Raw genomic sequence first — 55,647 nt, 5'->3', positions numbered from 1 at the left:
GCCCGCCACCATTCGGCGAGAACTGCGCCCGATGCTGCCCACTGCCCGCGCCGGAACGCCTGCCCCAACCACCCCGTAAGGGCGGCATGGGCTTTTTCAACTCCCCTCCCCCCGAACCCCAGCCCGTGAACCGTGCGGGCAAGGACCTGACCTGTGCCCACTGTGGCCACGCGGCCTTCCACGCGGGCGAGGCGCAGCTCAACACCCAGGGGCTGACCTTCCTGGGGCTGGACTGGCTAAACGGCAACGCGGACTACTTCGCCTGCGCCCGCTGCGGGCACGTCCACTGGTTTCTCCAGGTCATGCCCTGAAGATCGGCCTGCCTGAGGTTGACGAATGCTGCATACCGCGCTATCCTTGTTTCATTCAACCGCCCGAAGTGGCGGTTTTTTCATGCCTGCCCAATTTGAAGCGGCTGGGGCACCGGAAAGACCAGCCGAAAGTCCGGCACCCCCAGGGTCAGCAGCGGGCGAACGCGCCGCGGCGTGGGCGACAGCCCCCGCAGGTGCCCCACCGACAGCCGCGCGGGGGTGACGCGCCCACTGGCCTCCAGGGGGGTCAGGAGCCAATCGCCCGCCCCGTCCAGTCCCGGCTGTGCCAGCGTCCGCAGGGGTGAGGGCAGCAGGGCCGTGCTGAGGGGCACGCGCCAGGTGCCAACCTGGTACCCCAGGCGGGCGACCTCCGCACCGTCCTCCCCCGTCACCCGGACGTCGCCCACTCGCTCGCTCCCTGTCCAGTCGAAGCGGGCGAGGTGCTTGGGAATGCCCCAGTTGCGCCGCCCCCACACGACGCTCTCCCTGGTACTCACCACGATGGCCCGGACCTGGGGCCGCCACCCGGCGGGGGTGCGGGTGAGTTCGGCCCACAGCAGTTCGTCGTAGGGACCGACCGGAGAGGCGACGTAGCGCACCAGCATCAGCGCGCCGGGGGCCGAGAGGGCGATCAGGCCGCGTCCGGTGAGGGTCCAGGGAGGCGGGGGCATGGGGCCAGGGTACGCGCTAGCCTGCCTGCCGATGCTCAAGCACGTTTCCTTCGTGACGCGGGACCTCGCGGCGACCCTCGCCTTTTACGTGCGGCTGGGCGGCGTGGTGGAAAAAGACCTGACGACCGCCGAGGGTTACCGCCGGGGCGTGGTGCGCCTGGGGGAAGGCCGCCTCCAGTTCTTCGAGGTTCCGGGCGAGGCCCCCGCCCCGCACCTGCACTGGGCTGAACACATTGCCCTGCACGTCTCCGGCCTCCGTGCCCTCCTGCCCGAGTGGCGGGCCGCCGGGGTGACGGTCAGCCGCGACCTCCAACCCAGCCCCGGCGGGCGGGACATGGCCTTTGTGCTGGACCCGGACGGGCGGCAGGTGGAGTTACTGGAAAGTGGCCTGTAAAGCAACGCGGAGGCGGAGACGTTGTGCGCGTCTCCCCCTCCGCGTTGGCCCCAGGCCCTACGGCCCTTCGGTATAGACCCGGCTCGGATAGTAGTACTTGTCCAGCAGCAGCTTGCCCAGCGCGACGATGGGCACGGCGAGCAGCGCCCCCACGAAGCCCAGCAACGAGGCCCCGATCAGAATGGCGACGAGTACGGTGACCGGGTGCAGGTCGGTGGTGCGGCCCAGCACGTAGGGGCTCAGGACGTTGCTCTCGATCTGGTTGGCCAGCACGAAGATCACGACCACGAGCAGCATCTTGACCCAGCCGAACGGCAGCGCGAGCAGCAGCGCGGGCGTGGCCCCGATCACCGGGCCGAGGTACGGCACGATGTTGAAGGCCCCCGCCAGGAAACCGATGGCGGCGGCGCTGGGAATCCCGATGATGGTGAGGCCCAGCCACACGAAGACGCCGATAAATGTGGCGATCACCAGTTGCCCGCGCACGTAGCCGCCCACCGCCGTGCTTACCAGGCTGCTCAGCTCCAGCACGCGCGGCTGCCAGGGGCGCGGAAAGGCCCGCAGGAGCGAGGCGTTGACCCGGCTGTAGTCCAGCATCAGGTAGATGCTCAGCAGCAGGATGATCACGATCTGCCCCACCACCCCGCCGATGGAGACGAGCTGCCGGAAGACCGTGCCCGTCGAGTTCAGGGCGTTTTGCAGGATGGGAATCAGGTTGTTGCCGAGGTTCTCGACGTAGGTTTGCACGGCCTCGGTGATGCGCTCGCGGGCGTCGGCGAGGTTGCCGATGCCCCGGTCCCCCAGCCACCCGAACAGGCGGTCGATCACGATGCCGAGCTGCCCGATCTGGTCCGGCAGCCGCGCGAGCAGGTCGATCAGCTGCGCCGAGACGGTCACCAGCAGCGCTCCGGCCAGCGCGAACAGCGCCACGAACAGCAGCAGCACGAAAAAGACCCCCAGCCCCCGCGACACCCGCCCCCGCTCCAGCCAGGTCAGCAGCGGATTGGCGAGGTAGGCGATCAAAAACGCGATCAGCACGTTCCAGATGATGGTGCTGACCTCGCCCGCCATCCGGTACAGGAGGTAAGCGGCCAGCCCGAACACGAGCAGGCGAATCCAGGGACTGCGCCAGGCGTACGCGAACGCGGTGGGCGGCTTGGGCGGCGAGATCACACCGCGCATCATACGGACTCCCGCCCGGCGGGGAGGGCGGCCTGCCAGAGTCCGCTTCAGCCACGTTCCGTCAGTGGATCAATCGGCCGTTCTCACGGTGTGGAGGGCCGGTGCCGACCCCCCTGCCGCAGTGGCGAGGAACAGGACTCCCGCGTCCGTCGGTCCAATGAAGGAGCCGGGCCTGCTTGCCGACCTCGCGCCGGGGGGACAGCCCCGGACTCCGGCCCGGCAGCGACTCTCCCGCGTTTGCTACAGTGGCCCCATGACCCCGTGTTGCCCCCTTCCCGCGGCCTGAGCAGCACGCTTCCCGCCGCGCCCCTTCCCTGTGTGGAGTCGGCGCGGCTTTTTCTTTTCCCTTTCCCAGGAGCCCCGATGACCCACCCCACTGCCCCTCTTTCGGCCCGCACGCCCGACCCCGATATTCACCTCTATGACACCCTGCGCGGCGAGAAGGTCCGTTTCGTGCCGACCACGCCCGGCCGGGTGGGGATGTACCTGTGCGGCCCCACCGTGTACTCGGACGCTCACCTCGGGCACGCGAAAAAGGAGGTCGCCTTTGACGTGGTGCGGCGGGCGCTCACGCACTTCGGGTATGGGGTGCGCTACGTGACCAACGTGACCGACGTGGGCCACCTCCAGAACGACGCCGATGAGGGCGAGGACAAGCTCCAGGCCCGCGCCCGGCTCGAGCAGCTCGAACCGATGGAGGTGGCCGACAAGTACTTCTGGTCCTTCCAGCGCGACATGGACGCCCTGAACGTCCTCAAGCCGTCGATCAACCCCCGCGCGACCGGGCACATCCCCGAGCAGATCGCGCTGATCGAGGAACTGATTGAGCGCGGCCATGCTTACGAGTCGAATGGCAGCGTCTACTTCGACGTGCGCTCGTGGCCCGAGTACGGCAAGCTTTCGGGCCGCAAGCTCGACGAGCAGGCCGAGGGCACGCGGGAAGCCGTGCGCGAGGAAAAGCGCGATCCCCGCGACTTCGCCCTGTGGAAGCGGGCCGAGCCGGGCCACCTGATGCGCTGGGACTCGCCCTGGGGGGTGGGCTTTCCAGGGTGGCATATAGAATGCAGCGCGATGAGCCTGAAGTACCTGGGCGAGGGCTTCGACATCCACGGCGGGGGGCTGGACCTGCAATTCCCGCACCACGAGGCGGAGATCGCGCAGGCGGAGGCCGCCGGGCACGCCTTTGCCCGCTACTGGATGCACAACAACATGTTGACCATCGGCGGCGAGAAGATGTCCAAGAGCAAGGGCAACTTCACGACCATCCGCGAGTTGCTCGAACACCACGACCCGATGGTGGTGCGCTTCCTGCTGGTGGGCAGCCACTACCGGTCGGTGACCGAGTTTTCGGAAGAAGCCTTCCAGAGCGCCCGGAACGGCTACCGCCGACTGACCGAAGCGCTGCACGAGGTCGAGCGCCGTCTGCCGAACGCCCCGGAACGCGACGACCCGGCCCTGCGGGGAAAGGTTGCCGCGCACGTGGAGGAGTTTGAGCAGGCCATGCGCGACGACTTCAACACGCCCCGCGCGGTGGCGGCCCTCTTCGGCCTGACGACCGACGTGAACGCGGCCCTGAACGGCGGCGAGGTCGGCCGCCCGGCCCTGGAAGCTGCCCGCGACGCCTACCGCCAGCTTGGGGGCGACGTGCTGGGACTGTTTGCCCAGAGCGCCCCGGAGCGGCAAGACGACGCGGAGGTCGTGGACGCCCTAATGGAACTGGTCCTCAAGGCCCGCCAGAACTACCGCCTGCAAAAGCAGTACGCCGAGGCCGACCAGTTGCGCGACACGCTGACCCGCGTGGGCGTGACCGTGGAGGACACCAAGGAGGGGCCGCGCTGGCGCAGGTAAGGGGAAAGGGGTGGCGGCGGGAGAGAGCAGGCCACAGCCGTTGCTCAAGACTCGCCGTTCCCCGCCCATGGCCCGCGCCGCTACACTTTCTCCATGTTTCCCCTCGTGCGGCAGGTGCTCGACAACTTCAATTTTGACGTGGACCCCGACCTCTCCCAGGAGGAGAACGTCGAGGAGGTCATCAAGAGCGCGGCGCTGCTCTCGGGGGCCATTGCAGTCGAGCCCATTCCCTTCGCGGACATCCTGCTGATCACGCCTCTCCAGGCCAAGATGGTGCTGCACATCGGCAAGATCTACGGCTTCGAGATCACCCCGGAGCGCTCGCGCGAGATCGCGCAGGAGCTGGGGGCCACCGTTGCCTACGGGGTCGTGGCGCGGCAGGTCATGCGCGGGGTCGCCAAAATCGCGCTGCCCGTGATCGGCGGCCTGATCACCGCCCCCGCCGTCTATGGCTGGACCTTCGCGCTGGGGCGGGTCGCGCAGCAGTACTTCGAGCGCAAGCGGGCCGGGCTGCCCGCCACCCGGCAGGAACAGGTCAAGGTCGTGCAGGAGGCCAAGGCGCAAAGCCGCCGCGTGCTCCCCAGCCCGCAGGACTTCTCCGACCTCGCCTCCGAGCTGCGCCGCCGCGCCGAGGAAAAGGGCAAAGGTGGGGGCCGGGGGGACCTGAACTGACCCCCTTGACCCTTCCTCCCCGCCTGCGCCACACTTTCCTCAGCGTTGATCCGCAGGAGTAGCGGGACACGTGCCTCTGAGCGAGTCCGGGACGGTGAGAGCCGGACAGGTGGCGGCCGGTGAAGGGCGGCGGGGAGTTACAGCACGACAAAAGTGCCCATCTTGGCCGCAGACAGCGGTGATGGGAACTGGGGTGGAACCGCGTAGAGCATTTCTGCGTCCCCAGACGAGCCGGAAGGGAGGCCGTCTGGGACGTTCTTTTTCGGCTCAGGAAAGGAGACAGGACATGCCCGCAACCTCAATGGAAGAACTCGTCAGCCTGTGCAAGCGCCGGGGCTTTATTTTCCAGGGCAGTGAGATTTACGGCGGCCTGCAAGGGTTCTACGACTACGGCCCCCTGGGCGTGGAGCTGAAGAACAACATCAAGGCCGCGTGGTGGCGCACCAACGTCTACGAGCGCGACGACATGGAGGGGCTGGACGCTTCGATCATCATGCACCGCATGGTGCTGCGGCACTCGGGCCACGAGGCCACCTTCAGCGACCCAATGGTGGACAACAAGAAGAACGGCAAACGCTACCGCCTCGACCATCTGGTGAAAGACCAGAAGGCGGACGTGCAGGCGAAGGTGGCCGAGCTGATGGGGGCGGACCCGGAGAATTTTGCCGCGCTGGTGGCCGCCCTGAACGCGAACTCCGCGCAGGCGTCGCAGGCGCTCAAAGACGCCGGGGTGCGCGACCCCTTCTCCGGCGAGGTGGGCGACTGGACCGAACCGCGCCCCTTCAACATGATGTTCAAGACGACCATCGGCCCGGTCGCGGATGACGACTCGTACGGCTACCTGCGCCCGGAGACCGCGCAGGGCATCTTCACCAACTTCAAGAACGTGGTGGACTCGACCTCCCGCCGCCTGCCTTTCGGCATCGCACAGATCGGCAAGGCGTTTCGCAACGAGATCACGCCGCGCAACTTCATCTTCCGGGTGCGCGAACTGGAGCAGATGGAAATCGAGTTCTTCTGCACGCCCGGCACCGACGAGGAGTGGCACGAGCACTGGCTCGAGCAGCGCCTGAAGTGGTGGGAGGCACAGGGCGTGCCCCGCAGCAAGATCGAGATTCTGGACGTGCCGAAAGAGGACCTCGCGCACTACTCCAAGCGCACCTATGACCTGATGTATGACTACCCCACGCTGGGGCACGAGGAGATCGAGGGCATCGCCAACCGCACCGACTTCGACCTCGGCAGTCACACCAAGGCGCAGGGCGAACTCGGCATCCAGGCCCGCGTGGACGAGAACCTGGATTCGGTCGCCAAGCTGACCATTCCGCACCCCGAGACGAACAAGCCCGTCGTGCCCTTCGTGATTGAGCCGTCCGCCGGGGTGGACCGGGCGATGCTGGCAGTCTTGAGCGAGGCCTTTACTAAGGAGACGCTGGAGAACGGCTCGGAGCGGATCGTGCTCAAGCTGAGGCCCCACCTCGCGCCCATCAAGGTGGCCGTGATCCCGCTGGCCCGCAACCGCGAGGAGATCACCAGCGTCGCCAGGGCGATCAAGGCCGAGTTGCAAGGGCTGGGGCTGGGCCGGGTGCTCTACGAGGACTCCGGCAACATCGGCAAGGCCTACCGCCGCCACGACGAGGTGGGCACGCCCTTTTGCGTGACGGTGGACTTCGACACCGTGGGCAAGGGTGAGGACCCGAACCTCACCGACACCGTGACCGTGCGCGACCGCGACACGTTGGGGCAGGAGCGGGTCAAGATCAGCGAGTTGAGCGGGTGGATTCGGGAGCGGCTGAGGTAAGCGGCCAGCCGCCAGCGACCAGCTTCCCGCCGTGACGGCCCAAGCCCCCGCCCCCGCGCGGGGGTCTGTCCTGCTGGCGAGTTCACGCCGCCTTGAGGGTTGGCCGCAGGGGGCCTGCCCACGGCGGGAGCTTTCTACAATCGGAGCCGAACCGTCGCCATTCGCCTCAACTTCGGAGGAAGTCATGACCGTCACCGAGGGACCACCGCTCCGCACCAACACCAACCCCCGCTCCTGGCTGTGGGGCGGCGTCTTCCTGGGCCTCGGCCTGGGCGGGTTTTTTGACGGCATCGTGCTGCACCAGATTCTCCAGTGGCACCACCTCCTCAGCGAGGTCTACCTGCCCACCACCCTGGAGAACCTGAAGATCAACACCGTGGCCGACGGCTTTTTCCACGCGGCCACCTGGGTCTTTACCCTGATCGGCATTTTCCTGCTGTGGCAGGGGACGCGGGGCCAGCACGTCACCTGGAGCACCCGGGCGCTGGTCGGGGCGCTGCTGCTCGGGTGGGGACTGTTCAACGTGGTGGAGGGGCTGGTCGACCACCAGATCCTCCAGATTCACCATGTGCGGCCCGGCCCGAATCAGGCGCTGTACGACGTGGGCTTTCTGGTGTGGGGGGCGGCCATGCTGCTGATCGGGTGGGCGCTGATGCGGCAGCCACGTGCCGGGAGCGTCCGGGCCTGAATGGGCTCCTGACACGGCCCTTGTGGTGGGCGGGGCTGGGGGTAGGGTTGTCGCTGCTGCTCGCGCTGGCCTTCGCGGTGGTGCCCCTGCTGCTGCCCCCACCGGCTGCGGACAGTGCGGAGGTGCGCTTTTTGCGAATGATGCTGCCCCACCACGCGCAGGCCGTAACGATGGTGGAGGCGGCCGGGCCGAGGCTGCGTGACCCGGAGGTGCAGACCCTCGCCCGGACCATCCGGCAGGTGCAGGAGCGCGAGATCGGTCAGATGGAGGCGCTGCTGCGGGCCTGGGGCCACCCAGCGGAAGGGTTCCCCATGCCGCCCGCCCACGCCGCCGCGATGGGCATGGCGACGCCCGCCGACTTGAACCGGCTGGGCACCCTGCCCCCTGCGGAGGCTGAGCGCCTGTTCCTCCAACTGATGCGGCGGCACCACGAGGGCGCATTGGCGATGGCGGGACCGCTCCTGGGCTGGTGGGTGCGGCCCCAGGTGCGCGAACTCGCCCGGCATGTGGAACTGATGCAGAAGACGGAAGTGCGGGCGATGGACCGGATGCTGCGGGCGCGAGGGGTGGAGCCGTTGCCGCTGTTTCCGTCCCTGGAGCACCAAGAAAAGAGGCACGGACATGAGTAAGGGCGAAGGCCGTCACTCTGCCTTCGCCCTCCGCTCTCCCCAGCACCTACTCCCGCTCCTCCCCCTCCCCGTATTTGCTTTCCAGGTAGCGCCGCTGGGCCTCCAGGGTGCGGGTGTGCTGGCCCCGGCGTTCGTGGACGACCTCGCCCATGCGGCGGCCGATCAGGTCCAGTTGGTTCAAGAGCAGGCGCTCGGCGTCGGGGGTGCGGGGGGCGGCCTGGTAGGTGTGCAGCAACTCGGGCAGGTCCTCGCGTGCGGCCTGCCGCGCATCGAAGGCGTCGCGGCCCAGCGCCTCGTCCCCGGAGGTCAGGCGCAGGGCGTCGCGGGTGGAGATGATGGCCGCGTGAAAGGCCGGGCGGGCGGCCGGGGGCAAGGCACGCTCGCCGGAGCGCAGCAACCGCAGCAGCCGCGCCTCGTCGTCCTCGGGGCCAGCCTGCGCGAGGGGCACCTCGGGGGCGGGAGTCAGCAGGCGGCGGCCCTGAATGGCGGTGCGGGCCACGCCCAGAAAGGCCAGGATCAACGTAATTCCAATCAGCCACCCTGCCGGGTCCCAGCCCAGCGCGAGCAGGATGCCGAACACCAGCAGCAACACCAGCACGGCCACAAAGCCCAGCACGCCCTGCACGGCCAGCCAGCCCAGGCCCTTGGCACGGCGCCCCAGGTCGGGCGGAAGCGCCGGGCGCGGCAGGGCAGGCCGAGTGGAAGGCAGCCAGGGATCGTCGCCGGGACGGGGAGGACGGGGAGGCACAGGCGCCGACATATGGTCAGGGTACGGGGTGAGGGGCGTTCCGGTTCCCCCGCAGTTCCTTCACCCGGTCAGAGAGCGCCTGCCACGGCTCCAGCCGGAAGTGGGTGTGACCCAGCGGACTGGTGGAGGGCAGCACCCAGACCTCCGCCCCCTCCAGCGGCAGAAGTTGCGGGCCATAGGGCAGTTTCCCGGTGGGAAGGCCCAGCGTCTCGGAGGCGCCCCGCTTGCTTGTGAAGGCGACGAGGGCCGGGCGGTAGCGCCGGATCTTCTCGCGCAGCTCGTCGGGCGCCCACGCCTCGCCGGGCAGCGCCGAATCCACCCCGCTGTGCCGCTTTGCCACGTCGGTCAGGCCGATGCCGTACTGAGGCAGGGTGGGGTACTCGCGCGGCGCAAGTTGCCGGGGCGTCAGCCCGACCTGGGCCAGCACCCGCCAGAACTTGTTCTCCGGATTGGCGTAATAGGCCTTCGCACGGGCGCTGATGCGGCTGGGAGCGGTGCCGACGAGTACCAGCGTCAGGCCCTCCTCCAGCACGTCGGGGACGAGGTAGCCCTCCCCCGCTGGCACCTCAGTCGTCGTCATACCGCTCCTCCGCGAAGGGGTCGCCGCGCATGTGGTACCCGTTGCGCTCCCAGAAGCCGGGGCGGTCAGCGTCCATGAACTCCAGCCCGGTCAACCACTTTGCACTCTTCCAGAAGTACAGGTGCGGGACGACCAGCCGCAGCGGGCCGCCGTGTTCGGGGGTCAGCGGCTCGCCGCCGAAGGTGTGGGCCAGCAGGTTTTCGGGCCGGGTGAAATCCTCCAAGGAGAGGTTGGTCGTGTAGCCGCCGACGCTGTGCTGCATGACGTGGGTCGCGCCGGGCCTGAGCTGAAGGTGTTCCATCAGGTCCACCACCCGCACGCCGGTCCAGGTGGTGTCCAGCTTGCTCCAGTGGGTCACACAGTGGATGTCGTAGGTGAGGGTCGTCTGCGGCAGCGCCATCAGGTCGGCCCAGGTCAGGGTCTTTTCCTCCGCCAGCCCGAAGACGCGCACGACGACCTCCTCCGGGCGGTAGTGCTGCGCGGGGCCGTAGGTCAGCACCGGAAAGCGGGTGGTGAGCGTCTGGCCGGGGGGAATGCGGCCGTCCATGTCGTCCGCGGGTTTCTTGAAGAATTTGCCGAGCATGGAGGCATTCCACCCCCGCGCGGCAATGGGGGCTATGGGCGCGGGCACCTTTGGGGGCCTTTCCTCAAGACTTTCATCAGGCTGCCCAGACAGCAGACATTCGCCTGACCGGAAGGGTGTACGCTGGACACCAAAGGGGCCAGCAGAGGCAGGAACAGATGCACCACCCCCGGAGAGAGCCATGACCGACCACGACCAGAGAACCCGCGCCCGGCACGAGGTGGAACGCGCCCGCCGGGTGGCCCACCTGCACGACCTGCTCGCCATCCTGCGGCGCGAGCGGGGCGACCTGCTGCCCTTTGAGTGGGTGCGGCACCTCGCGCCCCAGGGGGAGCATGCGCTGGGCGTGCAGGCGATTCCGGTCGAGAAGATCGCCGGGTCGGTGGACCGCTACCGCGAGTTCGACCGCCATTACCTCCCGCGCGAGCGCCACCTTGACGAGCGCTGGATCGGCGTGCGCTCGGCGCAGCTTCAGGGCAAGGAGCTGCCGCCCATTCAGGTGTACAAGGTGGGCGAGCTGTACTTCGTCAAGGACGGCAACCACCGCGTCTCGGTGGCGCGGCGGCTGGGGCAGAAGTACATCGACGCGCACGTGATCGAGTTGCAAGTGACGGTGCCTCCCGACGAGGACGACACCCTGCGTGACCTGATCATCAAGGGCGAATACGCCCGCTTCCTGCGCGAGACGCGCCTAGACGAGGTGGTGCCGGGGCACCGCGAGATCCGCTTCACCACGCCGGGACGCTATGACCGATTGCTGGACCACATCCGCACCCGGCAGTATTTTCTGGACCGCAAGCCGGGGCGGGGGGGGCTGCCCCCGGTATCGTGGGAGGAGGCCGTGGAGAGCTGGTACCGCCGCCTCTATAGCCGGGTCGTGGAGAACCTGGAGAAGCACGACGTGATGGCCCGCTTTCCGGGGCGTACCGAGGCCGACCTGTACCTCTGGATCATGGACCACCGCTACTTCCTGACGCAGCAGGGCGGCCACGACGTGGGCAGTGAGGAAGCCACCCGCGACTTCGGGGAACATCACGCGCCGCCCCTGTACCGCCGATTGGGGCAGCGGCTCAAGCTGCGCTGGCAGGGGAAGTTGGGGACGGCGTAGGGGGGACTCCCTCCCGCGCCCTACGTCCCGCCTACCCGTTCAGCACGTACCCCACCAGCGTCCCCACGCCCCATCCGGTCGCCTCGCCGTCCTTCTGGGCGTTTCCGGCGATATCCAGATGCGCCCAGGGCCGGGGGACAAACTCCTGCAGGAAGAGGGCCGCCTTGATGCTGCCCCCCTGCGGCACGAGGTCGGAGTTGCGCAGGTCGGCCAGCGTCTCCTTCTGGAAGGCCTTGAGGTACGGCGCGTGGAGGGGAAGTTCCCAGACATACTCGCCCGCCGCCTCCGCGCTCGCCTTGAGCCGGGCCGCGAGGTCGGCGTCGCTGGCAAAGAGGCCCGCGATGTCGCTGCCGAGGGCGATCATCTTGGCTCCGGTCAGGGTCGCCACGTCCACGATCTCGGTCGCGCCCTCGTCGCAGGCGACGGCCAGCGCGTCGGCCAGGATCAGGCGGCCCTCGGCGTCGGTGTTCACGACCTCCACCGTCTTGCCGTTCGCGGCGCGGTAGATGTCACCGGGGCGCATGGCGTGGGGGCCGACCATGTTCTCGGCGGCGGGGACGTAGGCGCGGACTTCCAGCCCTTCGGGGAGACGGTCGCGCAGCCCGGCCAGCGCCCGCATCGCGCCGAGGACGGTGGCCGCACCGCCCATGTCGTTTTTCATGGGGGCCATGCCCGCCGCAGGCTTGATGGAGTAGCCGCCCGTGTCAAAAGTGACGCCCTTGCCGACGAGGGCGACCACCCGCGTGACCTCGCCCCGCGCGGGGAGGGTCACCCGGATCAGACGCGGGCCGGTCGCGCTTCCGGCCGCGACGGCGGCGAGCAGGCCCATGCCCCGCGCCTCGATCTCGGTGCTGTCCCAGATGTCCACGTCGGCGCCGTGGCCCTCCAGGCGGCGGGCTTCGCGGGCGAGGGTGGCGGGGTTGAGGACGTTGGCGGGCGCATTCACGAGGTCGCGGGCGAACTGCACCCCGGCGGTCAGGGCTTCGAGCCGGGCACTGTCCGCGAGGCCCTGCACGGTCAGGGACGTGGGGGCAGGGCGGGCCTGTTCGCGGTAGCGGGCATCCTTGCGCCCGGCGGCGAGCGCGGCGAGGGCCAGGGCGTCCCCGTACTCGCTGGCCTCCACCGCCAGGGCACGGGCGCCGAGATCATTCGCCAGCTTCACAAACGCTGCACCCACCTCGCGGGCCTGCCCGGCGTCTTCGGGGGTCAGGGCCACGGCCACGTCCCCCGACTCGCTGCGCGAGAGCAGGGCAACCTTGCCCGGTTTCAGGTCGCGGGTCACCCGCTCTGGGAGCCCCGCCGCTCCCGGCGTCAAGAACGTCAGCGTCAGGTCGGCGGCCTGCGCCCCCTCCAGCGGTCCCGTCACGAGTTGCATGGCCTCCAGTAGACCACGCGGCCCCCGGCAGCCGGGGCGAAGTAGGCCACTTCATCTACCTCCAGGCGATAGTTGACCAAAGTGAACTATTGTCGTAGTTTAATCGGATGACCGCTCCTCCCCCCCTGCCTCCCGAGGCGGCCCCGACTCCCGACCAGGTCAGTTTGTTTATCGGGCGGATGTGGCACTTCAACCGCAAGCTCAAGCAGGACATCAACCCGCTGCTGGCCGAGAAGCACGACCTCGACACCCGGCGCTTCTTCGTGCTGCGCGGCATCCAGACTGGGGCCACCTATCCCAAGGTGCTGGCCGAGCGGCTGGAACTGCCGCCTACGCTGCTCAGCCGTTACCTCGATGGGCTGGCGCGGCAGGGACTGATCGCCCGGCAACTGGACCCCGACGACTCGCGGCGCACCCGCCTGAGCCTGACCCCGGTCGGCGAGGCCGCACTGGCCGCCACCGTGCAAAGCGTGCACGCACTGGTGAGCACCCGGCTCTCGCGCCTTGACCCCGACACCCTGGCGACCGTTCTCGGCGCCCTTGATCTGCTGACCCAGGAGGACCCCACTTGAGCGCTCCCGTCTCCCCCACACCCGCCGCGCCACACCCCACGGACCCACACGCCGCCGAACACTCGCTCGCCGAACAACACTTCACCGAGCAGGAAAAGCGCATCACATTGATCGGCCTGCTGGTGGTCTTCCTTCTCGCCGCGCTCAGCCAGACCATCGTGGGCACGGCGATGCCGCGCATCATTGAGGACCTTCAGGGCTTCAACCTCTACTCGTGGGTCACCACCGCCTACCTGCTCGCCTCCACGGTGATGGTGCCCATCTACGGCAAGCTGTCGGACCTGTACGGGCGCAAGCCCATTCTGGTGTTCGGGATCGTGGTCTTTCTGCTGGGGTCGGCGCTCAGCGGCCTGGCCGGGGAGCCCTTCCTGGGCAACTTCCTGGGCGGGGGCATGAACCAGCTCATCGCCTTCCGGGCGGTGGCGGGCTTCGGCGGCGCGGCGCTGTTCACGACCGCCTTTACCATCCTGGCCGACATGTTCGCCCCCGCCGAGCGGGCGAGGTTCGGCGGGCTGTTCGGCGCGATCTTCGGCCTTGCCAGCGTGATCGGCCCCGCCGTGGGCGGATTTCTGACCGATCAGGCATCGTGGCGCTGGGTGTTTTACGTCAACCTGCCGCTGGGGCTCTTCGCGCTCTTCTTGATTCTGGCGAAGATGCCCAAGCTCACGCACCGCATGGCGGGCAAGATTGACTACCTCGGCGCGGCGCTGATTCTGCTGACCACCATTCCGCTGCTGCTCGCGCTGACCTGGGGCGGCGTGACCTATCCCTGGGACAGCGCCCGCATCCTGGGCCTCTTTGCCCTGAGCGCCGCCTCGCTGCTGGGCTTTCTCTGGGCCGAGTCGCGCACCAAGGACGCGATCATTCCGCTGAACCTCTTCCGGGTGCCGATGTTCAGCCTGGGCAATCTGGCGTCCTTCATCATGGGGATGGCCTTCCTGGGCGTGATTCTGTTCCTGCCGCTCTTTATGCAGATGGTGCTGGGCGTGTCGGCGACCAACAGCGGCTTTTCCATGCTGCCGCTGATGGGCGGGCTGATCCTGTCGAGCATCGTGGCGGGGCAGGTCGTGGCCCGCACCGGCAAGTACAAGCCGTGGATGCTGGGCGGCGCGGTGCTGCTGCTGCTCGGCATCTACCTCCTGACCTTCCTGACCCCGCAGACCACGCTGGTCGACCTCGGCTGGCGCATGTTTATCGTGGGGCTGGGGCTGGGGCCGTCGCAGAGCCTCTTTACGCTGGCGATTCAGAATGCGGTGCCGCTGAACCAGCTCGGCATCGCCACCTCCAGCAGCCAGTTTTTCCGGCAGATCGGCTCGACCATCGGCGCGGCGGTGTTCGGCACCCTGCTGCTGAACAACCTGCACACCGAACTGCCCAAGCATCTGCCCCAGGTTCCGGGGATGCAGATGAACGCGGACAATTTTGACCTCGGGGCGCTGCGGGCCAGCGGCAGCGGCAACGGCCCGGAGAAGGAGATTCAGGCGGCCTTTGACGCCCAGTACCGCCAGATTGAGGCGGCGCTGAACGGGGACGCGGCGGCGGCCAGGGCCGTGGCCTCCAACGAGGCCCTGCCTGCCGAGCTGCGCGACCTGGTCACGGACGGCGGCCTGGAGGCGCGGGTTCACGCGGGCCTGGAAGCGCAGGCGAACGCGGTGCAGTCGGCCCTGGCAAACGGGGAGGCCGGACGGCAGGCGCTGCTGGCGAGTGAGGAGACGCCCGCCGCGCTCAAGGCCCAACTCCGTGCCCTGCCGGAGCAGGCCCTCGCCACCCCGCAGGCGGCGCAGGCGACCGCCGCACAGGTCGGGGCCGCGATTCTGGCGCAGGAGCCCGAACTTGTGCAGGAGACGACCCGCACCACGCTGGCCGAACTGAAAACCCGCCTGGGGGAGCAGGCCCGCACCCTCGCCGCCCAGCTCACGACCGGGCTGAAGGACGGCTTCACGGCGGCGATGACGCAGATGTTTGCCACCAGCCTGTGGTTCGTGCTGGCGGGGTTGCTGGTGACCCTCTTCGTGCCCGTGCTGCCGCTGCGCTCGAAGGCCGAGCCGGTGACGGTAGCGGGCACTCCGGAGGGACAGCCGGGGGACTGAGCACTCACCTGCACCCTGATTCCAGCCCTCTCCCCGGTGGAGGGGGCTGGTTCTTGTTTGCCTCCCCCAGTGGCCCCACCCATCAGGCTCCTTTCACGCCCCGCCGTATACTCCCCCTTACTGTGACTGGTTCCATTCAAATCACCGAGGGCGCCCTCGCGTCCCTCATCGGGCTGACCGCGCACGAGGTGCCGGGCGTGGTGGGCATGGCCCCGGCGAACCTCAAGGAAGGCATCTCCCGCGTGCTGGGCCGCGCCAACGCCCGCGAGGGCGTCGTGGTGACCCGCGAGGGCGGGGACTATTCCGCCGACCTCTACATCGTGATGGCCTACGGGGTCAGCATTCCCACCGTCGCCCAGAACATCAAGGAGCGGGTGGAGCATCTGGTGCGGACCCAGGCGGGGATCGAGCTGAAGGGGACGCGGATTCACGCGGTGGGGGTGCAACGTGCCTGAACACACTACTTCCCTGACGCCCGCCGACCTCGCCCGGATGATGCGGGTGGCGACCGACTGGCTGGGCGTGTACCGCGAGCAGGTCAACGCCCTGAACGTGTACCCGGTCCCCGACGGCGACACCGGCACGAACATGCACCTCACCCTGCAATCGGTGCGGCGCGAACTCGATACCTGCGACGAATCCAGCATGGCCTCGGTCGCCCGCGCGATCAGCTACGGGGCGCTGCTGGGGGCGCGGGGCAACTCTGGCGTGATCCTCTCGCAACTGCTCAAGGGCTTCGCGGAGACGGTGCGCGGGGTGGGCGCGGTGGACGCCGCCACCCTCGCCGCCGCCTTCCGCGCCGCGCAGAAGGCCGGATACGGGGCCGTGATGAAGCCCGTCGAGGGCACCATCCTGACTGTGGCGCGGGGCGTGGCAGACGGGGCGTGCGGTCCCCGCGAGCGCGAGACGGTGGACGCGGTGCTGGAGCAGGCCCTGTTTGAAGGGCAGAGATTGCTGGACCAGACGCCCGAAATGCTCCCGGCCCTCAAACAGGCGGGCGTGATCGACTCCGGCGGGCAGGGCTACCTCTACGTGGTCCAGGGAATGCTGGCGGCCCTGCGCGGCGAGGCGCTGCCCGAGGCCCCCGAGATCACGGGCTACGCGGGCGAGCAGTTTGAAACTGAGGAATTTGGCTACTGCACCGAGTTCCTGATGTCGGAGGCGACCAAGCCCATCGAGGAAATCCGCGACCTCGTGACGCCGTTCGGGGACAGCCTGCTCGTCGTGGGGGCCGAAGGCTACGTCAAGGGCCACATCCACACCAACGAGCCCGACGCGCTGCTGGCGACGGTGGGCCGCTACGGGCGGATGCTCAAGACCAAGGTCGAGGACATGTCCGAGCAGCACACCGAGATTCTGGGCATGGCGGGCGCGGCGGCCCGCGCCGAGGACGAGGTGCCGCCTTCCGGCCTCGTCGCGGTGGCGAGCGGGTACGGCCTCGTCAAGCTGTTCCGCTCGCTGGGTGCCCGCATCGTCTCGGGCGGGCAGACGGCCAATCCCAGCGTGCAGGACATCGTGGACGCGGTGCGGTCGGTGAGCGCCGAGAAAGTGCTGATCCTCCCCAACAACAAGAACGTCCTGATGGCCGCCGAGAAAGCGATGGAACTGATGGAGGGCCGCGCCGTGGTCGTGCCCACCCGCACGCTGGGGCAGGGCATCGGGGCGGCGCTCGCCTTCCAGCCCGACAGCGACGCGGGGAGTCTGCGTGAGGCGATGGTGGAGGCGGCAGGCCGGGTCACCACCTTTGAAGTCACCCGCGCGAGCCGTTCGACGAACATCACCACGGGGGAAGGCAAGACGCTGGAGATCACGGAAGGCGACGTGATCGGGTTGAAGGACGACGAACTCGTGCAATCGGGCGGCACCCCCGAAGACAGCGTGCTGCACATGCTCAACCGCAGCTACGAGGGCCAGGAGGTCATCACGGTGTTCGGTGGGCCGCAGAGGACGCCGGACAGCTTGGAGGCCCTGGCCGAGCGCGTCCGCCACGCCTTCCCGCTGGCGGAGGTGGAGGTGCACCCCGGCGGGCCGGACCTGTACGACTATCTGGTGACGCTGGAGTAGGCAGGCAAGAGAACGTCGGAGGGTCGGGGCACTTCCCGGCCCTTCGCCTTGTTTCATCCACTTGAGAAGTTGCGGGCGCACGCTGGGGCCTGAAGCCATGCAAGAACGCGACACCGGGCCTCGGGGCTGGCCTCACCATCGGGATCGGGGTGGGCACGGCGCTGGGGGCCGCGACGGGGCACCTCGCGCTGGGGATACCGCTGGGCGTGATGTTCGGGCTGACGCTGGGGGCGGTCATTGAGCGGGGTCGGCAGAAGGGGTGAGGGCCAGGTCATTCCGTTGGCATGCTGGCCCATCCCTCAGCGGTGCAGCCCCGCCGCTTCCTCCTCGGTCAGGGGTGCGATGCCCACCGGCAGCAGGAAGGGATGGCCCTCTCCGGCATTGGCCTGCTCGTACGCCTCTCCTTTCCGCATCAGGGCGATCAGGTCGCGCTGCAGCTCGCGGGCCTGCTCATCGGTGAGGCGAAAGACGGGAAAGCCTTGCAGCATCCGCGCGGCGGGTCCCTGCCACTCCTGGAGGGCGCTGACGCGGCGGTCGGCCGGGCTGCCCTGGGTCATGTGGTATCCCGGAGGCTCCGGGGTCGCGTACAGCCGCCAGCCCCAGCGCCGCCCGGACTCGCGCAGGGCACGGCTGAATTCGCGGTCGGCGGCGTGGTGAAAGAGGTGGTAGGTCCGCAGGGCAGACGGGCTGGACAGTTCCTCCAGATCGGCGGCGGGCGTGTTGAGGTGGTCCACGAAATAGGCGTTGGCGCTGGGCTGATAGTGCTTGACGGGGCGGCCCGCCCGCCGCTCCAGCCGGGCAACCCGCAGCAGCCCGGCCCGCGTGAGCGCCCCCACGTCCCGGTGAACGACCCGCAGGTCCAGCCCCGTCTGGCGGGCCGCCGCCGAGACAGTCGTCTCCCCGCTCAGGAACGCGGCCAGCACCCGCCGGGGCCGCTCGCGCAGCAGCAGGGCGATGGCGGCGGGATCAGTGACCTCGGAAAAGTCGCCGCCAGAGCTACTCGCACTCGGGCCTTTCATGGAGAGCAGTATGGCGCGGACACTCGGGGCATGACCGAACTGACCCTGCCGCAGTTGGCTGAACGCACCGACCACACGGCGCCGCTGGTGCTGCTGGGCCGCCTGTGGAATGGGGTGGACGAGCACGCGACCGAGGACGGCGCGGTGGTGATTGAAGGGGAGCGCGTCACCTTCGCGGGCGAGCGGGCGGCGCTCTCGGCCCCGGCGAACGCCCTCCACGTCCGTACCGGGGGCACGCTGATGCCGGGCCTGATCGACCTGCATGTTCACGCGCGGCCCGGTTACCTGGCCTGGTTCGTGGCGGCGGGCGTGACGACCGTGCGGGACGCCTGCAATTCGTTGGAGACGGTGAAGCACATGCAGGCGCTGGCCCTGAAGCCCCGGCTGCTGCCCGCTGGACCGCTGCTGGACGGCCCCGACGCCTTTTTCCGCCACTTCGGACCGGAAGCCGTCCACCGGCCGGGCGACGGCATGGAACGCCGCGCCGGGGCATGGGTGGTGGACACGCCCCAGGAGGCGCGGGACGCGGTGGCCCGACTGCACGGGGAAGGCATCACCCAGCTCAAGCTGTACGAGCAGCTCGCGCCGGAAGTCTATGAGGCGGCGGTCCGGTGTGCCGAGGAGCTGGGCCTGCCCGTCATGACCGACCTCGGCATGCTGAGCACACGCGGGCTGACGGGGGCGCGGGTGGACGCCCGGCAAGCGCTGGCGCTGGGGGTGCGGACCATCGAGCACGTCTCCGGCTACGCGCTGGCCTACCGGCGGATGGGCGGCGACCCCCTCGCGGAGACGCTGGACGGCACCCTGCTGGACGACCTCGCGGGCCTCACGGTGGAGGCAGGTACGGCCCTGGTCCCCACCCTGATGATCTTCGCCACGCTCGCCAGCGATGAGGTCTTCGACACCTCCGGCGTGCCGCTGGCCAATCTGGACGACGCGGTGCAGGCCAGCCTCCAGTCGCAGTGGCAGCGGGTTCACGCGGGCACGGCCCCCGTTCGCCACCTCGCCCGCGCGGACCTGCGGCTGGCCTCCGAACTGCTGACCCGCGTCCGGGCGCTGGGCGGACGCATCGGCGCAGGCACCGATACCCCCGCCGCCGCGTTCAACCTGCCCGGCGGCGGGCTGCATCAGGAGCTGGAGCTGCTGACGCGGGCCGGGCTCTCTCCCCTGGACGCCCTCAAGGCCGCGACGAGCCAGGCAGGACAGATTCTGGGGCGGCCGGACCTCGGCGTGCTGCGGGAGGGGGCGGCAGCAGATGTGCTCGTCGTGCGCGGCGACCCCCTGCGCGATCTGCGGGCCACCCGGCAGATCGCGGCGGTGGTGCAAGGCGGGCGGGTTCACACTCCGGCGGCGCTGCGGGAGGCGGTCGTGCGCCAGGGCGCCGAGGCGGAGCTGGCCCGGTCCTCCTGACCGCTCACTGGAGGGACGGGGACAGAGAATCACTCCTCCCCGAACACGTCCAGCGGCAGGAAGGCGCTCACCGTGTAGTTCGGCGCGTCCACGATCTGGCTGATCTTGAGGTCCACGCAGGCGCTGGAGAGCACATAGGCCTGCTCCAGCGTCAACCCACGGGCCTCCAGCCGCCGCAGCAGCGGGCGCAGGGCAAGGCGGGCGGCTTCCATCAGGTCGGGGTGGTGGCCGGTGGTCGCGTGCCAACGGGTGCTCGTGCCGCCGTGGGTGGGAGTGGCGAACTCGGGGGTGGAGAGGTTCGCGCCCCGCTCCAGGCCGAAGCGGAGGGTCACCTGCCCCGCGCACTCGATCCCGGTGCCCGACAGCTCGCCGTCCCCCTGCGCCGCGTGCAGGTCGCCCACCGAGAACAGCGCCCCCGCCGCCTCGACCGGCAGCCAGAGGGTGCTCCCCGCGACCAGTTGCCGGATATCCATGTTCCCGCCCACCGAGCGGGGCGGCGCGGTGGGGTGCGGCCCCGGCTCGCCCGGTGCCACGCCCATCACGCCCGGAAAGGGGGCCAGCGGAACCCGGATGCCCGGCAGGAACTCGGCGTGGTCGCCCGCCCGCAGGTCCCAGAGGTGGGTGTAGGGCTTCAGGCCCTCGGCGCCCAGCGCGGCGTCCAGCAGGCCGATGCCGTCCGGACGGCAGCCGGTCCAGCCCCAGGCGGCAGTGCGAACCTCTAGCAACTCCACCCGCAGGGCGTCGCCCGCTTCGGCGCCCTCCACGAAGACGGGGCCAGTCAGGGGATGACCGCGTGGGCCAGAGCGCGGGCCGTGGGCATCCGCCGCCGCGAGCGCGAGCAGTTCGGGCGGGCCGGACACCTCCCCCTGCGCCGCCCGCCGCGCCACCCCGCCGTCCGAGGCGTCCAGCGTCTCGAAGGTGACCGTATCGCCGGGGCGGATGCTCAGGGCCGGGGGCAGGTCGCGGTCCCAAACGGTGTGGATGGACTCGGGGCCGAGGTGGTGGTGGGTCATGCGGCCAGACTACGGCGCGGCCGCTCCCCCGGTATCCTCCGCCCATGCTCGACCCGCACGGCCCGCTCCCCTTTGCCGCCACCGTCCACCCCGCCGCCCGCCCTGCCACGCGCCTGACCTGGGACTCGCGCGAGGCGTCCCCCGAGGTCGCCTTCGTGGCCCTGCCCGGCGAGACGATGCACGGCAACCGCTTTGTAGAGGCGGCGCTGGCGGCAGGCGCCCCCTTTGTGCTGACCGACCTGGACGTGGAGCGGGCGGTAAGGGTCCCGGATGCGCGGGAGGCCCTGTTCACCTGGGCACGCTCGGAACGGGCACACAGTCCGCTGGTGGTCGGCATCACGGGGAGCGTGGGCAAGACGACCGCCAAGAGCTACGCAGCGGCGGCGCTGGACGCGGCCTACATGCCCGTCTACAACACCATGCCCGCCATCGCCTGCTTCCTGGTGGAGCACGGGCGCGGCGGGCGTCCCCTGGTCGTGGAGATGGGCATCGACCGGGTGGGCGAGATGGCCGAGCTGGTGGACCTCGTGCGGCCGGACGTGGGCGTGGTGACCAGCATCGGGGCCGCGCACCTGGAGCAACTGGGCAGCCTGGAGGGGGTCGCCCGCGAGAAGGGCGTGATCCTGCAAGGCCGCCGGGGGCTGGTGGGCACCCAGGCTGCGCCATGGTTCCCGCGCACGCCGACCTACGGCTTCGGGGAGGGGGTGACCCACGCCGGGGAGGGACTGGATGTGACGTCGAGGGGCGCGTCTTTCACCTTCCGGGGCCTTCCCGTCACCCTGCCGCTGGCCTCGCGGGTGCAAGCGGAAGCGGCGGTGCTGGGCCTCGCGCTCGCGGCGGAGGCGGGGGTGGGGCTGGAGGAGGCCGCCGCCCGCCTCGCCGGGGTGCAGGTGCCGGGGGGCCGGTATCGGGTCCATCCGGGCCGCTACACGGTGATCGACGACGCCTACAACGCCTCTCCCCTCGCCGTGACCGCCGCGCTGGATGCCCTCGCCGCCTTTCCAGGCCGCCGCATCAGCGTGCTGGGGCGAATGCTGGAGCTAGGCGAGACGGAGCGCGAGCTGCACGCGGAGGTCGGCGCCCACGCCCGGCGGCGGGCCGACCTGACCTACGGGGTGGGGGCCTTCGCTCATGAACTGGGCGACCGTGCCCACCCCACCGTGCCCGAACTGCTGGCCGATCTGCTAATGGAGGTAAAGGACGGCGACGTGATTCTGGTCAAGGCCAGCCGGGGCATCTCGTGGACGCCGGAAAAGCGGGCGCAGGAAGGCGTGGGGCTGGACGTGGTGGTGGGAGCGCTGCTGGAGGCAAGGGGGTAGGGCGGGGCCGCAGCAGGGAGCAGGGACAGGGGCGGCCCCACCTTCTCAGTCCTGGACAAGAAACAATGTCCCCATGCGCCCCCTCCTCTGGCTGACCCCGCTGCCCCTCCTCGCCGCCTGCGCTCCCGCGACTTCCTCCGACACGGCTTCCCGCGCTGCTCTGACCGTCCCCGCATTCGACGCGGTCTTTTCCGCCGACGGGGTGGCCTGGATCGAGGCCGGACGCGCCTGCGTGGCCCGTGTCCCCTCTTACCGCGCGACCTGCCCCCGCCTGCCTGGCCCGGCGGTTGCGGTCGCCTGGAATGACGGCGACGCCTGGGTGGCCTTGCCCGGCGCGGGCATTCTGCTGACCCTGGACCGGGCGGCCCGCTCGGTGCCGGTGGGCCGGGTGGTGGCCCTGTCGAGCACCCGCGCCTACCGTGAGGACGGCACGGCGGTGACCTACGCGGGGCAGCCCGCGCGGGGCGTGGCCGGAGCGCCCACGGCGGCCGTCACGGGCGGCGACGGCGAGGACTATGCCCTGGTTGCCGGAACCCTGCGCCGGGTCGCGGACGGGGCGGTGGTGGAGGTCAGCCCGCTTCCCGTCCTGGCCGCCACGCCGACCGGAGCCGCCACCTTTACCCTGCCCACCGCCGCCACGCGGGTGGACCGCTTCCGGCTGACGGGCGAGGCGTTGCAGCGGCTGGACGCCTCCGGACGGGTGCTCGCCCGCGTGCCGCATGGGCCGGGGCGAGTCGGCCTGGTCGGGGCGGACGTGGTGACGGTCGCGCCCGGTGGCGCGGTGCGGGTCTTCGGGACGGATCTGGAGCCGGTCCGCCGCTGAGTCCGGCCCGCCCCCGCGCCCCGTCTCCTCCCCGGCGGGGCGCGTCTTCATGATTCGGGGGGATCAGGGGCGGAGGCGTTCCAGCGCAGTCTTTTCGGCTGTCAGAGTTCGGTGACGGGGGGGGTGGTTGCATGGGCGACGATATCGGCCGACGCAGCTGCCGCCCCCAGCATGACGCTGCGGCGCGGGCGAAGCCCCCCGGTCCGATCTCGGTGAGAAGTCTTAAATCCGCCCCGCCCCTGGAGGGAGAATGTCAAGCCTGCTACAACGCCTCACCCGACCGCGACCGGCGGCCATCGGCGTGGAGATCGGAACGAGCGCCATCAAGGTGGTGGCGCTGCGGCCCGGTGCGCCTCCCGCCCTGCACCACGCGGTCATGACCCCGACCCCCATCGGCAGCATGCGCGACGGCCTGGTGGCCGACCCGCAGGCGGTAGCGACCGAACTGCGCGGGCTGCTCGCGGCGCACGGGATCACCGCCCGGCACGCCGTCACCGCCGTGCCCAACCAGTCGGCGGTGACGCGCAACATCATGGTGCCGCGCATGGAGCGTGGGGACCTCGACGAGGCGATCAAGTGGGAGGCCGAGCGCTACATCCCCTATCCCATCGACGAGGTAAACCTCGACTACGACCTGCTCGACGATCCCGCCCAGATCGCGGAAGACGGCCAGATGGAGGCCGTGATCGCGGCGGCGCCCAGCGAGGCGGTCGCCCGGCAGGCCGAAGTGCTGCGGTTGGCGGGCCTGGAACCCGTGGTGGTGGACCTCAAGAGTTTCGCCACCCTGCGGGCGCTGCGCGGCAACCTGCTGGGCGAGCACCTCAACAAGACGACGCTGGCGGGCAAGAACTACACCGAGCACAGCGAGGTCGCGCTGGTGCTGGAAATCGGCGCGAGCAGCAGTGTCATCAGCCTGGTGCGCGGCGACCGCATCCTGATGGCCCGCAACATCGCGGTGGCCGCCGACGACTTCACGACCGCGCTGCAAAGGGCCTTCGACCTCGACTTCGGCGCCGCCGAGGAGATCAAGCTGGGCTACGCGATGGCGTCGACGCCCACCGAGGCCGAGGAGGACCTGCTGAACTTCGACCTCGCCCGCGAGCAATACAGCCCCGCCCGCATCTTCGAGGTCATCCGGCCCGTGCTGGCCGACCTGGTGACCGAAGTGCGGCGCTCGCTGGAGTTCTACCGGGTGCAGTCGGGCGACGTGGTGATCGACCGAACCTTCGTCGCGGGGGGCGGGGCCAAGCTGCGCGGGCTGGAAAATGCCATCAGCGACGCGCTGGGCTTCCGGGTGGACGTCGCCAATCCCTGGCTGACGGTCGACACCAGCGCGTCGGGCGCCGATCCCGGTTACCTCCAGCAGCACGCCGCCGAATTCACCGTGCCGCTGGGCCTCGCGCTGCGGGGGGTGCCGCATGGTTGAGATCAACCTGCTGCCGCAGACCGAGCGCCGCAGCACCCGGCCCGACGGCTGGAAGTACGGCGCCGCCGGAGTGCTGGGCCTCTCGCTGCTGCTGATCGCGCTGGGCGAGGCCCGCGTGGGGGGCCGCCTGGCGGCGCTGCGCGACGAGGAAGCGCAGCTTCAGGGCGAGATCGCGGCGCTTCAGGGCGCCAAGACCGAGTACGACGGGCTGGTGGCCGAGCAGCGCACCCTGGAGGGCGTGACGGCGGTCGCCACCCAGCTCCGGGACGGCAAGACCTACTGGACAAACGACCTCGCGGCCTTTTCCGCCCAGCTTCCCAGCGGGGGCGGGGTGGCGCTGACCTCCATGACGGTCAAGACGCTGGACGCCGCCGCGCTGGGCGGCCTTCAGCAGACCGGCGTGTACGCGGGCAAGAACGTGGTGCGCGAGTTCGACCTCTCGGGCACGGCCCGCAGCCAGCAGTCGGTCGTGAATTTCCTGAACGCCTTCGAGAACAGCCCCGGCTTCGCGGTCAACTTCCGGGGCGTGCAGCGCGAGGGCGAAGAGGGCCGCTACACCTTCGCCGCCTCGGTGGGGCTGGTGGGCGAGGCCCCAGCGGCGGCCCCGGCAGACGCGGCGGGCACCCCCGCCCCCGAGGGCACCCCGGCTCCCGAGGCCCCGCCCGCCGAGCCCGTCGGCGGCGGCACCGGAGGCAACAATGGCTAAGCCCAGGCTTCAATTGTCCGGCCTCGCGCCCCGGACCCTGTTCCTGCTGGCGCTGGCCGGGAGTGCGCTGCTGCTGACGGCGTGGTACTTCGGGCGCTACCAGACCCGCGTGCAGGAAATCACCCTGCTGGAGGGCAATCTGGAAACCACCCGCCTGACCGCCGACCGCTACCGCGCTGCCCAGCGGGCGCTGCCCGAACTGCGCGAGACGGTGGCGGGGCTGCGGGTCGAGCGCGACCAGTTCCTGCGGGCGCTGCCCCCCACCGCGCAGTTCGGCACTGTGCTGGACGAGGTGCGGCGCAACGTGCTCGCGGCGGGCGCCGAGCTGAGCACCTTTGCCGTGCAAAGTGGCCCCGGTGAGGGCCTGCCCGGCGGGGTGCGGCCCATCGGCCTGAGCCTCGGGGTGCAGGGCCAGTACGCCGAAGTGTTCCGGGCGCTGCGCAGCCTGGAGACCATGAACCGCTTCACGACGGTGGGCGGGGTGGGCCTCCAGATGCCCGCCGCCACCTCGTACAACCCCACCCTGGAGGGCACGCTGAACCTCACCGTGTACACCTACGACCCCAGCGCGGCGGGCGCGGCGCCTGAGGGCGGCGCGGCCCAGGCCCCCGAAGCTCCGGCCACCCCCGCCGCCCCCGCTGAAGGAGGTGCCCAGTGACCTCCCGACCCACCGACGGAGGCAAGCCCCCCATGCTCTCGCGCGAGATGCGGCTGGTGCTCGCGCTGCTGCTGCTGCTGGCACTGCTGGGCGGCTGGTTCGTCTGGACCTCGAACCGGGACGCGGCGGCCCTGGCAGACGCGCCCGCCCCCACCCCTACCGGCGACCCGCCCGCCGGGGGCGAGGAGAACACAGAGGCGGCGGTCACCCCGGCCCCCGGTGCTGAAGCTGCCGTGCCGGTCGAGCCCAGCGGCGAGACCGAGGTGCCCCAGATTCCCGCCTTCGGGACCGCTGAAGAGGCGGAAGCTGGGGAAACCGCCGAGGCGGTCCCCACGCCGGGCGGCATCAACCCCGACACCCCCCTCGCCGCGCTGCCGGGCCGCAACCCCTTCCGGCCGCTGGAACTGGAGCGCACCGAGGGCGGCGAGGCCCCCGCGTCCCCGGTCGCAGCGGCCCCGGAAGCTCCCACCGCCGACCCCGTCTCCCTCCCGGCGAGCGAACCCGCCCCGAGCAGCGGCGGCGCCCTGGCGCTCTCGCCCCTGCCGGGAACGGGGAACCCCTCCGCGTCACCGGACACAGCGGCCCCCTCTCCCGCCGTCCGGCCCTCCGGGGCGCTGCCCACGCCGACCCTGCCCGGCACGGGAGGCGTCAGCGTGACCCGCCCCACCCCGGCGACAACCCGCCCCACGGCCTCCACGCCCCGGACGAGCCGTCCCAGCGCGTCCTCCTCGCGGCCTGCGGCGACGCCTCCAGCGGCGAGCACGGGCCGTCCCTCCGGCAGCCGCACCCCGGCGACGGCTCCGGCCGTCTCCGGCACTGTTCCCCCGGCGCCCCGTCCGGCCCCGGTGGCGGGCGTGAGCGTGCCCCGCGACCCCATCGGGCTGGGCACCGTGACCCCCACTCCGGCGGCCAGCCCCGCTCCGGCACCCGCCACCGCGCCGGGCACCCCCCAGCCCGTCACCCAGTTCGGCCTGGAGGGAGGCACGAACGCCGCCAGCCCCCTGGACGCCCTGGTGCAGACCCGCGATCTGGAATTCGACGCCGCCGTCCTCGGCCCAGTGAACACCGTGATCTTCCGCTCCAATGGCGGCTACGTGGTCGTCTCGCAGGGGCAGACCCTCCCCGACTCGGACGTGGTCGTGCGCGAGGTCCGCACTTCCGGCGTCACCCTCGAATTCGGCGGCGAGACACTGGACCTCGGAGAAGAGACCCAGCCCACCGGCCTGACCGAGCCGCTGCCCGTGGTGATCGTGCGCCAGCCCGCCGAGGTCCTGTCCGCATGGGGCGACCTCGCCTTCATTCCCGAGTTCGACGCTGCCCAGACCGAGTTCCCGGCGGACCCCCGCCTCGCGCTGGCCCTCGCCGTTCCCACCCCCGACCCCTTCCGCGACCAAGGTGAGCCATGAAGAGATACGCCCTGCTCTTGACCGCCGCGCTCGGCATGGCCGCCGCGCAGCCCTCCGCCCCCGCTCCGGTCACCGCCCAGACGGGCACGGCCGACCGCCAGCTTTCCGGCGCCGCCGTCACCTTTGATCTGCGCCGGGCAGGCAGCGACCTGACCTCCATGCTGCTGGCCCTCGCCAAGAGCGCCGGGTACGAGATTCTGTTGGAACCCGGCGTGGAAGGAATCTTGCAGGCGAACGGCCTGGGCGGGGCGGGTGCGGCGGCGGGCGGCGCGGCCCCCGCGCTGGTGACCTACAGCGTGGTCAACAAGCCCTTCAACGAGGTCTGGCCGCTGGTCCTCGACCTGTACGGCCTGAGCTACGAGACACTGCAAATCGGCGGCAGGCCCGTGCTGCGCGTGACCGCCCGCCCGGTGCAGAAGATCGTGCGCCTGCCTGCCGCCCTGAGTGCCCCCCTGGTCGAGCGGCAACTCAAGCTGTCCTTCGGCAGCCTGAAGACAGTCAGCACGGGCCAGAGCACCGGCGGACAGGGAAGTACCTCCAGCTCCTCCGAGACGACCCGCGAAGAGATCGTCCTCGACTCGCCCACCCTGCGGATCATCGCGGAGACGGCCTCCAACAGCGTCATCGTTCGGGGCACCAATCAGGAAGTCGCGCAGGTCGAGCGCCTGCTCGCGGAGATCGTGGCGGCGCAACCCGCCAATGTCCGCGCTGCGCCCAGCGAGCCGCCCACCGTGCAGCGTATCTATACGGTGAAGGGTGCCGCCGCCGACGTGACGGCCCTGCTGACCGCCCAGTTTCCCGAACTGCGGGCCACCGCCGTGGGGCAGACCGGCCAGATTGTGATCACTGGGCCGCAAAACCGGTTGGAAGCGGCGATGACGCTGCTGGGGCAGGTGGACCGCCCCGCCGCTTCCGCCCAGCCGGAGGTCGCCACCGCCCAGCGCGTCTATGCGGTCAAGGGCCAGCAGGCCGACATCGTGACCCTGTTGGGAGCACAGTTCTCCACGCTGAAGGTCACGCCCGTGGGCCAGACCGGGCAGCTCGTCCTGACCGGGCCGCAGACGCAGCTCGACGCGGCGCTGGCCCTGCTGGGTCAGGTGGACCGCGCCGCCCCGCCCGCCCAGACCGGGCCGCAGATCGTGCAGCGCGTCTTCACCCTGATCAACGCGAGCGCCGAGGAGGTCAAGGCCACCCTGGAGGGCACGCTGGCCCGCGAGGTGACTCCGGAAAAACCCGCCATCACGAACGTGCCCGTCAACGCCACCGACGCCAACGGCAACGCGATCACCGTGACGGTGCCTGCCTCGAACACCAACGCGGCGCAGGCCCAGACCGCGCAGGCGGCGGAAACCCCGGCCGCCAACCCCAACGCCGCCACCCTGATCGCCGACCGCCGCACGAACACCTTAATCGTGCGCGGGACGCCCACGCAGGTCGCTCAGGTGGCCGAACTCATCCCCCAACTTGATCAGGTAGTGCCGCAGATCAACGTGCAGGTCCGCATTCAGGAGATCAACGAGACGGCCGCGCGGACCCTGGGCATGGACTGGAAGGTCAACTTCGGGGGCTTTAACGTCAATGTGGGCGGCAGTGGGCTGGGCGCGACCTTCGACCCCACGCGCTCGCTGGTGGGCTTCAACATCTTCCCCACCCTTCAGGCGCTGGAGACCCAGGGCTTCACCAAGCGCGTCTACGACGGCAACATCTCCATGCAGAGCGGGCAGCGGTCGCTGGGCACCGGGACCAAGTCGCAAAATGCCTCCGCGAACGCCGCCGCCTCCATCAAGAGCGGTGGGCGGCTGGAGATCAACATTCCGTCGTCGGCAGGCAACATCGAGAAGCAGATCGACTACGGCCTCAACCTCGACTTCTTCGATCCGCAGGTCGCGCCCGACGGCACCATCACGCTGCGGGTGCGCGGGCAGGTGAACAACATCGCCGGGGCGCTGCCCACGACCGAGCTGCCCAACCTCCTGAACTTCACCAACTCCGAAGCCCAGAGCACCGTCACCTTCAAGAACGGCCAGACGGTGCTGATGAGCGGCCTGCTGGGCACCACCGAGACGCGCTCCACCAACGGGGTGCCTCTGCTGAGCAGCATCCCCGTGATCGGCGCCGCTTTCAGCCAGCAGCGCACCGACCGCTCGCAGACGCAACTCCTCGTCATCATCACGGGAACGGTCGTCAAGTAACCCGCACGCCCCTGCTCACGCGCCCTCCCTGACCGGGGGGCGTGTTTGTTTGGGCAGGGCACGGTCGGCCCCGGCAGCGCGGCGCTAGATTCCAGCCATGCCTGCGCCTGCTGACCTCCCCTCTCCCGTCGCCCCGGAGTCCCGGTGAGGTACCTCACCGCCGGGGAATCGCACGGGCCGCAACTGACGGCCATCATCGAGGGGCTGCCCGCGCAGCTCCCGCTGGGCAAGCCCGACCTCGACCCCTGGCTGCGGCGGCGGCAGGGCGGCTACGGGCGCGGGCGCCGGATGGTGATCGAGACGGACGAGGCGCAAATTCTCAGCGGGGTGCGGGCGGGCCGCACGACCGGCGCCCCCGTCACGCTGGTGATCGAGAACCGCGACCACCGCAACTGGACCGAGATCATGTCGCCCGAGCCGGGGAACGAGCCCCGCAAGAAGGCCCTCACCGACGCCCGCCCCGGCCACGCCGACCTGACCGGGGGCATCAAGTACCGTCACAAGGACCTGCGCGACGTGCTGGAGCGGGCCTCCGCACGCGAGACGGCGGCGCGGGTGGCGGTCGGAGCGGTGGCGCTGAAGCTGCTGGGCGAACTGGGCGTGGAGGGAGCCAATTACGTCGCCAGCCTGGGCGGGGTCGAGACGCAACAGCTCTTCTCGTGGGACGCGCTGGAGGCCATCGAAGCTTCCGACCTCCGCACCCCCGACGAAGACGCGGCGGCCATGATGCGCGAGCGCATTGATCAGGCCAAGCGGGACGGTGACACCCTCGGCGGCATTCTGGAGGTGCGCTTCCGGGGCCTGCCGGTGGGCCTGGGCAGCCACGTCCACTGGGACCGCAAGCTCGACGGGAGAATCGCTCAGGCCTGTCTGAGCGTGCAGGCGATGAAGGGCGTGGAGATCGGGCGGGCCTTCGAGAATGCGGCCCGGCCCGGCAGCGGCGTCCACGACCCGGTGTATTACCGGGGCGGCACCTACGCCCGCGACACCAACGCGGCGGGCGGCCTGGAAGCGGGCATGACCAACGGCGAGGAACTGATCGTGCGGGTCGCCATGAAACCCATCGCCACCCTGATGAAGCCCCTCCCAACCGTCAACGTGGTCAGCCACGAGGCGTCGGACGCCGCCCGCGAGCGCAGCGACACGACCGCCGTGCCCGCTGCCGGGGTCATCCTCCAGTGCGTGATCGGCTGGGTGCTGGCCGACGCGGTGCTGGAAAAATTCGGCGGCGACACCCTGCCGGAGCTTCAGGAGCGGGTAGAAGCGGCGCGGGCGTATGCGCGGGGGTACTGAGGCGGCGTCCTCCCACCGGCCCTAAAGGTTCTCCTTACCCGGAAGCCGGGGGCGACTTGCCCTAGACTGCCTTCCATGAACGGGTTCGGCCTGATCGAGCGTCCCGTCACGTGGGTGGCGCTGGCGGGCTTTATGGGCACGGGCAAAAGCCGCGTGGGGTGGGAACTCTCGCGGGCGCTGGCCCTGCATTTCGTGGACACCGACAAGCTGATTACCCGCGTGGTCGGCAAGAGCATCCCCGAGGTGTTTGAACAGGAGGGCGAGGGCTACTTCCGCGCCTGCGAGTCGGAGGTCGTCGAGCGCGTCACGCGGCTGGACCACGCCGTCGTGAGCCTGGGCGGGGGCACCTTTATCCACGAGGCCAACCGCCGGAGGCTGCTGGAACGCGGCCCGGTGGTGGTGCTGTGGGCTTCCCCCGAGACGGTTTACCAGCGCACCCGCCACTCCGAGCGGCCCCTGCTCAAGACCTCCGACCCCCTCTCGCGCATCCGCACCCTGATGGACGAGCGCGAGCCGCACTACCGCCAAGGCACCATCCACGTCCACAGCGACGGCCGCCCCGCCGAGGAGATCGTGGAGGAGGTCATCGACCGCCTGTGGGCCTGGGCCGACGCGGACGCCGGGTGGGACGAGGCCGAGCCCGTGGCTGAGCGGGCGTCCGATTAGCGTGCGCCGGGTCGAGGTCGGGGGCGATCAACCCTACACCGTGTCCGTGGGGGCGGGCCTGCTGGGGCAGGTGCGGGTCCCCCAGCGTCACGTCGCCCTGATTCACCCTGCCGATCTGCCCCCCACCTTCGTGGAGGCGGTGCAGGCGGCCCTCTCCCCTACCGTCACCGTCAGCGTTCCCCCACGCGACGAGTGCAAGACGCTGGCGGTCTACGCGGACGTGCTCTCGCGGCTGGCGGCGGCGAACCTGCCGCGTGACGGGGCGGTCGTCGGGCTGGGGGGCGGCGCGGCGACCGACCTCGCGGGCTTCGTGGCGGCCTCGTACCTGCGGGGCGTGGCCTTCTACACCCTGCCGACCACGCTGCTGGGCATGGTGGACGCGGCGGTGGGCGGCAAGACGGGCGTGAATCTGCCCGAGGGCAAGAATCTGGTGGGGGCCTTTCACCCCCCGGGGGCCGTCTGGTGCGACGTGGAGACGCTGGCGACCCTTCCCCCCGCTGTCTTCCGCGAAGGCGCCGCCGAAGCGTACAAGCACGGCCTGATCGCGGACCCCTCCCTGCTGGCCCGCGTCCTCTCGCCGGAGTTCCGGCCCGGCGGCACGGGGCTGGAGGACACCCTCGCGGACGCTATCCGGGTTAAGGCGGAGGTCGTGACCCGCGACCCCACCGAGCGCGGTGAGCGAGCCTTCCTCAACTTCGGGCACACGCTGGCGCACGCGCTGGAAGCCCACACGCACCACGCCGTCTCCCACGGCGAGGCAGTGGCTTACGGGATGCACTACGCGGCGCGGCTCTCGCGGGCGATGGGCGGGGCTGACCTGACCGGGCACGCGCTGGCTTTCCTGCGCTGGCAGCAGCCCACACTCTTCCCTGACCTGACCTTCCATGACCTGTGGCCCTATATGGCCCGCGATAAAAAGGCCGACGCGGAGGGCGTGCGCTTCGTGCTGCTGCGTGACCTGGGGCAGCCTTACCTGGGGCGGGTGCCGGAGGAGGTGCTGCGGCGGGAGTTCGCGGCGTGGCAAACCGACCTCCTCCCTGTGCGCTGACCCGCTACGCTGGGGCATGATTCTCGTCCTGAACGGCCCGAATCTGAACCGCCTCGGCCTGCGCGAGCCGGGCGTGTACGGCTCTCAGACCCTCGAAGACCTCGAACGGCTGTGCGAGGAATGGGGCGCGGAACTTGGCGTGCCCGTCACCTGCCGCCAGAATAACCACGAGGGCCAACTGCTGGAGTGGATTCAGGACGCCGAGGACCACGGCTTTGCGGGCATCGTGCTGAATCCAGGGGCGCTGACCCACTACTCCTACGCCCTGCGCGACGCCATCGCCGGACAGCGCCTCCCGGTCGTGGAGGTCCACATCTCCAACGTGGACGCCCGTGAGGAGTTCCGGCATAAGTCGGTGACGGCGGCCGTGTGCCGGGGCAAGATCAGCGGGCTGGGGTTTCTGGGGTACCGGCTGGCGATTGAGGCGTTGGTAGAGGGGGAGTAGGAAGGAATAAGCTCACTGCTCTACCTCCTTACCTCCGGCCCTCTCTCTGGCCTGCTTCAGAGCTTGAACAGTAGGTGGGACGAGTTTGAACCAGGGATAGTTGAACACTTCCTCGCGCCTCTGGTGATATTCCTCCAACGGCGCTGCGCTGAAACCTCCGCCTGGAATCCCGGACCTATTGACAACAAGGATAGTCAGGGGCGGCAAAGCATTTTGCTGGCAGTAAAACATCAGATTCCCGAGAGGGTGGGTCAGGGGCGTAGGAGTCGGGAAATCCATAAGAAGCCGCAGTTCTTCATACTGCACTAACTGTCGATTTGCCGCCTTGCCGATCAGATATTGCCAAGCTTGTAGAGCGCGTAGTGCCGAGTTCTCTCCGGGTGCACTCGACTGAACAGCCTCGTTGAATGTCTGTGGCATATCACAAGAATAACTTCGTCAGAGACTTATTAAGGCAGAAAACCGACTCGTGAGCCTGCCCTTTGCCACTTGCCCCCCTCCCCCCTCGTCTGATACCCTCACCTTTAGTGTTTCGTGCTTGGTAGGGCCGGAACGACCGGGAGGCACCCGGACACGCACGCACTTTCTCCCCCGTCAGGGCGGGGCGTGTCGCCGCCAAATCCCACACTTACGGAGTTTCACGGTGAAAACCTTTGTTCCCAAGAACGACGAGCAGAACTGGGTCGTGGTGGACGCCTCGGGCGTGCCCCTGGGCCGCCTCGCCACCCTGATCGCCAGCCGCATTCGCGGCAAGCACCGCCCTGACTTCACGCCCAACATGATTCAGGGCGACTTCGTGGTCGTGCTGAACGCCGCGCAGGTCGTGCTGACGGGCGGCAAGCTCGACGGCAAGGTGTACACCCGTTACACCGGCTACCAGGGCGGCCTGAAGACCGAAACCGCCCGCGAGGCGCTGGCCAAGCACCCCGAGCGCGTCATCGAGCACGCGGTGTTCGGCATGCTGCCCAAGGGCCGTCAGGGCCGCGCGATGCATGGCCGCCTGAAGGTCTACGCGGGCGAGACGCACCCCCACGCCGCCCAGAAGCCCCAAACTCTCGAGGTTCGCTGATGGCTATTGAACAGTTCTACGGCACGGGCCGCCGCAAGGCCGCCATTGCCCGCGTCTTCCTGCGTGCGGGCGAGGGCAAGATCATCGTCAACGGCAAGGAGTTCCAGACCTACTTCCGTGGGCTGCTCCGCGCCGTGCACGCCCTCCAGGCCTTCCGCGAGACGGGCACCGCCGGGCGCTACGACGCCTACATCACCGTGACGGGCGGCGGCCCCAGCGGTCAGGCCGACGCGATCAAGCTCGGCATCGCCCGCGCCCTGCTGAAGGTCAACCCCGACTTCCGCACCCAGATGAAGCCCAAGGGCCTGCTGACCCGCGACCCCCGCGAGGTCGAGCGCAAGAAGTACGGCCTCAAGAAGGCCCGCCGCGCTCCCCAGTTCAGCAAGCGCTGATCCAGACCGGTCCCAAGAGTCCCCCTTCCCGAGCGGAGGGGGATTTTTCTGTGGCAGGTCCTCTACACCTCCCCGCGAGTACACTTTCCCGCGATGGCTGGGCCGCTGATCGACCTCCAGAACGTGACCGTGCGGGTAGGCGGGGAGACGCCGCTACGGAGCGTGACCCTGCGGGTCTGGCCGGGCGAGGCCATGCTGCTGGAGGGATCGAACGGCGGCGGCAAGACGACCCTGCTGCGGCTGCTGGCGGGCGAGGTCGCCCCGATCGTGGGGCAGCGGCTCTACACGCTGGGTGGACAGGAGCGGCGCTCGGCGGTACGGGCACGGCAGACCCTCTCGGTGGTGGGACCGGATGCCGAAGCCTTCTACCTGACGCGCGACTGGCTCCAGACCGTGCGGGACGTGCTGCTGGCCGGGTTTGAGGGGGATACCCTGCGCCTGTGGACGCCGACGCCGGAGGCGCATAGGCGACTGGCCGAAGTCGCCGCACTGACGGGCGTGACGAACTGGCTGGACCACGACTTCCGCACCCTCAGCCACGGGCAGCGGCGACGGGTCGTGCTGGCACGGGCGCTGATGCCCCGGCCCGAAGTGCTGCTGCTCGATGAGTTTACCGACGGTCTGAGCGCCGGGGCGCGGGGAGAGCTGGGACGGGTGCTGCGCGGGGTGCACGGGTCGGGCGTCGCGGTCGTCCTCACCACCCACCGCCCGCAGGAGGCCCCGGAACTGCCCTGGCGGCGGCTGCGGGTGGAGGGTGGGACGGTGAGAGAGAGAGAGGGCACCCACTGGACCCTCCCCTCCCCCAGGCCCCTGACCCGGCCCCCCGGTGAGGGCGATCTCGTGCGGCTGCGGGACGTGGAGGTGGACCGGAACGGGCGGCGGGCGCTGGGGCCGCTCTCGTGGACGTGGCGGGCGGGCGAACATTGGCTGGTGACGGGCGAGAACGGCAGCGGCAAGAGCACCCTGGCGCGGCTGATCGCTGGAGAACTGCACCCCGCGCTGGGGGGGCGGGTGGAGCGGCCTTACCTCACCCATGACCGGCTGACCGAACGCCGCCGCACGGTCGGGCTGGTTTCCGCCGAGGTCGGCGTGCGGCAGCGGCGAGGCTGGACGGGCCGCGAGGTGATCGGCAGTGCGTGGGGCGGCACCGAGGGGTTTGCACCGGACCTCACGCCGGAGAAGGAGGCACGGGTGGAAGCTCTGGCGGGTCATCTCGGCGTGTCCGCCCTGCTGAACCGCCCTGCCAACACGCTCTCACAGGGGCAACTGCGGCGGCTGTTGCTCGCGCGGGCGGTCGCCCACCGCCCCCGCCTGCTGATTCTGGACGAGGGGCTGGACTTTCTGGACACCGAGGCCCGCGCCCGGTTCCTGGCGCTGCTGCCGGACCTCGCCCGGACGGGGACACACGTCATGGTCGTCTCCCACCGGGAGGCCGACGTGCCCCTGGGGTTGACGCACCACCTGGACCTGGCGCAGGGGCGGATCAGGCGGGCGGGGTTTCTTACTCCTCCAGGCTGTCCGCCAGCTCCTCCAGATACGCCCCCAGCGCCTCCGGCCCGCTGACCTGGGCGTGGGCGTGGGGCGTGAGCAGGGGCAGCTCGCCCACCTGCACCGCGTACCCGGCGAGTTCGAGCATTGCCACGTCGTTGTCGCTGTCACCGAAGACGACGGTGCGCTCCAGCGGGACGCCCAGACCCTCCGCGATCAGGGTGAGGGCCGCGCCCTTGTGCGCCCCGGTGGGCGTAACGGTCAGGAACTCGGTGTAGGGCGGCTGCGCCCCGGTCAACACGAGGTGCGGGTGCGACTCGCGCAACCGGGCGGCAAAATCGGCCACGCCGGGGTGGTAGAAGCCCACCTTCAGGGCGGGTTCGTCGGCCGGGGCGTCCGCGAGGGGGCGCACGCCGCGCTCGACCATCCACGGCTCAGGCTGCTGATTCGGCGGAATCAGGGCGTACGGCCCCTGCGCCGTGAAGACGACCACGCGGGCGTCCTCCAGTTCGTGCGCCAGGACAGCCGCGAGTTCATCCGCCGTGAAGCGGGCCTCGCGGTGCAGCTCGCCGCCGAGTTCCACCCGGCCACCGTTGTTGGTCGCCACGGCGTCGGGCTGCGCGGCCTCCAGCACGGCGCGGGGAGCACGGTCGCGCCCGGTGATGACCGCCACCCGCACCCCCAGCTCCCGCAGCCGCGCGAGCGCCGCCGCCGTGGGCGCGGGCACCTCGCGGCCCTGCTCGGGAATCAGGGTGCCGTCGAGGTCGAAAGCGAGCAGCAGGGGCAGAGCGTGGGGCCGGGGGCGTTCGGGCGGGCGCGTCACGGGGGAGAGGCTAGCAGGCGGCAGCACCGGACAACGCGAGGGCCGCCCACCCCCAGCGAGGGGAGCGGGCGGCTCGGCGGCGGGCTGGGCTTACTCGCCCAGCGTCTCGACGGGGGTGAAGTCGCTCTGCGCTTCGGTGGCCGTCTCGGCGGGAGCGGTCAGCGCGGCGGCCTTGGCCTGCTGGCTGCGGGCGGCGTCCTTCATCACGCGGCTGCGGTCGCTCTTGATGCGGGCAGCCTTGCCACGCAGTTCGCGCAGGTAGTACAGCTTGGCGCGGCGGACCTTACCGCGCTCCAGCACCGTCACCTTGGCGACGAGGGGGCTGCTGAACGGGAAGACGCGCTCGACGCCCTCGCCGAAGCTGATCTTGCGGACCGTGAAGCTCTTGCGGCTGCCCGTGCCGTTGATGGCGATGACCACGCCCTCAAAGGCCTGGTTGCGGGTGCGGTTGCCTTCGACGACCTTGGTTTCCACGCGCACGGTGTCACCGGGCTGAAACTCCGGGTGATCCGCCTTGATGTGCCCCTGCTCGACCGAGCGCAGGATCGCGCCGCGATTCACTTTGACCTGACTCTGCATGTGTCACCACTCCTTTACCAGCGGACCGTCCCACCTCCCGGCACAGCCGCTTTGAGCACACCGGCGCGGGCAGAGACGTTCTTGGTCTGTACGCTCCCGCGTCATCGCGCGGGGCTGAACCTGAGGAGTATACCCGCCGGGGCGGGCACACCTCAAGGGGCGAGCCGCCCTGTCTGACCCAGATCACGATGAAGAGGGGATGAACACTTATTCTGGTCCGGTGAGCGATTCGTCGAAGGCCCGAGACACCGCCCTCGTGGGAGCGCAGCAGGCGGTCGGTCGTCAGCGGCGGCGGCTGGCGGAGGTCCGGGCGCGGGAGCATGTCGGCGCGGCGGGCTGGGCGCAGACAAGCACCCTGGAGCAGATCATCCGGGCCGGGCAGGAGGGCCTCGCCGCCACCGACGCGCTGCGGCAGGTCGTGAAGGTGACCACCGAGCAACTGCGGAACCTGCCCCTCGCCGCCGGGGAGGAGCAGCGCCAGGGGCACGCGCAGGCCCTCGCCGAGATCGTGGAGAACGGCGAGGAACAGATCACGGCGGCGGCGGCCCTCGACGGGCTGATCTGTCAGGCGCTGGAGGAAGTGGCCCGCACCCCCATGAGCGAGGTCAGCGTGCAGACGCTGCGCCGCATCCACGACCGGGTGCAGGCCCAACTGGGCGCCCTGAACACCATCATCGAGGCGGCCCGTGCCCAGGCCGACACGCTGGAGCAGGTCGGGCGGCTGGAGCGCCTCAGCGCCGAGCACCAGGCGAGGGTTGAGGCGATTCAGGCCCTGAGCGCCGACCACGAGGTGGAGTTGCTGGCCGAGGCGGGCGAACAGATCGTCGAGCGCATCGGCGAACTCGACGAGGCGGGCGAGGACCAGCTCGGGGCACTGGGCCGCATCGCGGAGGCGGCGCTCGGCAAGGTCACCGAGACGGCCACCGCCCCCGAGCAGCAGGCCGAACTCCTGGGGACCCTGGCCCAGACCGCCCAGCAAAAGGCCGAGGCCCTCCAGCCGGACGGCGACGCCCCCGCTCAGAAGTAATCAAAGGGTGATCCAGTAGCGCCGCAGGGGGCTGGGGTGATCGGGCACCATTCCCTCGTATTCCAGCACGCCCCCATTCGCCTCGATCACCCGCCGCGAGCCGAGGTTGTCCACGTCGCAGGTGACCAGGACCTGGTCGAGGCCCAGTTCACGCGCCCGCCCCAGGGCGAGCCGCAGGGCAAGGGTCGCGTAGCCTTTACGCCGCGCCGAGGGGCGTACCTCGTAGCCGATGTGCCCGCCGAACTCACGCAGGCGCTGATTCAGGGTGTGGCGGAGAGACACCCGGCCCAGGTACTCGTCTCCGTCCACCAACCACAGGGCCTCGGAGTGGACGAACCCCTCGGGTAGCTCCCGGCCTGGTTCGTATTGGCGCAATGTCTCCAGAAAGGCGGGAAAGTCGGCCTCCAGCGCGGCCACGTCCCAGGTCAGGGTGTCACCCAAGCCGCTGCCAGCCTCCTGCACCTCACGCACGGAGGCGAGAAAGCTCTCCTTGTACCTCTCCGACGGGGGAACGAGTTCGGGCATGGAGCCGAGGCTAGCGGCCCCGGCCCCTTTCCCGCCTCCGCTGCCCGGCCTAGTGCCCCTTCCCTCCAGCCCAGCTCAGGGCACTGACCATCCAGACTGGACAATGGCGGGCCGGATTGCGCCCCCCGCACCGGAAACCGGGGACCCCGGCGCGTACAATCGGGCGTGTGAGAGAGGCGGCATTTGGCACGGTGGACCTGGGGAGGCTGGGCTACCGCGAGGCGTGGGACGTGCAGCATGAGGCCCACGCGCAGGTCGCGGCGGGCGGGCGGCCCCAGCTCCTGCTGGTGGAGCACCCGCCCGTGCTGACGCTGGGCCGCAAGGCGCGGGAGGGCGGCAACATCGTCGTGACGCGCGAGTACCTCGCCGCGCAGGGCATCGAGGTGCTGGAGGTCGAGCGCGGCGGCGACGTGACCTACCACGGCCCCGGCCAGCTCGTGGCCTACGCGATCTTTCCGGTGGGCCGCCGGGTGGCCGACTTTCTGCGGCTGCTGGAACAGGTCACCATCACGGCGCTGCACGACCTCGGCCTGCCCGACGCCCGGCCCAATCCTGGGTATGCGGGCGTGTACGTCGAAGCCCGCGAGGTCAACGGCCGCACCTACGAGCAGAAGATCGCCTCCTTCGGGGTGGCGGTGCAGCGCGGGGTGGCCCTGCACGGGCTGGCGCTCAACGTCACGACCAACCTTCAGCATTTCGACCTGATCGTGCCCTGCGGCCTCACGGACACCCATATGACCAGCGTGGAACACGAGTACGAGCGGCGCGGGCTGGACCGTGTAGCGGACCTGGCGGAAGCGCGGGCAGCCCTCACGCGGGCCTTTCACACCACCTTTGAGACCTACGACTGGACGTTGCCCACAGCGGCAGCGGGAGGCTGAGACATGACCCAGCAGGACAAGCCGGTGCAGGACCGGGAAGTCAAGTTCATCAAGAACGGCATCTACCGCAAGGACTCGGTGCCCGTGCGCGAGAAGAAGCCCGAGTGGCTCAAGGTGACCATCCCGACCGGGCAGGTCTTCGGCGAAGTTCGCAAGATCGTCAAGGAACACCGGTTGCACACGGTCTGCGAGGAAGCGATGTGCCCCAATATCGGCGAGTGCTGGAGCCGGGGCACGGCCACCTTCATGCTGATGGGGCATGTCTGCACCCGCGCCTGCCGCTTCTGCGCGGTGGACACCGGCAACCCGATGGGCAAGCTCGACCTTGACGAACCCGCGCAGGTCGCCGACTCGGTGCGGCTGATGGGCCTGAAGTACGTCGTGCTGACCTCGGTGGACCGCGACGACCTGCCCGACGGCGGGGCGTACCACTTCGCCAAGACGGTGCAGGCCATCAAGAAGCTCAACCCGGAAACGCGGGTCGAGGCCCTCACGCCCGACTTCGGCGGCAACCCGCACTGCGTGGACCTCGTGCTGGAGAGCGGCGTGGACACCTACGCGCAGAACCTCGAAACGGTGCGCCGCCTGACCCATCCGGTCCGCGACATCCGCGCGAGCTACGAGCGCACGCTGGGGGTGTTGCAGCACGCCAAGCAGGCCCGCCCCGACGTGATCACCAAGACCTCGATCATGCTGGGCCTGGGCGAGACGCGCGAAGAACTGCGCGAGGCGATGGCGGATTGCCGCGCCGCCGGGGTGGACGTGCTGACCTTTGGGCAGTACCTGCGCCCGACCATGCACCACCTGCCCGTCGAGCGCTACGTCTCCCCCGCCGAGTTCGACGAGATCCGCGAGGAGGCGATGGCGATGGGCTTCCTGGAGGTCGTCTCCGGCCCGCTGGTCCGCTCCTCGTACAAGGCCGAGCAGATCGTGATGGACAAGCCGGGCACCCTGCCCGAGCATCTGGCGCATCTGGACGCTGGAAGTGAGCTGAGCCTGATCTGAAGTCTACGGGGGGGCGGGGGCCGGACACGCTGGCCCCCGCCTTTTTTGCCGGGCCGAAGGAAAGAAACACGGGGCGAACCCCGTGGCTCTCTTGGTGGTCGGACGGGCGACTTGAACCGCCGACCTCACGCCGGGGATAACCGCACGCTTTGGTCACGAATACAGCCGAATGGGTGCCCGAATGCCCTGAGTCAAAATGGAAAAACCCCGGCCAGGCCGAGGTTTTTTGTGCTTGGTACGGAAGGGCGGACTTGAACCGCCGACCTCACGCTTATCAGGCGTGCGCTCTAACCAGCTGAGCTACTCCCGTGCACCTGCCGTCCGAGTGCCGGACAAGCGGGAGTCAATCTAGCAGTGACTGCGCGGGGTGTCAACGGTCCCCCGGCGTGCCCATGCCCCCGCCGGGGGAAGGCCCGGTGTCAGGTTGCCGTGAGAGGGGGCGTGATCCCCTGCGGGCGTATGCGCGACCGTCTGCTCACCCTGCCCGACCCGGCGTTCTCTCTGGGAGGTGATGGGGCAGGCTCCCCCACCCGCACCGAGCAGACCCGCCGCGCGGCCTACCAGTGGGGGCTGCCGATCGCGCTTCTCGCCGTGGGCCTGGGTCTGGCCCTGGTCTGGCCGCTGCACCCGGCGCAGGCAGCGCTGTGGGGAGGCTTGGCCGCCGTGCTGGCCGTGGCCCTGGTGCTCTCGGCCCTGCCACGCTGCCCGGTGGGGGTGCTCGACCGGCTGCTGCTGCTGGGGGGCTGGACGTTCCTGCTGGGTCGGCTGGCACTGGGGCTGTTCGCGCCGCACGTCGTGGATGGGGGACCGGAGTTGCTGGGGCTGCTGCTGCCGTGGTTCGTGCTGGGGCTGCTGGCGCCAGGCTGGCTGCTGGACTATTCCCTGGGCCGCCGGGTGGCGCGTGGCGCACTGGGAGTCACCGGGGTACTGGGGGCGCTGTATGGGGTGCGGGTGCTGCCAGGCACGGGCGAGAGCGGCCTGATTCTCGCGCTGCTCGCGCAACTGCTGCTGGTCGGAGGCCTGGCGCTCCTGGGGCAGGAGGCCACACTGACCCGCGCCCAGGACCGCCGGGGTCCCTGGAGCGAGATCCAGCCTGGCGAGTTCGACGAGTTGACGGGCCTGCCGCTGCGGCGCCCGCTGGAGCGGCGACTGAGGACGCTGCGCCGTCCGGTCGCGGTGGCCGTGGTGGCGGTGGACGATCTGCCGGAACTGGAACGGGAGGGCGGCGCGGTGCTCGTGCAGACGGTGCGGGCCCACCTCGCCCGCACGCTGGCGGCGGCCACCCGGTCAGGCGACCCGGTGGTGTGCCTGGGAGAAGGCACCTTCGCCGTCCTGCTCCCGACCACCGACCCCCTCGCGGTGCGGGTGGTGGCCGAGCGGCTGCGGCTGCGGGTGGCCTCGCGCCCCCTGGCCGGGCGGGTGGTTACCGTGAGCGTGGGCCTCGCGGTGATGAGCACCGGGACCCAGGCGCTCGCGCGGGCCGAAGCCGCCCTGCGGGACGCGCAGGCGGGCGGCGGGCACCGGGTCGAGGTGGCGCCGGGCTGAGGGTCCGCGCCCCCCCTCCCAACTCACGCATTGACACGGCCTCGGCTTCCGGCGTCCAATGCAGGCATCATGAAACGCTTCCAGCAGATGGGGCGTGCGGGCGCCCTGGCGGCCCTCACCCTGACCCTCGCGGCTTGCGGCACCCTGACGAACCCCTCCCGCGGCGCAGACACCGACTGGCGCGACGACGCGATCTATTTCGCCATGACCGACCGCTTCGCGAACGGCAACCCCGCCAACGACAATGGCGCGAACCGGAACGCCGGGGACCGCGCCGACCGCACCAATCCGCTCGCGTGGCACGGCGGCGACTTCGCGGGCCTGAAGGCCAAGATCGAGGAAGGGTATTTCAAGCGCATGGGCTTCACGGCGATCTGGATCAGCCCGGTCGTGCTTCAGGTGCCCGCCATCGAGACGGCGTCAGGGCCGCACCAGGGCCGCCCCTTCGCGGGGTACCACGGCTACTGGGCCGAGGACTTCTTTCAGGTGGACCCGCATTTCGGGACCCTGGACGAGTACAAGGCCCTGATCCGCACTGCCCACCGCAACGACATCAAGATCATTCAGGACGTGGTGGTCAATCACGCGGGCTACGGGGCGAAGCTGGTCACCGAGAAGCCGGACTGGTTTCGCACGGGTCAGGAATGCGGCCAGGACGACGTGACCCAGTGCCTCGCCGGGCTGCCCGACTTCATTCAGGAGGTGCCCGAGGTCACCCGGTACCTCAACAGCTTCGTGAGCTTCTGGCAGCGCGAGACGGGGATCGACGGGCTGCGGATCGACACCATGAAGCACGTGCCGGACAGCTACTGGCAGCAGTTCTTCGCGGCGGGCGGCGCGGGCGATCCCCGCAAGCTGTGGTCGGTGGGCGAGATTTTCGACCCCAGCCCAGCGCGGCTGGCACACTTCATGAACGATCTGGGGGCGCCGAGCGTCTTTGACTTTCCGCTGTACTTCGCCATCAAGGACCAGCTTTCGGGCGCGGGCGGCGACCTGGGGCGGGTGGCCGACGTGTTCGCGCAAGACGGCGTGTACCGCGATCCCACCCGGCTGACCACCTTCGTGGACAACCACGACGTGCGCCGCTTCGTCAGCGAGGTGCAGTCGCGGGGGGGCAGCGCCCCGCAGGCCGCCGAGCGCCTCGACCTCGCGCTGAGCCTGATCTATACCTCGCGCGGCACGCCCAGCGTCTGGCAGGGCACCGAGATCGCGCAGCCGGGGCTGGGCGACCCCTACGACCACCCCGCCGGGCAGGGCAACCGCGAGGACATGAACTTCGCGGCGCTGGCGGGCAGCACGCTCGACGAGCGCCTGGGAGCGCTGGCCGCCGCCCGGCAGAAGTACCCGGCCCTGACGCGCGGCGCCCAGCAGGAGCTGTGGCGGCCCAACGGGGGAGCACCCCTGCTGGCCTACCGCCGGGTGCTGAGCGGCGAGCGGCCCGTCGTGGTCGTGCTGAACAACGGGGACACGCCCCTCGACCTCGCCACGCTGCCGGGGGGCGGCCTGCCGCTGCTGGGCACCTTCGGGGCGGGGGCGCTGACCGAAGTCACCGGGCGGACCTCCGACCTGCGGGTGGAGGGCGGGCGGCTGGTGGGCACCGTTCCCCCCCGCGCCGCGCTCGCGGTGGCGGGCACGCCGGGCAGCGCGGGCACCGTCAACCCCCGTCTCCCCGAGGTGAGCGGCGTGACCGCGCGGGCCGGGGACGGGGCGGCCGAACTGCGCTGGACGGCCCCCAGCGACCCCGCCGTCACGGGCTACCGGGTCTACGCCCGCACGGGCAGCGGGGCCGAGCGGCTGCTGAACTTCGCCCCGCTGGGACGCGAACAGACAAGCTACCTCGTGCGTGGCCTCGCCAACGACCAGCAGACGACCTTCCGGGTGGTCACGGTGGACGCGCAGGGCGCCGAGAGCCGGGGCACGGCAGTCACCGCCACCCCCAGCGCGAGCAACACGGTCAGGGTCACCTTCACGGTGGACGCCCGCAGCCAGGGCAACGGCCCCATCGAACTGCGGCGCTTCGACACCGGCTCGCAGGTCGAGTACCCCATGACGCAGGAGGAGCGCGGGCGTTGGAAGACCGAGATCGAGCTGCCCCTCTTCCGCGAGGTCAAGTTCAAGTTCGGAAACGACCATCCCCGTGCGAAGAACAGCGGATACGAGGGACCCGACCAGGCCGACCGCTCTTACGTGGTGGGCACGGCGGGAAACAGCTACAGCGGCACCTACGACTTCATCAGCCAGCCGGTGCCCGGCGCCGTCATCGAGGGCCGCGTGACCGGCGAGGGGCAGGCGCTGGAGGGGGCGCTGGTGGAGGCCACCTCCGCTGACCCCAAGGTCAACTACGCCCTGACCTTCCCCGACGGCTCCTATACCCTGTTCGTTCCGGCCGGACCACAGACCCTGAAGGCCAGCGCCGAGGGCCTCGCGGAGGCAACCCGGCAGACCACCGCACCTGCTGCGGGCGTGGACTTCGCGCTGTCGCGGGCCGGGGCGCAGGGGCCGCAGGTCGGCAAGTACCGCATTGACGGCGACCTGAGCGACTGGGCCGCCCCCAAGGTCAATGTGCAGAGTCCCAGCGAGGGCGTGTTCGGAGCCGACAATAACTGGCAGACCCTGCGGGCCGACAGCGACGCGCAGTACCTCTACCTCGCGTACACCTACCGGGTGTCGGGGAACAGTGCCATCCTGTACCTCGACTACAAGGAGGGCGGCGCGGCGCAGGCCGACCGTTTCGAGGCGTGGCGGCAAGCGGCGACCTTCGGCGGCGGCATGGGCGGCGTGGATGCCTTTATCGCCCGCTACGGCAACGAGGGAGCACAGGTTCGGCGCGTGGAGAGTGACACCGCTACGCCGGAAGTCGCGGCGAGCGGCTACACCATCGGCACTTCGGGGACGCTGCCCGCCCAGACCGTCGAACTGGCGATTCCCTGGAGCAGCCTGGGCCTGAGCGGTCCTCCGGCGGCGGGCGTGAACGTGGTGGGCGGGATCTTCGGCGGCCCCGGCTACGGCGCGGGCGACATCATTCCTGACGCGGGCAGTACGCCCCCCGGCGCGAACACCATCGGCAGCGCCGACGAGCAGCGCCGGGCTACCTTCACGGTTCCTGTCACCGTGCGCTAAAGGTTTAGACTCGGTTCACCGGGGAGCCTCACCGTCAGGCTCCCCTGTTCGCTGGCCCTTCCCGCTTCCGCCTGACACGGGGCTGACAAAGGGCCGGAGAATCGGAGGGGATTGTCATGGTTCTGTCTAAATTCATGCCCAAAAACCCGCAGTTCAGCGCCAAGTTCGCCGAGGCCGCCCGCAACGCCCACGTGACGGCGCAGGCGCTGGTGGAACTGCTCGAGAACTACACCGATGTCGAGGCGAAGGTGGGCCGCATCCGCGACCTCGAACACGAGGGCGACCGCATCGGCCGCGAAGTGACCAACATGCTGGCCGAGTCCTTTATCGTGCCCTTCGACCGCGAGGACATCATCTCGCTGAACCACGAACTCGACGACCTCGTGGACAGTCTGGAAGACGCCGCCCGCAAGCTCAGCCTCTACGGGGTGGAGCGTCCGCTGCCGCAGATGGCGCAGCTCGCGCGGGTGGTGGAAGGACAGTGTGCACTTCTCGCACAGGGGATGCCCCTGATCGAGAGCAAGGACCGCGTCCGCGAACTCGCCGCGCTGGCGCAGCAGATTCGCCAGCTGGAGGACGAGGGCGACCTGATCAGTGACCAGATGCAGCGCGAGCTGTATGTCGGCGTCCACGACGTGGCGGGCATGATCCGGGCGATGCGCGGCGGCGAGATCGTCGAGTTGATCGAGGAAGCCTCCGACCAGGCGCAGAGGGTCGCCAAGACGGTCGAGAGCATTCTGCTCAAGAACGCGTGAGCGGGGGCCTCTGACCTATGGAAGCGGCCCTGATCGGATTTGTCATCATCATCGCGCTGGCGCTGGCCTTTGACTTTATCAACGGCTTTCACGACACCGCCAACGCCATCGCCACCTCGGTCGCCACCAAGGTGCTCACGCCCGCGCAGGCCATCGCCATGGCCGCGGTCCTGAACGTGGTCGGGGCGCTCGCGGGCACGGCGGTCGCCAAGACCATCGCCACCGACATCGTGCCGCAGGAGTTCGCCACCCTGGGCCTGACGGGCGCGGCCCTCCTGAGCGCGATCATCTGGAACCTGTTCACGTGGTGGAAGGGGCTGCCCAGCTCCTCCAGCCACGCCCTGATCTTCAGCCTGGTGGGGGCGGGGGTCGCCTCGGGCGGCTGGGAGATCATCATTCCCGCAGGCGTCCGCAAGACCCTGATCGGCCTGGTGAGCAGCCCGGCCCTGGGCTTTATCGTGCCCATCGTGTTCATGGCGCTGCTCTCGTGGCTGGTGCTCCGGTGGATGCGCCCGCGCACGGTCACGCGCACCTTCCGCTGGCTTCAGATCGGCTCAGCGGCGTTCATGGCCTTTTCGCACGGCGGCAACGACGCGCAAAAGGCGATGGGCATCATGACCTTCGCGCTAAGCGCCTACCTGGGCACCCAGGTCAGCGAGGTGCCGCTGTGGATCATCCTCTCGGCGGCGGCGGCGATGGGCCTGGGCACCGCCGTGGGCGGCTGGCGCATCATCAAGACGATGGGCTTCAAGGTCGTGGACCTCAAACCCGTCGACGGCTTCGTCGCCGAGGCCAGCGCCGCCGCAATCATCGTGGGCGCGACCCAGCTCGGTATCCCGGTCAGCACTACGCACACCATCTCGACCTCGATCATGGGCGTGGGGACCACCAAGGGTTTCCGCAAGGTCAAGTGGCAGGTCGCCGGACGCATCGTGCAGGCCTGGATCTTCACGATTCCGGTGTGCATCGCGCTGGGCTGGGCGATTCACAAGGTGATGCTGCTGACGCTGGGCATCTAACGTGTAGAGCGGGGCTTACGCAGGAAGGTGGGAGACACGCGGCACGTCTCCCACCTTCCTTCTTTGGTCCATGCGCCCTAGGTCAGGCCGAGGCGACGCGCTTCCTCCCACAGGTAGGCGCGGGCGTGGGGGTGGGCGGCGTGCTCGATCAGGGCGGCTGCCTGCGCCTTCTCGTCGTGGCCGAGAATTTCCGCGACGCCCTGCTCGGTGACCACGGCGGTGGGCTGGAAGGAGGTCGTGGGTTCCTGAAGCATGGGCACGATGGTGGACACCTGCGCCTTGGGGTGCCAGGACCGCAGCGCCATGATCGCCTGACCGCCGGGCGAGTGCAGCGCCCCCACGATGAAGTCGGTCTGTCCGCCGAAGCCCGAGTGGATGCGGGCGCCGATGCGGCTGGCGTTGGCCTGCCCGAAGAGGTCGATCTGGAGGGCCGTGTTCACGCTGGTCATGCCGGGCTGCCGGGCGATCTGGGCGGGGTCGTTGGTGACTTCCGTGCGGCGCATGATGACCCGCTCGTTGCCGTCGAGCCAGCGGTACAGCTCCGGTGAGCCGAAGGCGAAGGACGCCACGACGAGGCGGTCCGGGTCCAGCGCTCCGGCCGCGTCGAGGCTGAGGATGCCGTCGCTGAACATCTCGGACCATACCCCCAGTCGGCGGCGGCGGCTCAGGCCGGGCAGGGTCGCGTCGGGCACCTCCCCAATGCCGAGTTGCAGGGTCGCGCCGTCGGCCACGCGGGCGGCCACCCGCTCCCCGATCAGGGCCGCCGACTCGGCCGCGCTCGCCGCCGACTCCCCGCGCGTGGGGGGCGAGGCGAGGGCCTCGTCGGTGTCCAACAGCCCGTCGAAGAGGCCCACGTCGTACTCCCCGTCCCCGAAGGTGTAGGGCATCTGCGGGTTGAGCTGCCCCAGGATCAGGCCGCCGCGTGCCCGGCACGCCTCGATGGCGGCGGGCAGGATGTTGACCTCGGTGCCCAGCGACACCTTCCCGCCGCGCGGCGCGGAGACGTGCAGCAGCAGCACGTCGGGCGGGCGGGTGGTGGAGAACAGCAGCGGCACCTGCGAGAGCCGGGCGGGCGTGTAGCTCAGGCGAACGCTGCCGCGCATCCCCGGTCCCACGAAGGAGGTCTCGTAGCTCACCCCGTCGCGGCGCGGGAGGCCACGCGGGGCGTTGAGTGCGTTCAGGCGGTAGCCTGGCAGCGTCCCGTCCACGATTTCGAGGAGACGCCACGGCACCGCGTGGTTGCCGCTCATGACCACGCGGGCGTGCTCTGGAAGCTGCCGCTCCTCCAGCAAGACCTGAATCTGGGCCGCCGTTTTGGTATTCACGCCCACATTCTGCGCCGCGTGCCCCGAACGCGCCGGGGCATTTGCCGGCAGCTTATGTTCGGTCGGGACGGCTGGCCCACAGCTCCAGCAGGCCACGCACGGTCAGTGTCTCGTCGTAGTGGTCGATCTCGCGGCAGATCCCCTCCACCGTGCGGGAGAAGCCGCCCGTGGCGACCGCGACGGCCTCCCCCGGCAGCTCGGCACGGATGCGGCGCAGCAGGCCGTCCACCATCTCGGCGTACCCGAAGACGAGGCCGGATTGCAGGGCGTGGGTGGTGTTCTTGCCGATGGCGGTACGCGGCGCCTCCAGCGTGATGCGCGGCAGCTTGGCCGCCCGCGAGAAAAGGGCGTCGGCACTGAGCTGCGCCCCAGTCGCCAGCACGCCCCCCAGAAAGCGCCGTCCGCGCCCGATCACGTCGAAGTTGGTCGAGGTGCCGAAATCCACGACGACCGCGTACTCGTGCCCGCCCAGGTAGCGCTCGGCCCCGAACAGGTTGGCGAGGCGGTCGGCCCCCACCGCGCCCGGCTGATCGAGTTCGACCGTCACGTCGGGCAGATTCTCGGCGCTGACCTCGAAGGCTTCCACCCGGAAGTGCCGACGCAGCGCCAGCGCGTAGTTCTGGCCCAGCGGCGGCGCCACACTGCTCAGCACGGCGGCGCGGGGCGACTCGGCCCCGGCCAGCGCGAACAGGCCCCGGAGTTGCAGCGCGAGGTCGTCGGGCAGATGGTCGCGGTTGGTCCGCACCCGCCAGGTGTGCGTGAGGGTCAGCGAGGCGTCCGCAAGGCCCAGCACCGTGCTGGTGTTGCCGATATCCACGGCGAGCAGCGGGAAGGAGGAGGGGGAGGCAGCCACGGGGGCATTGTGGCAGAGGCCAAAGGGTGGGGGCAGGCGCCAGCTTCGGCCCCTGCCCCCCGTTACCCGACTTACTGGAAGCTGCCCAGGTCCAGCGTCACGCTGTAGGCACAGTTGGTGTCTGCCTCGGTGCGGATCAGGAGTTCAACTTTGTCGCTGGCCCCCAGTCCGGCTTTCAGCGGCTCGAAGTAGTACACGAGGGTGCCCTCCAATGGCCCCTGCAACGCGACGGGGCTGGAGGTCACCGTGGTCGTTGCCGTGGTGGTGCTGGAGTTTGCAGAAGTTGTTGTCGTGGCAGTCGTCGTTGCTGTTGCCGTAGTGGTTTGAGTGGCGCTGGCACCGTTCATGGATTTCCAGTCGTTGACGAAGGAGCGGCGAGTCCATTTGACGGGCTTTCCATCAGCCCCCTTGAGGAAGACGCTGTAGGCATCCCGCTTCTTCTCATTGGGCAGGCCACGCACCTGCACGTCCACACGCAGCAGGCCATCTGCGAGCCTCTTCCCGGCCAAGTCAGCCCCCAGCGCGTCGGCGGCGCTGAGGTTCTTGAAGTTGTCGCGGGCCTCGACCGCCTGGAAGTAAAGCTGGTCGGCCTGCCCGCTCGCGGTGACCGCCAGCGGACGGCTCCCGGCCTTAAAATCGGTCGGCGCGGCGAGCCAATCGGCCACGCACTTGTCGCCGCCGTCGAAGGCTTTGACCGCCCCCGCCCCCGAGACGAACTGGCCGTCTTTGACGTTCAGGTCGATGGTCTGGTAGGTGGGCACCGCGTCGCGGCGGCCATACGCGCCGTCGATGACGTTCTTGGCGGTCGTCTCCTCCAGCTTGGGCACCCAGGCGAGGGCGGGCGCGGAGAGCAGCACGGCGAGGGAAAGCAGGGCAGTTTTACGCATGGTGAACCTCATAACAAAGGGGAATGACGGGAGGCTGACCCGGAGGGGTCCGGGGATCAGGCGTCCTTGAGGTAGACGACCCGGCAGGCCGCGCCCGCCGAGCGGAACTGGGCGGCGGCGGCGGCATTCAGGACCACGTCGGTGCGGACCGGGGAGTTGGGGGCGATGCGGGGGGCCTGCACGCGCGTGGCCTTGACGCGGGTGATGTTCTGGAAGGCGCCGAGCTGCCCTTCTGAGGTCGCGTAGGTGTGGAGGTTGCCCTCGTTGACGAGCTGGGAAGACACGCCACGCACCAGCGCCGCGTCGGGCCAGAGCTGGGTGCCCGAGGCGTCGTAGACGTGACTGGTCATGTCACGGTCAAAGCGGCCCAGCCCCCGCACGTCCACGACGACGGTGCAGGCCAGGGGGCGTGTCTCGGTCCCCGCCGCCGCCCCGCTGCCCCCGCCCGCGCGGGCCACCTCGCCGCCGCCCGTGCCGCCCCCACCGCCGGGGGCACCGCTGCCGCCACGTCCGGGGGCCTCGCCGGTTCCAGTGGAGCCGCCCGCGCCATTGCTACCCGGACGCCCGCCAGTCGGGGTCGTGCCGCTGCCGCCGGGACCGCTCGCCGTGCCGCCCGAACCGCCGCGCCCGGCGCCGGGGCCAGGTTCGGGGGCCGGGCCGGAGCCGCTGCCCGACCCCGCTCCTGTGGAGGCGCGGGGCGTCTCGGCGGGGGCGGCGGGAGTACTTCCGGCTCCCCCACTCCCGGCAGCGGGCGCGGCGGGAGTGACCGGGGGCGTGGTCGCGGTGCCCGCGCGGGGGGTCGGGCTGGCCGTCCCCTCCCCTGTTCCGGCGGGCGTGCCGGGAGCCGGGCCAGGCCGGGCGGTGTCGGCGGCAGGGGCCGGGGAGGTCCCCTGACCCGCCGCCCCACGGGTGGGGGGGCTGGCTTCGCCGGGAACCGGGGCGGGCGTCGCCGCCGTTCCCCGGCCCCCCGCCAACTCAGCCGGAGCGGTCGCCGGGGCCGAGGGGGCAGGCCGCGCCGAGGCCACGGGGGCCGCGCTTCCGCCCGACGCGCCCGCTGCCGGACGGGACGCGGCAGGCGCGTCGGGGGCCGTCTCCTGGGGGGTGCGGCTCACGGTGCCCGCGCGTCCGGCGACCGCCTCGGGCGTGCCGGGGGCCTGGGTGCCGCGCGGGGCGAGGGGCGCGTCGGGCGCGGTGCCCTGGGGGGCGCGGGCGGCGGCGCGGGCGGCTTCGGCCGTCTCCCCGGCTGCCGGAGTGCCCTGGCTGCCGCGTGCTGGGGCGCTCTCGCCACCTGCCTCGGTGGAGGCGGACCCAGTCCCACGGGCGGGCGCGGGTTCCTCGCTGGCGGTGGCACTGCCGCGAGCGGGTGCGGCCGTTTCCTGTGCACTCGCCGGGGCCGCGTCCTCACGGCGGGGCAGGGTGGCGACCGTCTCGGCGGGGGCGGACGGCTCAGGGGTCCCGGCACGGGCCTCGGCCTCGGTGGGCACCTCGTCGAGCGGGGTGGCCTGGCTGGGGGCCTCCGCTTCCGGCACGAACAGGCCCGACCCGCTCGGCGCTCCCGCCGACGCTTCCGGGGCGAGTTCCTGCGGGGCGGCCTCGGGGGCGGGCGCTCCGGCGGGGGTGGGCGAGGGGGCCGGAGCGTCCGGGGCCGCGCTCGCGGGGCGGGCGGGGTCGGGGGTGCTCGCGGTCGCCGGGGCAGGGGCCGCCGCACGTGGCGCTGACGGTGGGACGGGGGTGGTTCGGCTCGCCGCCGGGGCCGGGGACTGCGGGGCCGCCCGCTGCGGCTGGGGCGCGGGTACGGGGTCCGGCTCGGGCGGCGGGGTCCGCTCGGGGGTGGCCCGCGTCTCCGGGGGTAGGGCCGGGGGTGGGGGCGGCGGGGCAGGCTCGGGGGCCGGAATCGGGGCGGCCTCCTCCACCGGGGCCTCGGCCTGCGGGGGTGGGGGCGTCTCAGACCGGGCGGTGGGCGCGGGTGGCTCCACGCGGGGGGGCGGCGTCAGGACGGCGGCAGGGGTGGGCGGCGGCGCCAGCGTCACCACTTCCAGCGGAGCGCGGTCGAGGTCGGGCGGGCTGGCGGCCGCGAGGCGCCCGTCGGGCCGCACCGCCAGCAGCCCCAGCAGCAGCGCCCCATGCAGGGCCAGCGTGACCCCGGCGGCGCGGAGCTGGTCGCGGCGCTCGGGGTTGGGTGGGGGCGGCGGGGGGCTGGGCAGGGTGGTCATGGGGTTACTCCTCCGCGTCGCGGGTGCCCAGCGCCAGACGCTCGCCCCCGGCCTTCTTGATCTCGTCCATCACGCGCACCACCGTCCCGTAATTGCCGCGTTCGTCGGCCCGCAGGCCCACCAGCCCGCCGGACGACTTTACCAGCGGCTCCAGCCGCCCGCCCAGCCGGGTCAGCGTCGTTTCCTTCCCATTCAGGAAAATCTTGCCCGAGCGGTCCACGCTCACGATGGGCAGCTCCGGCGTCTCCTGCACGGTCGCGCTGGCGCGGGGCAGGTCAAGGGGCAAGGCGTTTTGCCGCGCCCCCAGGCTGCTCGTCAGGAAGAAGAAGATCAGCAGCAGCAGCACGATGTCCACCATCGGGGCGAAGTCGAAGGTCACGCCCCCCTCGCTGCCCTCGCGGAAGCGCCGCCTCACCGCGTGGCTCCGGCTGCCGGAACCGGGTCGAAATGCAGCGCCACCTCCGGCACCATGCCCCGGTTCCGGCCCGCCAGCCACGCTGGAACCTCCTCGCGCACCCGTTCGGCCCCGGTGGCGATCCGGTCGGCGCGGGCCTTGAGCGCGTTGCGGGCAACGTAGGCGACCACCGCCACGATCAGTCCCGCCGCCGTGTTGACCAGCGCCTCGCTGATTCCCTGCGCGAGCTGATCGGGCGTGGGGGCGGCGGTGTCCGCGAAGACCAGGAAGGACCGCACCATCCCGATCACGGTGCCCAGCAGCCCCAGCAGCGGCGCGATCTGCGCGGCAGTGCCCAGCGCCGGGAGGCCCGCGTAGAGCCGGGCGTCTTCGGCGAGCAGGGCCGAGTTCATTGCGGCCTGCGCCGCCTCCGGGCCACGGTCGGCGCGGCCCAGCCCCGCCCGCAGCACGTGGACGGCCGAGCCAGGGTGCGCGGCGCGGTCCACTTCCGCTAGCGCCGCCGCCGGGCCGCTCTCGGCGGTAATGGCCCGCGCCCGCTCGATCAGGGCGTCCGGGTCGCGGCCCAGTCGGGCCAGCGCCTGCGCCCGCACGGCAGCGGTGTAGACGACGTACACGGACAGCGCGGCCAGCACCCACAGCAGGGGGCCAGCGGCCCGCAAAAGCTCGACGACGTTCATGGCCCTCACGGGTAGCACGCGGGCGCGTGGCAAGCGTGAAAGAAGCTGATCAGGCGCTCATCCGGGACGGACACGCCCTGTGTGCTGGGGTGGACCGTGGGCCACAGGCAGCGCCTCTAGAATGCCCCCCGTATGACGCCGAAGCCGCCCCGGACCCGGTCGCCACTCACCACCGTCCTGAGCGCGGTAGGAGGCGGTCTGCTGGGGTTCTTCATCGGCGACGCCCTCTTCAGCTCCGGGGCGCCGCTGTGGGCCGTGCTGCTGGGGCTGGCGCTGGGGTGGCCGCTTCAGGTCCTGGTCCACGAACTGGGGCACGCCTGGTTCGGCCGTCGGGTGGGCCTGCACCTGCGCGTGCTGGGAATCGGCCCGGTCAGTTGGTGGCCCCAGCAGCGCCGCTGGCGCCGCAGCCGCGTCCCGGCGCTGGGGTTCGCGTACATGATGCCCCCGCCTGGCCTGGCCCTGGACGACCTCGCCCGCCGGTACCGCCACATGATCGCGGGGGGGCCGCTGGTGGGCCTGCTGTTCAGCGTGGCGTGCGCGGCCCTGGCGCTGGCCGCGCAGGGAAACGCGAGCACCGTCCTGTGGACCGTGGCGGGAGTGGGCCTGCTCCTCAACCTGGTCTCGGCCCTGCCCCTCACCGGACCCGGCCTGCTGCCCGACGGTGCCCGCTGGCGGCGGTTGCGGCCCGGCTCGGCCACCGCCCGCCCGGAAGCGGCCCTGCTGGCCCTGGCCGCCGCCGCGATCCGGCAGCGCCCCCGCGACTGGCCGCCCGAACTGCTCGCGGCCCTGCACGCGCCCCTCTTCGACGCCACGGCCCGGCAGTACCGGGCACAGGTCGCCGCCGACCACGGCGATCTGGAGGGGGCGGCGCGGCACCTGGAGGATGCCCTGGCCCTGACCGAGGGCCAGCCGCCCCTGCTGCGGGCTGGCTTCCTGGCCGAGCAAGCGTACGTTTCTGCCCGCCGGGGGGACGCCGCCGCCGCCCGCGCCGCTCTGAGCGCCGTGCCCGCCACCCCCCTGCTCCCGGACAGCAGCCGCGCCCGCGCCGAGGCCGTCATCCTCCTGGCCGAGGGCCGCCACGCGGAGGTGCCGGAGGTGCTCGCCCGGGGCCGCGCCGCGCTGGACGACCCGCTGTGCCCGCATGGGGTGGAGGAGGCCTGGCTGGGCGAACTGGAAGCGGCGCTGCTCCCCGCGCCCCCGGCCCGCACCCTGTCTACCTGACGGCCCCCACCACGTCCCGGCGCCCACCGGGACGCACCCGCCGCCTCCGCAACACACGTCCCGAATCCGCACCAACTCACTCGACTTTAGGGGGCAGAGTGGGTAGAATACCCCCATAACTAGGAATCATTCTCAAGAAGAGTGACCCCCACCAAAGGAGCCTTCATGACCGATCAGCCGCACCAGCTCGCCACGCCCCAACTGGAAATCCGCAACCTCCACGCCTCCGTCGGCGACCAGCCCATCCTGAAGGGCGTCAACATCGTCGTGCCGCGCGGCGAACTGCACGCGATCATGGGGCCGAACGGCAACGGCAAGAGCACCCTCGCCAAGGTGATCGTGGGCGACCCCGAGTACACCGTGACCGAGGGCGAGGTGCTGGTCGACGGTCAGAACATCCTGGAGATGGAGCCCGACGAGCGTGCCCGCCTCGGCGTCTTCCTGGCCTTCCAGTACCCGGTCGAGATTCCTGGCGTGACCATCGCCAATTTCCTGCGCCTCGCCATGCAGGCCCGCAAGGCCGAGGGCGAGGAGGTCAGCTTCACCGAGTTCTACGGCAAGCTGACGAGCGCCCTGAAGACCCTGGAGTGGGACGAGAGCATCGTCGAGCGCTACCTCAACGAGGGCTTTTCCGGCGGCGAGAAGAAGCGCAACGAGATTCTCCAGATGCTAATGCTGGACCCCAACTACATCATCATGGACGAGACCGACTCCGGCCTCGACGTGGACGCCCTGAAGATCGTCGCCAAGGGCGTGAACAGCCTGCGTGGGCCGAATCTCGGCGGCCTGATCATCACCCACTACCAGAGATTGCTGAACTACATCGTGCCCGACCGGGTCCACATCATCGTGGACGGGCGCGTCGTGCAGTCGGGCGGCCCCGAACTCGCCCAGCGCCTCGACAGCGAGGGCTACGACTGGGTCAAGCAGCTCGCGGTCGCGGGCGACTGAACCTTTCCTCCTCCCAAGGAGCTTCCAAATGACCAATCCCGAAGTCGCCAACATCAACAAGGACTACGAGTACGGCTGGAGTAGCCCCGAGCGGTACGCCGTCAAGGCGCCCAAGGGCCTCTCGCGCGAGGTCGTCG

The 55,647-nt window shown here is 70.5% G+C and carries 55 protein-coding genes and 1 tRNA gene (1 of these 56 cut by a window edge); 37 read left to right on the top strand and 19 right to left on the bottom strand.

Going from position 1 to position 55,647, the window contains the following annotated elements:
- Positions 1-86: 86 nt before the first annotated feature.
- A complete protein-coding gene (locus F8S09_RS09290) occupies positions 87-311 on the top strand; it encodes a hypothetical protein (RefSeq protein WP_152871209.1) in 225 nt (74 codons plus the stop codon).
- Between the two features lie 80 nt (positions 312-391).
- Here the strand turns inward: F8S09_RS09290 and F8S09_RS09285 are convergent, their stop codons facing one another.
- Positions 392-982, bottom strand: a complete 591-nt coding sequence (locus tag F8S09_RS09285) for a hypothetical protein (protein WP_227978601.1) — start codon at positions 980-982, stop codon at positions 392-394.
- Between the two features lie 31 nt (positions 983-1,013).
- On the opposite strand from F8S09_RS09285, the gene F8S09_RS09280 reads away from it, so the two are divergent.
- Positions 1,014-1,376, top strand: a complete 363-nt coding sequence (locus tag F8S09_RS09280; protein ID WP_152871208.1) for a VOC family protein — start codon at positions 1,014-1,016, stop codon at positions 1,374-1,376.
- Between the two features lie 57 nt (positions 1,377-1,433).
- Here the strand turns inward: F8S09_RS09280 and F8S09_RS09275 are convergent, their stop codons facing one another.
- A complete protein-coding gene (locus F8S09_RS09275) occupies positions 1,434-2,549 on the bottom strand; it encodes an AI-2E family transporter (protein ID WP_407643658.1) in 1,116 nt (371 codons plus the stop codon).
- A 372-nt stretch (positions 2,550-2,921) separates the two neighbouring features.
- Between F8S09_RS09275 and cysS the strand changes: the two genes are divergently transcribed.
- The 5 genes from cysS to F8S09_RS09250 all read left to right on the top strand — a co-directional run bounded on the left by cysS (position 2,922) and on the right by F8S09_RS09250 (position 8,196).
- Positions 2,922-4,406, top strand: a complete 1,485-nt coding sequence (gene cysS / locus F8S09_RS09270) for a cysteine--tRNA ligase (protein WP_152871207.1) — start codon at positions 2,922-2,924, stop codon at positions 4,404-4,406.
- Positions 4,407-4,499: 93 nt separating this feature from the next.
- Entirely contained in the window at positions 4,500-5,078 is a 579-nt protein-coding gene (locus tag F8S09_RS09265) for a YcjF family protein (RefSeq protein WP_152871206.1), read from the top strand.
- 286 nt (positions 5,079-5,364) lie between these two features.
- Positions 5,365-6,879 carry a glycine--tRNA ligase gene (locus F8S09_RS09260; protein ID WP_152871205.1) on the top strand — a complete coding sequence of 505 codons (1,515 nt, stop codon included), beginning with the start codon at positions 5,365-5,367 and terminating at the stop codon, positions 6,877-6,879.
- Positions 6,880-7,063: 184 nt separating this feature from the next.
- Positions 7,064-7,567 carry a DUF2243 domain-containing protein gene (locus F8S09_RS09255; RefSeq protein ID WP_152871204.1) on the top strand — a complete coding sequence of 168 codons (504 nt, stop codon included), beginning with the start codon at positions 7,064-7,066 and terminating at the stop codon, positions 7,565-7,567.
- Between the two features lie 47 nt (positions 7,568-7,614).
- Complete coding sequence (locus F8S09_RS09250) at positions 7,615-8,196, top strand: DUF305 domain-containing protein (RefSeq protein WP_152871203.1); 582 nt, start codon at positions 7,615-7,617, stop codon at positions 8,194-8,196.
- 46 nt (positions 8,197-8,242) lie between these two features.
- Here the strand turns inward: F8S09_RS09250 and F8S09_RS09245 are convergent, their stop codons facing one another.
- From F8S09_RS09245 to F8S09_RS09235, 3 genes are read right to left on the bottom strand one after another with little or no spacing between them, the layout of a single operon-like run.
- Positions 8,243-8,956: a hypothetical protein gene (locus F8S09_RS09245; protein ID WP_152871202.1), complete on the bottom strand. Its 714-nt coding sequence runs from the start codon at positions 8,954-8,956 to the stop codon at positions 8,243-8,245.
- A 4-nt stretch (positions 8,957-8,960) separates the two neighbouring features.
- The gene (locus F8S09_RS09240; RefSeq protein WP_152871201.1) at positions 8,961-9,524 is read right to left on the bottom strand and encodes a mismatch-specific DNA-glycosylase; all 564 of its coding nucleotides are present in this window, start codon (positions 9,522-9,524) and stop codon (positions 8,961-8,963) included.
- The gene (locus tag F8S09_RS09235) at positions 9,511-10,107 is read right to left on the bottom strand and encodes a sulfite oxidase-like oxidoreductase (protein WP_152871200.1); all 597 of its coding nucleotides are present in this window, start codon (positions 10,105-10,107) and stop codon (positions 9,511-9,513) included. Before F8S09_RS09235 ends, F8S09_RS09240 begins: the two co-directional genes overlap by 14 nt.
- A gap of 181 nt (positions 10,108-10,288) precedes the next feature.
- On the opposite strand from F8S09_RS09235, the gene F8S09_RS09230 reads away from it, so the two are divergent.
- Positions 10,289-11,215 (top strand): DUF4032 domain-containing protein, encoded by a 927-nt coding sequence (locus F8S09_RS09230; protein ID WP_152871199.1) that lies wholly within the window; start codon positions 10,289-10,291, stop codon positions 11,213-11,215.
- Positions 11,216-11,246: 31 nt separating this feature from the next.
- Here F8S09_RS09230 and F8S09_RS09225 read toward each other — a convergent pair whose 3' ends face one another.
- The gene (locus F8S09_RS09225; protein ID WP_152871198.1) at positions 11,247-12,590 is read right to left on the bottom strand and encodes a M17 family metallopeptidase; all 1,344 of its coding nucleotides are present in this window, start codon (positions 12,588-12,590) and stop codon (positions 11,247-11,249) included.
- 107 nt (positions 12,591-12,697) lie between these two features.
- Here F8S09_RS09225 and F8S09_RS09220 point away from each other — a divergent pair, with 107 nt between their 5' ends.
- The 4 genes from F8S09_RS09220 to F8S09_RS09205 all read left to right on the top strand — a co-directional run bounded on the left by F8S09_RS09220 (position 12,698) and on the right by F8S09_RS09205 (position 17,316).
- Positions 12,698-13,162, top strand: a complete 465-nt coding sequence (locus tag F8S09_RS09220) for a MarR family winged helix-turn-helix transcriptional regulator (protein WP_227978600.1) — start codon at positions 12,698-12,700, stop codon at positions 13,160-13,162.
- Positions 13,159-15,252: an MDR family MFS transporter gene (locus tag F8S09_RS09215; protein WP_152871197.1), complete on the top strand. Its 2,094-nt coding sequence runs from the start codon at positions 13,159-13,161 to the stop codon at positions 15,250-15,252. Before F8S09_RS09220 ends, F8S09_RS09215 begins: the two co-directional genes overlap by 4 nt.
- A gap of 122 nt (positions 15,253-15,374) precedes the next feature.
- A complete protein-coding gene (locus tag F8S09_RS09210) occupies positions 15,375-15,707 on the top strand; it encodes an Asp23/Gls24 family envelope stress response protein (protein WP_322618685.1) in 333 nt (110 codons plus the stop codon).
- 37 nt (positions 15,708-15,744) lie between these two features.
- Positions 15,745-17,316 carry a DAK2 domain-containing protein gene (locus F8S09_RS09205; RefSeq protein ID WP_152871329.1) on the top strand — a complete coding sequence of 524 codons (1,572 nt, stop codon included), beginning with the start codon at positions 15,745-15,747 and terminating at the stop codon, positions 17,314-17,316.
- A gap of 299 nt (positions 17,317-17,615) precedes the next feature.
- Here F8S09_RS09205 and F8S09_RS09200 read toward each other — a convergent pair whose 3' ends face one another.
- Entirely contained in the window at positions 17,616-18,335 is a 720-nt protein-coding gene (locus F8S09_RS09200) for a helix-turn-helix transcriptional regulator (RefSeq protein WP_152871195.1), read from the bottom strand.
- Positions 18,336-18,365: 30 nt separating this feature from the next.
- On the opposite strand from F8S09_RS09200, the gene F8S09_RS09195 reads away from it, so the two are divergent.
- Entirely contained in the window at positions 18,366-19,745 is a 1,380-nt protein-coding gene (locus F8S09_RS09195; protein WP_152871194.1) for an amidohydrolase family protein, read from the top strand.
- 29 nt (positions 19,746-19,774) lie between these two features.
- On the opposite strand, the gene F8S09_RS09190 is transcribed toward F8S09_RS09195, so the two are convergent.
- On the bottom strand, positions 19,775-20,758 hold the full coding sequence (locus tag F8S09_RS09190) for an acetamidase/formamidase family protein (protein WP_152871193.1): 984 nt from the start codon (positions 20,756-20,758) through the stop codon (positions 19,775-19,777).
- A gap of 44 nt (positions 20,759-20,802) precedes the next feature.
- On the opposite strand from F8S09_RS09190, the gene murF reads away from it, so the two are divergent.
- The 11 genes from murF to aroQ all read left to right on the top strand — a co-directional run bounded on the left by murF (position 20,803) and on the right by aroQ (position 32,740).
- Entirely contained in the window at positions 20,803-22,077 is a 1,275-nt protein-coding gene (gene murF, locus F8S09_RS09185; RefSeq protein ID WP_152871192.1) for a UDP-N-acetylmuramoyl-tripeptide--D-alanyl-D-alanine ligase, read from the top strand.
- Between the two features lie 73 nt (positions 22,078-22,150).
- Positions 22,151-22,900: a hypothetical protein gene (locus tag F8S09_RS09180; RefSeq protein WP_152871191.1), complete on the top strand. Its 750-nt coding sequence runs from the start codon at positions 22,151-22,153 to the stop codon at positions 22,898-22,900.
- Positions 22,901-23,150: 250 nt separating this feature from the next.
- Entirely contained in the window at positions 23,151-24,326 is a 1,176-nt protein-coding gene (gene pilM, locus F8S09_RS09175) for a type IV pilus assembly protein PilM (RefSeq protein ID WP_152871190.1), read from the top strand.
- The gene (locus F8S09_RS09170; RefSeq protein WP_152871189.1) at positions 24,319-25,032 is read left to right on the top strand and encodes a fimbrial assembly protein; all 714 of its coding nucleotides are present in this window, start codon (positions 24,319-24,321) and stop codon (positions 25,030-25,032) included. The genes pilM and F8S09_RS09170 overlap by 8 nt, the downstream gene beginning before the upstream one ends.
- Entirely contained in the window at positions 25,025-25,690 is a 666-nt protein-coding gene (pilO, locus tag F8S09_RS09165; RefSeq protein ID WP_152871188.1) for a type 4a pilus biogenesis protein PilO, read from the top strand. The genes F8S09_RS09170 and pilO overlap by 8 nt, the downstream gene beginning before the upstream one ends.
- The gene (locus F8S09_RS09160; protein ID WP_152871187.1) at positions 25,687-27,096 is read left to right on the top strand and encodes a hypothetical protein; all 1,410 of its coding nucleotides are present in this window, start codon (positions 25,687-25,689) and stop codon (positions 27,094-27,096) included. The genes pilO and F8S09_RS09160 overlap by 4 nt, the downstream gene beginning before the upstream one ends.
- Entirely contained in the window at positions 27,093-29,288 is a 2,196-nt protein-coding gene (locus F8S09_RS17980) for a type II secretion system protein GspD (RefSeq protein ID WP_152871186.1), read from the top strand. Before F8S09_RS09160 ends, F8S09_RS17980 begins: the two co-directional genes overlap by 4 nt.
- Before the next feature lie 144 nt (positions 29,289-29,432).
- Positions 29,433-30,581: a chorismate synthase gene (aroC, locus tag F8S09_RS09150; protein ID WP_322618684.1), complete on the top strand. Its 1,149-nt coding sequence runs from the start codon at positions 29,433-29,435 to the stop codon at positions 30,579-30,581.
- Positions 30,582-30,656: 75 nt separating this feature from the next.
- Positions 30,657-31,247 (top strand): shikimate kinase, encoded by a 591-nt coding sequence (locus F8S09_RS09145; RefSeq protein WP_152871185.1) that lies wholly within the window; start codon positions 30,657-30,659, stop codon positions 31,245-31,247.
- A 1-nt stretch (position 31,248) separates the two neighbouring features.
- Positions 31,249-32,295 (top strand): 3-dehydroquinate synthase, encoded by a 1,047-nt coding sequence (gene aroB / locus F8S09_RS09140; RefSeq protein WP_322618683.1) that lies wholly within the window; start codon positions 31,249-31,251, stop codon positions 32,293-32,295.
- Positions 32,296-32,311: 16 nt separating this feature from the next.
- Positions 32,312-32,740: a type II 3-dehydroquinate dehydratase gene (gene aroQ / locus F8S09_RS09135; protein WP_152871183.1), complete on the top strand. Its 429-nt coding sequence runs from the start codon at positions 32,312-32,314 to the stop codon at positions 32,738-32,740.
- A gap of 12 nt (positions 32,741-32,752) precedes the next feature.
- Here the strand turns inward: aroQ and F8S09_RS09130 are convergent, their stop codons facing one another.
- On the bottom strand, positions 32,753-33,160 hold the full coding sequence (locus tag F8S09_RS09130) for a hypothetical protein (RefSeq protein ID WP_152871182.1): 408 nt from the start codon (positions 33,158-33,160) through the stop codon (positions 32,753-32,755).
- A 223-nt stretch (positions 33,161-33,383) separates the two neighbouring features.
- Between F8S09_RS09130 and rplM the strand changes: the two genes are divergently transcribed.
- From rplM to F8S09_RS09115, 3 genes are all read left to right on the top strand, one after another.
- A complete protein-coding gene (rplM, locus tag F8S09_RS09125; RefSeq protein WP_322618682.1) occupies positions 33,384-33,809 on the top strand; it encodes a 50S ribosomal protein L13 in 426 nt (141 codons plus the stop codon).
- On the top strand, positions 33,809-34,201 hold the full coding sequence (rpsI, locus tag F8S09_RS09120) for a 30S ribosomal protein S9 (RefSeq protein WP_152871181.1): 393 nt from the start codon (positions 33,809-33,811) through the stop codon (positions 34,199-34,201). Before rplM ends, rpsI begins: the two co-directional genes overlap by 1 nt.
- Positions 34,202-34,294: 93 nt before the next feature.
- Positions 34,295-35,764 (top strand): ATP-binding cassette domain-containing protein, encoded by a 1,470-nt coding sequence (locus F8S09_RS09115; protein ID WP_152871180.1) that lies wholly within the window; start codon positions 34,295-34,297, stop codon positions 35,762-35,764.
- Here the strand turns inward: F8S09_RS09115 and F8S09_RS09110 are convergent.
- Both F8S09_RS09110 and rplS read right to left on the bottom strand, forming a co-directional pair.
- Positions 35,703-36,512 carry an HAD family hydrolase gene (locus tag F8S09_RS09110; protein ID WP_322618681.1) on the bottom strand — a complete coding sequence of 270 codons (810 nt, stop codon included), beginning with the start codon at positions 36,510-36,512 and terminating at the stop codon, positions 35,703-35,705. The two genes, F8S09_RS09115 and F8S09_RS09110, sit on opposite strands and share 62 nt — an antisense overlap.
- Before the next feature lie 90 nt (positions 36,513-36,602).
- A complete protein-coding gene (gene rplS / locus F8S09_RS09105) occupies positions 36,603-37,091 on the bottom strand; it encodes a 50S ribosomal protein L19 (RefSeq protein ID WP_152871179.1) in 489 nt (162 codons plus the stop codon).
- Between the two features lie 220 nt (positions 37,092-37,311).
- On the opposite strand from rplS, the gene F8S09_RS09100 reads away from it, so the two are divergent.
- Positions 37,312-38,118, top strand: coding sequence for a hypothetical protein (locus F8S09_RS09100; protein ID WP_322618680.1), 807 nt, complete (start codon positions 37,312-37,314; stop codon positions 38,116-38,118).
- On the opposite strand, the gene F8S09_RS09095 is transcribed toward F8S09_RS09100, so the two are convergent.
- Positions 38,119-38,643 (bottom strand): GNAT family N-acetyltransferase, encoded by a 525-nt coding sequence (locus F8S09_RS09095; protein ID WP_152871177.1) that lies wholly within the window; start codon positions 38,641-38,643, stop codon positions 38,119-38,121.
- A gap of 167 nt (positions 38,644-38,810) precedes the next feature.
- Here F8S09_RS09095 and lipB point away from each other — a divergent pair, with 167 nt between their 5' ends.
- Positions 38,811-39,524, top strand: a complete 714-nt coding sequence (gene lipB, locus F8S09_RS09090; RefSeq protein ID WP_322618679.1) for a lipoyl(octanoyl) transferase LipB — start codon at positions 38,811-38,813, stop codon at positions 39,522-39,524.
- Positions 39,525-39,527: 3 nt separating this feature from the next.
- A complete protein-coding gene (gene lipA, locus F8S09_RS09085) occupies positions 39,528-40,529 on the top strand; it encodes a lipoyl synthase (RefSeq protein WP_152871175.1) in 1,002 nt (333 codons plus the stop codon).
- Positions 40,530-40,762: 233 nt separating this feature from the next.
- Here the strand turns inward: lipA and F8S09_RS09080 are convergent.
- Positions 40,763-40,839: transfer RNA gene (locus F8S09_RS09080), tRNA-Ile, on the bottom strand.
- A gap of 149 nt (positions 40,840-40,988) precedes the next feature.
- On the opposite strand from F8S09_RS09080, the gene F8S09_RS09075 reads away from it, so the two are divergent.
- From F8S09_RS09075 to F8S09_RS09060, 4 genes are all read left to right on the top strand, one after another.
- Positions 40,989-42,074 (top strand): GGDEF domain-containing protein, encoded by a 1,086-nt coding sequence (locus F8S09_RS09075; RefSeq protein WP_152871174.1) that lies wholly within the window; start codon positions 40,989-40,991, stop codon positions 42,072-42,074.
- Positions 42,075-42,143: 69 nt separating this feature from the next.
- Positions 42,144-45,194 carry an alpha-amylase family glycosyl hydrolase gene (locus F8S09_RS09070; protein WP_152871173.1) on the top strand — a complete coding sequence of 1,017 codons (3,051 nt, stop codon included), beginning with the start codon at positions 42,144-42,146 and terminating at the stop codon, positions 45,192-45,194.
- 116 nt (positions 45,195-45,310) lie between these two features.
- Positions 45,311-45,949, top strand: coding sequence for a DUF47 domain-containing protein (locus F8S09_RS09065; RefSeq protein ID WP_152871172.1), 639 nt, complete (start codon positions 45,311-45,313; stop codon positions 45,947-45,949).
- A 17-nt stretch (positions 45,950-45,966) separates the two neighbouring features.
- Positions 45,967-46,968, top strand: coding sequence for an inorganic phosphate transporter (locus tag F8S09_RS09060; protein ID WP_152871171.1), 1,002 nt, complete (start codon positions 45,967-45,969; stop codon positions 46,966-46,968).
- Positions 46,969-47,045: 77 nt separating this feature from the next.
- Here F8S09_RS09060 and F8S09_RS18260 read toward each other — a convergent pair whose 3' ends face one another.
- The 6 genes from F8S09_RS18260 to F8S09_RS09030 all read right to left on the bottom strand — a co-directional run bounded on the left by F8S09_RS18260 (position 47,046) and on the right by F8S09_RS09030 (position 53,338).
- A complete protein-coding gene (locus F8S09_RS18260; protein ID WP_322618678.1) occupies positions 47,046-48,293 on the bottom strand; it encodes an acetyl-CoA hydrolase/transferase family protein in 1,248 nt (415 codons plus the stop codon).
- Positions 48,294-48,345: 52 nt separating this feature from the next.
- Positions 48,346-49,146, bottom strand: coding sequence for a type III pantothenate kinase (locus F8S09_RS09050; protein WP_322618677.1), 801 nt, complete (start codon positions 49,144-49,146; stop codon positions 48,346-48,348).
- Between the two features lie 71 nt (positions 49,147-49,217).
- Complete coding sequence (locus tag F8S09_RS09045) at positions 49,218-50,033, bottom strand: hypothetical protein (RefSeq protein WP_227978599.1); 816 nt, start codon at positions 50,031-50,033, stop codon at positions 49,218-49,220.
- 56 nt (positions 50,034-50,089) lie between these two features.
- Positions 50,090-52,246, bottom strand: coding sequence for a hypothetical protein (locus F8S09_RS18150; protein WP_152871169.1), 2,157 nt, complete (start codon positions 52,244-52,246; stop codon positions 50,090-50,092).
- A 4-nt stretch (positions 52,247-52,250) separates the two neighbouring features.
- Positions 52,251-52,661, bottom strand: coding sequence for an ExbD/TolR family protein (locus tag F8S09_RS09035; RefSeq protein ID WP_322618676.1), 411 nt, complete (start codon positions 52,659-52,661; stop codon positions 52,251-52,253).
- Complete coding sequence (locus F8S09_RS09030) at positions 52,658-53,338, bottom strand: MotA/TolQ/ExbB proton channel family protein (RefSeq protein WP_152871168.1); 681 nt, start codon at positions 53,336-53,338, stop codon at positions 52,658-52,660. The genes F8S09_RS09035 and F8S09_RS09030 overlap by 4 nt, the downstream gene beginning before the upstream one ends.
- Before the next feature lie 132 nt (positions 53,339-53,470).
- Between F8S09_RS09030 and F8S09_RS09025 the strand changes: the two genes are divergently transcribed.
- From F8S09_RS09025 to sufB, 3 genes are all read left to right on the top strand, one after another.
- Entirely contained in the window at positions 53,471-54,559 is a 1,089-nt protein-coding gene (locus tag F8S09_RS09025; RefSeq protein ID WP_152871167.1) for a site-2 protease family protein, read from the top strand.
- 165 nt (positions 54,560-54,724) lie between these two features.
- Positions 54,725-55,510: a Fe-S cluster assembly ATPase SufC gene (gene sufC, locus F8S09_RS09020; protein WP_152871166.1), complete on the top strand. Its 786-nt coding sequence runs from the start codon at positions 54,725-54,727 to the stop codon at positions 55,508-55,510.
- A 28-nt stretch (positions 55,511-55,538) separates the two neighbouring features.
- Positions 55,539-55,647, top strand: partial view of a Fe-S cluster assembly protein SufB gene (sufB, locus tag F8S09_RS09015; protein WP_152871165.1) — the 5' portion only. 1,295 nt of this gene lie beyond the right edge of the window; 109 of the gene's 1,404 nt are visible here — the first part of the coding sequence; it begins with the start codon at positions 55,539-55,541; the stop codon falls past the right edge of the window.

Origin of the sequence: Deinococcus terrestris (genome assembly GCF_009377345.1) — a bacterium.
GTDB classification, from domain to species: domain Bacteria; phylum Deinococcota; class Deinococci; order Deinococcales; family Deinococcaceae; genus Deinococcus; species Deinococcus terrestris.
This window is presented reverse-complemented; position numbering and strand designations above follow the sequence as displayed.

Coding starts and splice junctions, on each gene's coding strand:
- F8S09_RS09290 (WP_152871209.1), top strand. CDS start 87: ATGGGCTTTTTCAACTCCCCTCCCCCCGAACCCCAGCCCGTGAACCGT.
- F8S09_RS09285 (WP_227978601.1), bottom strand. CDS start 982: ATGCCCCCGCCTCCCTGGACCCTCACCGGACGCGGCCTGATCGCCCTC.
- F8S09_RS09280 (WP_152871208.1), top strand. CDS start 1,014: ATGCTCAAGCACGTTTCCTTCGTGACGCGGGACCTCGCGGCGACCCTC.
- cysS (WP_152871207.1), top strand. CDS start 2,922: ATGACCCACCCCACTGCCCCTCTTTCGGCCCGCACGCCCGACCCCGAT.
- F8S09_RS09265 (WP_152871206.1), top strand. CDS start 4,500: ATGTTTCCCCTCGTGCGGCAGGTGCTCGACAACTTCAATTTTGACGTG.
- F8S09_RS09260 (WP_152871205.1), top strand. CDS start 5,365: ATGCCCGCAACCTCAATGGAAGAACTCGTCAGCCTGTGCAAGCGCCGG.
- F8S09_RS09255 (WP_152871204.1), top strand. CDS start 7,064: ATGACCGTCACCGAGGGACCACCGCTCCGCACCAACACCAACCCCCGC.
- F8S09_RS09245 (WP_152871202.1), bottom strand. CDS start 8,956: ATGTCGGCGCCTGTGCCTCCCCGTCCTCCCCGTCCCGGCGACGATCCC.
- F8S09_RS09240 (WP_152871201.1), bottom strand. CDS start 9,524: ATGACGACGACTGAGGTGCCAGCGGGGGAGGGCTACCTCGTCCCCGAC.
- F8S09_RS09235 (WP_152871200.1), bottom strand. CDS start 10,107: ATGCTCGGCAAATTCTTCAAGAAACCCGCGGACGACATGGACGGCCGC.
- F8S09_RS09230 (WP_152871199.1), top strand. CDS start 10,289: ATGACCGACCACGACCAGAGAACCCGCGCCCGGCACGAGGTGGAACGC.
- F8S09_RS09225 (WP_152871198.1), bottom strand. CDS start 12,590: ATGCAACTCGTGACGGGACCGCTGGAGGGGGCGCAGGCCGCCGACCTG.
- F8S09_RS09220 (WP_227978600.1), top strand. CDS start 12,698: ATGACCGCTCCTCCCCCCCTGCCTCCCGAGGCGGCCCCGACTCCCGAC.
- F8S09_RS09205 (WP_152871329.1), top strand. CDS start 15,745: ATGATGCGGGTGGCGACCGACTGGCTGGGCGTGTACCGCGAGCAGGTC.
- F8S09_RS09200 (WP_152871195.1), bottom strand. CDS start 18,335: ATGAAAGGCCCGAGTGCGAGTAGCTCTGGCGGCGACTTTTCCGAGGTC.
- F8S09_RS09195 (WP_152871194.1), top strand. CDS start 18,366: ATGACCGAACTGACCCTGCCGCAGTTGGCTGAACGCACCGACCACACG.
- F8S09_RS09190 (WP_152871193.1), bottom strand. CDS start 20,758: ATGACCCACCACCACCTCGGCCCCGAGTCCATCCACACCGTTTGGGAC.
- murF (WP_152871192.1), top strand. CDS start 20,803: ATGCTCGACCCGCACGGCCCGCTCCCCTTTGCCGCCACCGTCCACCCC.
- F8S09_RS09180 (WP_152871191.1), top strand. CDS start 22,151: ATGCGCCCCCTCCTCTGGCTGACCCCGCTGCCCCTCCTCGCCGCCTGC.
- pilM (WP_152871190.1), top strand. CDS start 23,151: ATGTCAAGCCTGCTACAACGCCTCACCCGACCGCGACCGGCGGCCATC.
- F8S09_RS09170 (WP_152871189.1), top strand. CDS start 24,319: ATGGTTGAGATCAACCTGCTGCCGCAGACCGAGCGCCGCAGCACCCGG.
- pilO (WP_152871188.1), top strand. CDS start 25,025: ATGGCTAAGCCCAGGCTTCAATTGTCCGGCCTCGCGCCCCGGACCCTG.
- F8S09_RS17980 (WP_152871186.1), top strand. CDS start 27,093: ATGAAGAGATACGCCCTGCTCTTGACCGCCGCGCTCGGCATGGCCGCC.
- F8S09_RS09145 (WP_152871185.1), top strand. CDS start 30,657: ATGAACGGGTTCGGCCTGATCGAGCGTCCCGTCACGTGGGTGGCGCTG.
- aroQ (WP_152871183.1), top strand. CDS start 32,312: ATGATTCTCGTCCTGAACGGCCCGAATCTGAACCGCCTCGGCCTGCGC.
- F8S09_RS09130 (WP_152871182.1), bottom strand. CDS start 33,160: ATGCCACAGACATTCAACGAGGCTGTTCAGTCGAGTGCACCCGGAGAG.
- rpsI (WP_152871181.1), top strand. CDS start 33,809: ATGGCTATTGAACAGTTCTACGGCACGGGCCGCCGCAAGGCCGCCATT.
- F8S09_RS09115 (WP_152871180.1), top strand. CDS start 34,295: ATGGCTGGGCCGCTGATCGACCTCCAGAACGTGACCGTGCGGGTAGGC.
- rplS (WP_152871179.1), bottom strand. CDS start 37,091: ATGCAGAGTCAGGTCAAAGTGAATCGCGGCGCGATCCTGCGCTCGGTC.
- F8S09_RS09095 (WP_152871177.1), bottom strand. CDS start 38,643: ATGCCCGAACTCGTTCCCCCGTCGGAGAGGTACAAGGAGAGCTTTCTC.
- lipA (WP_152871175.1), top strand. CDS start 39,528: ATGACCCAGCAGGACAAGCCGGTGCAGGACCGGGAAGTCAAGTTCATC.
- F8S09_RS09075 (WP_152871174.1), top strand. CDS start 40,989: ATGCGCGACCGTCTGCTCACCCTGCCCGACCCGGCGTTCTCTCTGGGA.
- F8S09_RS09070 (WP_152871173.1), top strand. CDS start 42,144: ATGAAACGCTTCCAGCAGATGGGGCGTGCGGGCGCCCTGGCGGCCCTC.
- F8S09_RS09065 (WP_152871172.1), top strand. CDS start 45,311: ATGGTTCTGTCTAAATTCATGCCCAAAAACCCGCAGTTCAGCGCCAAG.
- F8S09_RS09060 (WP_152871171.1), top strand. CDS start 45,967: ATGGAAGCGGCCCTGATCGGATTTGTCATCATCATCGCGCTGGCGCTG.
- F8S09_RS09045 (WP_227978599.1), bottom strand. CDS start 50,033: ATGCGTAAAACTGCCCTGCTTTCCCTCGCCGTGCTGCTCTCCGCGCCC.
- F8S09_RS18150 (WP_152871169.1), bottom strand. CDS start 52,246: ATGACCACCCTGCCCAGCCCCCCGCCGCCCCCACCCAACCCCGAGCGC.
- F8S09_RS09030 (WP_152871168.1), bottom strand. CDS start 53,338: ATGAACGTCGTCGAGCTTTTGCGGGCCGCTGGCCCCCTGCTGTGGGTG.
- F8S09_RS09025 (WP_152871167.1), top strand. CDS start 53,471: ATGACGCCGAAGCCGCCCCGGACCCGGTCGCCACTCACCACCGTCCTG.
- sufC (WP_152871166.1), top strand. CDS start 54,725: ATGACCGATCAGCCGCACCAGCTCGCCACGCCCCAACTGGAAATCCGC.